The sequence below is a fragment of the Paraliobacillus salinarum genome, assembly GCF_014083865.1.
GTDB lineage: Bacteria > Bacillota > Bacilli > Bacillales > Amphibacillaceae > Paraliobacillus > Paraliobacillus salinarum.
Genome location: NZ_JACEFA010000015.1, coordinates 1 through 57671, shown reverse-complemented (window position 1 = coordinate 57671; position 57671 = coordinate 1). Strand labels below are relative to the sequence as shown.

At 35.1% G+C, this 57671-nt stretch carries 52 protein-coding genes, 1 tRNA gene, 1 pseudogene and 1 riboswitch (1 of these 55 running past the window's edge); of the genes and pseudogenes, 33 read left to right on the top strand and 21 right to left on the bottom strand.

The window, feature by feature from the left end; all coding sequences use genetic code 11:
• Positions 1-175: the 5' portion of a hypothetical protein gene (locus HP569_RS12385; protein WP_182201489.1), read on the bottom strand. Its footprint begins 167 nt before the window's first position; only the first 175 of its 342 coding nucleotides appear in the window; it begins with the start codon at positions 173-175; the stop codon falls past the left edge of the window.
• A gap of 284 nt (positions 176-459) precedes the next feature.
• Between HP569_RS12385 and HP569_RS12380 the strand changes: the two genes are divergently transcribed.
• Positions 460-2826 carry a polyprenyl synthetase family protein gene (locus tag HP569_RS12380; protein WP_182201488.1) on the top strand — a complete coding sequence of 789 codons (2367 nt, stop codon included), beginning with the start codon at positions 460-462 and terminating at the stop codon, positions 2824-2826.
• A 52-nt stretch (positions 2827-2878) separates the two neighbouring features.
• On the opposite strand, the gene HP569_RS12375 is transcribed toward HP569_RS12380, so the two are convergent.
• The gene (locus tag HP569_RS12375) at positions 2879-4135 is read right to left on the bottom strand and encodes an L-lactate MFS transporter (RefSeq protein WP_246367204.1); all 1257 of its coding nucleotides are present in this window, start codon (positions 4133-4135) and stop codon (positions 2879-2881) included.
• Positions 4136-4270: 135 nt separating this feature from the next.
• Positions 4271-4948, bottom strand: a complete 678-nt coding sequence (locus HP569_RS12370; RefSeq protein ID WP_220464469.1) for a CPBP family intramembrane glutamic endopeptidase — start codon at positions 4946-4948, stop codon at positions 4271-4273.
• A 139-nt stretch (positions 4949-5087) separates the two neighbouring features.
• Between HP569_RS12370 and HP569_RS12365 the strand changes: the two genes are divergently transcribed.
• From HP569_RS12365 to HP569_RS12355, 3 genes are all read left to right on the top strand, one after another.
• A complete protein-coding gene (locus tag HP569_RS12365; protein WP_182201486.1) occupies positions 5088-5954 on the top strand; it encodes a DUF7847 domain-containing protein in 867 nt (288 codons plus the stop codon).
• Between the two features lie 198 nt (positions 5955-6152).
• On the top strand, positions 6153-8084 hold the full coding sequence (locus HP569_RS12360) for a BglG family transcription antiterminator (RefSeq protein ID WP_182201485.1): 1932 nt from the start codon (positions 6153-6155) through the stop codon (positions 8082-8084).
• Between the two features lie 127 nt (positions 8085-8211).
• Positions 8212-10191: a PTS fructose transporter subunit IIABC gene (locus HP569_RS12355; protein WP_182201484.1), complete on the top strand. Its 1980-nt coding sequence runs from the start codon at positions 8212-8214 to the stop codon at positions 10189-10191.
• A gap of 88 nt (positions 10192-10279) precedes the next feature.
• Here HP569_RS12355 and HP569_RS12350 read toward each other — a convergent pair whose 3' ends face one another.
• A complete protein-coding gene (locus HP569_RS12350; protein WP_182201483.1) occupies positions 10280-11641 on the bottom strand; it encodes a PFL family protein in 1362 nt (453 codons plus the stop codon).
• Between the two features lie 15 nt (positions 11642-11656).
• Positions 11657-11929: an ACT domain-containing protein gene (locus tag HP569_RS12345; protein ID WP_182201482.1), complete on the bottom strand. Its 273-nt coding sequence runs from the start codon at positions 11927-11929 to the stop codon at positions 11657-11659.
• Positions 11930-12018: 89 nt separating this feature from the next.
• Positions 12019-12094: riboswitch (glycine riboswitch) on the bottom strand.
• Positions 12095-12593: 499 nt separating this feature from the next.
• Here HP569_RS12345 and HP569_RS12340 point away from each other — a divergent pair.
• From HP569_RS12340 to HP569_RS12330, 3 genes are all read left to right on the top strand, one after another.
• Complete coding sequence (locus tag HP569_RS12340; RefSeq protein ID WP_182201481.1) at positions 12594-13331, top strand: Cof-type HAD-IIB family hydrolase; 738 nt, start codon at positions 12594-12596, stop codon at positions 13329-13331.
• Positions 13332-13464: 133 nt separating this feature from the next.
• Positions 13465-14883, top strand: coding sequence for an NADP-dependent phosphogluconate dehydrogenase (gndA, locus tag HP569_RS12335; RefSeq protein ID WP_182201493.1), 1419 nt, complete (start codon positions 13465-13467; stop codon positions 14881-14883).
• 196 nt (positions 14884-15079) lie between these two features.
• Positions 15080-15553, top strand: a complete 474-nt coding sequence (locus tag HP569_RS12330; RefSeq protein ID WP_182201480.1) for an 8-oxo-dGTP diphosphatase — start codon at positions 15080-15082, stop codon at positions 15551-15553.
• Positions 15554-15872: 319 nt separating this feature from the next.
• Here HP569_RS12330 and zwf read toward each other — a convergent pair whose 3' ends face one another.
• Positions 15873-17345, bottom strand: a complete 1473-nt coding sequence (gene zwf, locus HP569_RS12325) for a glucose-6-phosphate dehydrogenase (protein ID WP_182201479.1) — start codon at positions 17343-17345, stop codon at positions 15873-15875.
• Between the two features lie 263 nt (positions 17346-17608).
• On the opposite strand from zwf, the gene HP569_RS12320 reads away from it, so the two are divergent.
• On the top strand, positions 17609-18376 hold the full coding sequence (locus HP569_RS12320; protein ID WP_182201478.1) for a TIGR01457 family HAD-type hydrolase: 768 nt from the start codon (positions 17609-17611) through the stop codon (positions 18374-18376).
• 66 nt (positions 18377-18442) lie between these two features.
• Here HP569_RS12320 and HP569_RS12315 read toward each other — a convergent pair whose 3' ends face one another.
• Positions 18443-18679 carry a DUF2164 domain-containing protein gene (locus HP569_RS12315; RefSeq protein ID WP_182201477.1) on the bottom strand — a complete coding sequence of 79 codons (237 nt, stop codon included), beginning with the start codon at positions 18677-18679 and terminating at the stop codon, positions 18443-18445.
• Between the two features lie 55 nt (positions 18680-18734).
• On the opposite strand from HP569_RS12315, the gene HP569_RS12310 reads away from it, so the two are divergent.
• Both HP569_RS12310 and HP569_RS12305 read left to right on the top strand, forming a co-directional pair.
• Positions 18735-18953, top strand: coding sequence for a YdbC family protein (locus tag HP569_RS12310; protein WP_182201476.1), 219 nt, complete (start codon positions 18735-18737; stop codon positions 18951-18953).
• Positions 18954-19041: 88 nt separating this feature from the next.
• Entirely contained in the window at positions 19042-19533 is a 492-nt protein-coding gene (locus HP569_RS12305; RefSeq protein WP_182201475.1) for a PTS sugar transporter subunit IIA, read from the top strand.
• Positions 19534-19564: 31 nt separating this feature from the next.
• On the opposite strand, the gene mreBH is transcribed toward HP569_RS12305, so the two are convergent.
• On the bottom strand, positions 19565-20572 hold the full coding sequence (gene mreBH, locus HP569_RS12300) for a rod-share determining protein MreBH (RefSeq protein WP_281366462.1): 1008 nt from the start codon (positions 20570-20572) through the stop codon (positions 19565-19567).
• Between the two features lie 180 nt (positions 20573-20752).
• Complete coding sequence (locus HP569_RS12295; protein ID WP_182201474.1) at positions 20753-20884, bottom strand: YflJ family protein; 132 nt, start codon at positions 20882-20884, stop codon at positions 20753-20755.
• A gap of 234 nt (positions 20885-21118) precedes the next feature.
• Here HP569_RS12295 and HP569_RS12290 point away from each other — a divergent pair, with 234 nt between their 5' ends.
• From HP569_RS12290 to HP569_RS12275, 4 genes are all read left to right on the top strand, one after another.
• Positions 21119-21841, top strand: a complete 723-nt coding sequence (locus tag HP569_RS12290) for a lysophospholipid acyltransferase family protein (protein WP_182201473.1) — start codon at positions 21119-21121, stop codon at positions 21839-21841.
• Between the two features lie 96 nt (positions 21842-21937).
• On the top strand, positions 21938-22408 hold the full coding sequence (locus tag HP569_RS12285) for a low molecular weight protein-tyrosine-phosphatase (protein WP_182201472.1): 471 nt from the start codon (positions 21938-21940) through the stop codon (positions 22406-22408).
• 2 nt (positions 22409-22410) lie between these two features.
• Positions 22411-22698 (top strand): hypothetical protein, encoded by a 288-nt coding sequence (locus HP569_RS12280; protein ID WP_182201471.1) that lies wholly within the window; start codon positions 22411-22413, stop codon positions 22696-22698.
• 75 nt (positions 22699-22773) lie between these two features.
• Positions 22774-23604, top strand: coding sequence for a YihY/virulence factor BrkB family protein (locus tag HP569_RS12275; RefSeq protein WP_182201470.1), 831 nt, complete (start codon positions 22774-22776; stop codon positions 23602-23604).
• A gap of 70 nt (positions 23605-23674) precedes the next feature.
• Here HP569_RS12275 and HP569_RS12270 read toward each other — a convergent pair whose 3' ends face one another.
• Complete coding sequence (locus HP569_RS12270) at positions 23675-25561, bottom strand: heavy metal translocating P-type ATPase (protein WP_182201469.1); 1887 nt, start codon at positions 25559-25561, stop codon at positions 23675-23677.
• Positions 25562-25881: 320 nt separating this feature from the next.
• Between HP569_RS12270 and HP569_RS12265 the strand changes: the two genes are divergently transcribed.
• Complete coding sequence (locus HP569_RS12265; RefSeq protein ID WP_246367201.1) at positions 25882-26541, top strand: amino acid ABC transporter permease; 660 nt, start codon at positions 25882-25884, stop codon at positions 26539-26541.
• Between the two features lie 60 nt (positions 26542-26601).
• Here the strand turns inward: HP569_RS12265 and HP569_RS12260 are convergent, their stop codons facing one another.
• Entirely contained in the window at positions 26602-27774 is a 1173-nt protein-coding gene (locus tag HP569_RS12260) for an MFS transporter (RefSeq protein ID WP_182201467.1), read from the bottom strand.
• Between the two features lie 149 nt (positions 27775-27923).
• Between HP569_RS12260 and HP569_RS12255 the strand changes: the two genes are divergently transcribed.
• The 3 genes from HP569_RS12255 (at position 27924) to HP569_RS12245 (ending at position 29899) form a co-directional block, all read left to right on the top strand.
• Positions 27924-28316, top strand: coding sequence for an OsmC family protein (locus tag HP569_RS12255; protein ID WP_182201466.1), 393 nt, complete (start codon positions 27924-27926; stop codon positions 28314-28316).
• 99 nt (positions 28317-28415) lie between these two features.
• The gene (locus HP569_RS12250; RefSeq protein WP_343051125.1) at positions 28416-29039 is read left to right on the top strand and encodes a YczE/YyaS/YitT family protein; all 624 of its coding nucleotides are present in this window, start codon (positions 28416-28418) and stop codon (positions 29037-29039) included.
• 128 nt (positions 29040-29167) lie between these two features.
• Positions 29168-29899, top strand: coding sequence for a YfkD family protein (locus HP569_RS12245; protein WP_246367191.1), 732 nt, complete (start codon positions 29168-29170; stop codon positions 29897-29899).
• Positions 29900-29919: 20 nt separating this feature from the next.
• Here HP569_RS12245 and HP569_RS12240 read toward each other — a convergent pair whose 3' ends face one another.
• Positions 29920-30783, bottom strand: a complete 864-nt coding sequence (locus HP569_RS12240) for a mechanosensitive ion channel family protein (RefSeq protein WP_182201463.1) — start codon at positions 30781-30783, stop codon at positions 29920-29922.
• Between the two features lie 132 nt (positions 30784-30915).
• On the opposite strand from HP569_RS12240, the gene HP569_RS12235 reads away from it, so the two are divergent.
• The 3 genes from HP569_RS12235 (at position 30916) to pdaA (ending at position 33336) form a co-directional block, all read left to right on the top strand.
• The gene (locus HP569_RS12235; protein WP_182201462.1) at positions 30916-31071 is read left to right on the top strand and encodes an SE1561 family protein; all 156 of its coding nucleotides are present in this window, start codon (positions 30916-30918) and stop codon (positions 31069-31071) included.
• 102 nt (positions 31072-31173) lie between these two features.
• Positions 31174-32466, top strand: coding sequence for a Na+/H+ antiporter family protein (locus HP569_RS12230; RefSeq protein ID WP_182201461.1), 1293 nt, complete (start codon positions 31174-31176; stop codon positions 32464-32466).
• 90 nt (positions 32467-32556) lie between these two features.
• On the top strand, positions 32557-33336 hold the full coding sequence (pdaA, locus tag HP569_RS12225) for a delta-lactam-biosynthetic de-N-acetylase (RefSeq protein ID WP_182201460.1): 780 nt from the start codon (positions 32557-32559) through the stop codon (positions 33334-33336).
• Between the two features lie 774 nt (positions 33337-34110).
• On the opposite strand, the gene HP569_RS12220 is transcribed toward pdaA, so the two are convergent.
• Positions 34111-35487 (bottom strand): tetratricopeptide repeat protein, encoded by a 1377-nt coding sequence (locus HP569_RS12220; RefSeq protein WP_182201459.1) that lies wholly within the window; start codon positions 35485-35487, stop codon positions 34111-34113.
• Positions 35488-35702: 215 nt separating this feature from the next.
• Between HP569_RS12220 and mbcS the strand changes: the two genes are divergently transcribed.
• Positions 35703-37280 (top strand): acyl-CoA synthetase MbcS, encoded by a 1578-nt coding sequence (gene mbcS, locus HP569_RS12215; protein ID WP_182201458.1) that lies wholly within the window; start codon positions 35703-35705, stop codon positions 37278-37280.
• Between the two features lie 37 nt (positions 37281-37317).
• Here the strand turns inward: mbcS and HP569_RS12210 are convergent, their stop codons facing one another.
• Complete coding sequence (locus tag HP569_RS12210; protein WP_182201457.1) at positions 37318-37725, bottom strand: hypothetical protein; 408 nt, start codon at positions 37723-37725, stop codon at positions 37318-37320.
• A 288-nt stretch (positions 37726-38013) separates the two neighbouring features.
• Between HP569_RS12210 and HP569_RS12205 the strand changes: the two genes are divergently transcribed.
• The 4 genes from HP569_RS12205 (at position 38014) to HP569_RS12190 (ending at position 42729) form a co-directional block, all read left to right on the top strand.
• Entirely contained in the window at positions 38014-40128 is a 2115-nt protein-coding gene (locus tag HP569_RS12205; RefSeq protein ID WP_182201456.1) for an ATP-dependent Clp protease ATP-binding subunit, read from the top strand.
• 129 nt (positions 40129-40257) lie between these two features.
• Positions 40258-41124 carry a ComEC/Rec2 family competence protein gene (locus HP569_RS12200; RefSeq protein ID WP_182201455.1) on the top strand — a complete coding sequence of 289 codons (867 nt, stop codon included), beginning with the start codon at positions 40258-40260 and terminating at the stop codon, positions 41122-41124.
• Between the two features lie 57 nt (positions 41125-41181).
• Complete coding sequence (locus HP569_RS12195) at positions 41182-42045, top strand: dimethylarginine dimethylaminohydrolase family protein (protein WP_246367189.1); 864 nt, start codon at positions 41182-41184, stop codon at positions 42043-42045.
• Positions 42046-42147: 102 nt separating this feature from the next.
• The gene (locus HP569_RS12190) at positions 42148-42729 is read left to right on the top strand and encodes a DUF421 domain-containing protein (protein ID WP_182201453.1); all 582 of its coding nucleotides are present in this window, start codon (positions 42148-42150) and stop codon (positions 42727-42729) included.
• Between the two features lie 417 nt (positions 42730-43146).
• Here the strand turns inward: HP569_RS12190 and HP569_RS12185 are convergent, their stop codons facing one another.
• The 3 genes from HP569_RS12185 to HP569_RS12175 are packed head-to-tail and all read right to left on the bottom strand — an operon-like array spanning position 43147 to position 45012.
• Positions 43147-43920 carry an ABC transporter permease gene (locus HP569_RS12185; RefSeq protein ID WP_182201452.1) on the bottom strand — a complete coding sequence of 258 codons (774 nt, stop codon included), beginning with the start codon at positions 43918-43920 and terminating at the stop codon, positions 43147-43149.
• Positions 43920-44822: an ABC transporter ATP-binding protein gene (locus tag HP569_RS12180; protein WP_182201451.1), complete on the bottom strand. Its 903-nt coding sequence runs from the start codon at positions 44820-44822 to the stop codon at positions 43920-43922. Before HP569_RS12180 ends, HP569_RS12185 begins: the two co-directional genes overlap by 1 nt.
• A gap of 4 nt (positions 44823-44826) precedes the next feature.
• Complete coding sequence (locus HP569_RS12175) at positions 44827-45012, bottom strand: PLDc N-terminal domain-containing protein (protein ID WP_182201450.1); 186 nt, start codon at positions 45010-45012, stop codon at positions 44827-44829.
• A 148-nt stretch (positions 45013-45160) separates the two neighbouring features.
• Between HP569_RS12175 and HP569_RS12170 the strand changes: the two genes are divergently transcribed.
• Positions 45161-45233, top strand: a tRNA-Ala gene (locus HP569_RS12170).
• Between the two features lie 107 nt (positions 45234-45340).
• Here the strand turns inward: HP569_RS12170 and HP569_RS12165 are convergent.
• Positions 45341-45991 carry a TetR/AcrR family transcriptional regulator gene (locus HP569_RS12165; RefSeq protein ID WP_246367175.1) on the bottom strand — a complete coding sequence of 217 codons (651 nt, stop codon included), beginning with the start codon at positions 45989-45991 and terminating at the stop codon, positions 45341-45343.
• A 123-nt stretch (positions 45992-46114) separates the two neighbouring features.
• Between HP569_RS12165 and HP569_RS12160 the strand changes: the two genes are divergently transcribed.
• A complete protein-coding gene (locus tag HP569_RS12160) occupies positions 46115-46858 on the top strand; it encodes an SDR family NAD(P)-dependent oxidoreductase (protein ID WP_182201449.1) in 744 nt (247 codons plus the stop codon).
• Between the two features lie 267 nt (positions 46859-47125).
• Here HP569_RS12160 and HP569_RS12155 read toward each other — a convergent pair whose 3' ends face one another.
• Complete coding sequence (locus HP569_RS12155) at positions 47126-47554, bottom strand: DUF1801 domain-containing protein (RefSeq protein WP_182201448.1); 429 nt, start codon at positions 47552-47554, stop codon at positions 47126-47128.
• Positions 47555-47784: 230 nt separating this feature from the next.
• On the opposite strand from HP569_RS12155, the gene HP569_RS12150 reads away from it, so the two are divergent.
• Both HP569_RS12150 and HP569_RS12145 read left to right on the top strand, forming a co-directional pair.
• Entirely contained in the window at positions 47785-49200 is a 1416-nt protein-coding gene (locus HP569_RS12150) for an MDR family MFS transporter (protein WP_182201447.1), read from the top strand.
• Between the two features lie 134 nt (positions 49201-49334).
• Positions 49335-50204 carry a protein phosphatase 2C domain-containing protein gene (locus HP569_RS12145; protein WP_182201446.1) on the top strand — a complete coding sequence of 290 codons (870 nt, stop codon included), beginning with the start codon at positions 49335-49337 and terminating at the stop codon, positions 50202-50204.
• Between the two features lie 43 nt (positions 50205-50247).
• Here HP569_RS12145 and HP569_RS12140 read toward each other — a convergent pair whose 3' ends face one another.
• On the bottom strand, positions 50248-51090 hold the full coding sequence (locus HP569_RS12140; RefSeq protein ID WP_182201445.1) for a helix-turn-helix domain-containing protein: 843 nt from the start codon (positions 51088-51090) through the stop codon (positions 50248-50250).
• A gap of 181 nt (positions 51091-51271) precedes the next feature.
• Between HP569_RS12140 and gnpA the strand changes: the two genes are divergently transcribed.
• Positions 51272-53434, top strand: a complete 2163-nt coding sequence (gnpA, locus tag HP569_RS12135) for a 1,3-beta-galactosyl-N-acetylhexosamine phosphorylase (protein ID WP_182201444.1) — start codon at positions 51272-51274, stop codon at positions 53432-53434.
• A 286-nt stretch (positions 53435-53720) separates the two neighbouring features.
• Here the strand turns inward: gnpA and HP569_RS12130 are convergent, their stop codons facing one another.
• Complete coding sequence (locus HP569_RS12130) at positions 53721-55382, bottom strand: DUF4091 domain-containing protein (RefSeq protein ID WP_246367172.1); 1662 nt, start codon at positions 55380-55382, stop codon at positions 53721-53723.
• Positions 55383-55921: 539 nt separating this feature from the next.
• On the opposite strand from HP569_RS12130, the gene HP569_RS12125 reads away from it, so the two are divergent.
• Both HP569_RS12125 and HP569_RS12120 read left to right on the top strand, forming a co-directional pair.
• Positions 55922-57271 (top strand): carbohydrate ABC transporter substrate-binding protein, encoded by a 1350-nt coding sequence (locus HP569_RS12125; protein WP_182201443.1) that lies wholly within the window; start codon positions 55922-55924, stop codon positions 57269-57271.
• A gap of 98 nt (positions 57272-57369) precedes the next feature.
• Positions 57370-57671: pseudogene (locus HP569_RS12120) on the top strand (sugar ABC transporter permease); the annotation flags it as partial.

Genomic DNA, 57671 nt, shown 5'->3' with positions numbered 1-57671 from the left:
TTCCTAATCCCACTCCTATACTTTCATGCTCTGGAAGATGAGTATCCATAATATTTCTTACTTCTTTATAATAGTCTCCTTTAATAAGAATATTTTCCGACTTTGCCTCTAAACCTGCTAATAACTCAGTTCGATTTTGCGCTTCATAAATTTCTATACCATTCACTTTGTCCATTTAAAATTCCACCTTTCAAGTTTCATAATAATTAGCTCGTAATAAATATACGAATATAAATAAACTAAAGTTTCACTTCTTTCAAATTTTACCTATTCAACTAAACAGCCAATTAAATTACATGTCTAATATTTGTGATAGGTAACGGAACCGAAGCTGTTCATCAGTGCTTTCTTTTTTATATGTAAGCAAAATAAGTGCTATGATAAGATGAATGTTTTTAATTCATGCATAATGGCTACATATACTTTAAGTAAAATGATAAATCGTAAGAGGTGTATAGAATGAACCATGATCAAAATAAAACTGTAGCTAAGTATTACAAGCGATCAGAAGAAAAAGCGAAAAATTATTATGAAACACTTCTTTCTAATATGGAAAAGAGCACATATGATGTTAATTTAATAAAAGATATAAAGCGCTGGAAGCAAAAGCATACCTCCATATTTTCTGCTTCATTGTTATTTATTGAGAAGAAAAGATTGGCCAAGCAAAAAGATGAAAAATATCTGAAATGGCTTGGAGAAAAAGGGAAGCTAGACAATTATTTAGAACGAAGTATTGCATATATTTATATGCGTGATTTAGGAAAAGACATTAGTGAATCACAAACAAAGCAACGTATTTCAAAAGATGTAGAAAAGTTAAAGCACCAAATCGATCAAGGAGATGACTCGCTCTCTTGTTTTAATGTCAATTATGTTTATCGTTGGGCACAGAAAGAACAAATCGAAGAAGCGATCATTTGGGTGTTCGAGAAAATAAGTATGATTACACAATATTTTCCTAAAGAAATAAATGCGGCACATGCCAAAAGAAAATTAATTAAGACTATCGTAGGAGTAGTTATGCAAGTGCTCGAAGATTTAGATGATAATGTCAGTCATGACGTACGAGTAAAGCAATTAGATCAAGCGGTTCGACTAGGATACGCGTATGGTTTAACTTATCCGTTTATTGATGATTTACTAGATTCTAATCTATTGTCTATAGAGGAGAAAAAGCAGTTTTCTAAAATGATAGAAGCAGCACTTCTTACTCGATCAGTTCCTAAAATAAACACATGGCCAGGAAAAAATCGAGAATTAATGCTATTTGTATATAGTGAATTAAGTAAAGCGTTTGAGTATATTGTTTCTCAGCAAAATAAATCATCAGTTGATAAGTTTTTTGAGCAGGCTTATGTATTTTTTCAATCACAAGAGTTAGATCGTGTGAAGCAATTGGACAATTCGAGTTACAACAATAAAGATATTTATCTCCCAATCATTTTAAAGTCAGCTTCATCAAGGTTAATTACAAGAACGGTTTTGAGCGCTGATGAAGATGAAGATAAAGAAGAACGTACTTTCTTATATGGAATCTATAATCAGTTATCTGATGATTTTTCTGATGTGTTTGACGATCTAGAAGCTGGAGCTGTCACGCCTTACACGTACTACTTAACTTATAAAGATACCCGTCCTGATTTAGTAAATCCATTTGCGTTATATTGGAATGTCGTTTCATACTTTATGTATGATGTTAATCAATCTGACCCGCTTGTTTGTGAAATTATTTTAGACCGTGCAATAAATGGTTTGAAAAGATTCAAGCGAAAAAACGGTGAGAAACAATATAGGAAAATGATGAAAAACGTAGCATTGGATAACAAAGAATTACAGCGTCTTATCGAGCAAATGGTGCAAAAAGCTAATGATGTAGATTTTTTCGATAAAAGAATAAGAGATAATATGCTTGAGACATTTCAGGTGGAGCAAGAAGAAAAGGAAAACTTTAAAGTAGAAGTCAAAACAGTTCGGGAGGATTTAAATCAATTTCTTCAGGTGTCAAACGAAAATCAACCGAAGCAATTATCAGAGAGTATAACAGATGCCGCTAATTACACACTGCAAGGAAGCGGCAAGCGATTAAGACCAGTTATGTCATGGATGATAGCAACAAAGGCTTATAACCTAGATAAAGAAGCTATTGCTCCTTTATTAAAGTCATTAGAGTATATGCATACGGCATCACTTATTTTTGATGATCTTCCAGCACAAGATAATGCTTCTGTTCGACGGGGGCGTACAACAGTCCATGAAGTTTACAATCAAGCTGTAGGTGAATTAACAGGTTTGTTTCTTACACAGCGAGCTACTTATGAACAAGCATCTTTATCAGCGTTTGATCCTGAAAAAGTACTTGAATTGATAAGATATGCATCTGAAGTGACTGCAAATATGTGTAAAGGGCAAGCAATGGATCTAGATTCCAAAGATACCAAGCTAACATTAGAGCAATTAAATACAATGTGTTTTTATAAAACTGGTTTAGGTTTTGAGGCATCTTTATTAATGCCAGCCATACTGGTTGGTATAAGTGACGAAGAAAAACAGCTGCTAAAACAGTTTGCTTACCATGCAGGAGTTGCCTTCCAAATTAAAGATGATCTATTAGATGTGGAAGGCGATAGCGAACTGCTTGGAAAAGCAAGTGGGATGGATCAACAGAATAAGCGTTCTACTTTCGTGTCTATACTCGGAGTGATAGGAGCTAAGAAAAAAATGTGGGATCATTATTGTAAAGCGCAAGAATCATTAGATCAATTACCTGCAGCCTATCATTTTTTAACCTATCTTTTAAATTACTTCATTGAGCGTGACTATTAAACAATAAATCTAAAAAACAGGAAACCTAGAATTGTAGGCTTCCTGTTATAAATTAAGCGGATTGAGTAACTTCAGAATTTTTCTGTTTCTCACTATTTATGCTAAAGCGCATAATAAGAGATGTTGCTAATGCTACAACAAGTAATCCGGCAAAAATATAGAATGTTACATTGTAGCTTTGTGTCGCGTCATTGATTGTAGCTACAAGCATTGGACCGAACACACCTGCACATGACCATGCAGTTAGTAAGTAACCATGAATTGCTCCGAGTTGCTTTGTTCCGAATAGGTCTCCAATAAATGCAGGCAAACAAGCAAAACCGCCACCGTACATAGAAATAATAACGAAAATAAATAGCTGAAATAATATCGGGTTAGAGATATTAGGTAATAGAAAGAATAATACAGTTTGTACACCAAAGAATAGAATAAATACATTGCTTCGGCCTAAGTAATCCGAAATAGATGACCAACCAATTCTTCCTAATCCATTAAAGAATCCCATAATTCCGACCATTGAAGCGGCTGCTACAACAGACATGCCTACCTTATCTTGCCCAAGTGGTGATGCGATGGAAATAAGCATAATTCCAGAAGAAATATTAATGAACATCATCACCCAAAGCAACCAGAAACGATTTGTTTTAATTGCCTCATTTGCAGTTAATTGGGACAAATCTGTTTTGATTTTTTTCTTCTTGTTTGTTTCAGCCCCTTCTTCCATTCCCTTTGGTAAATAACCTTCAGGTGGACGAACAATATAAGAAGCACCGGCTAGCATTAAAACAAGATAAGTAATCCCTAAAATAAGAAATGTTCTAGAAAGACCAACTACTGCAATTAATTCTGCTGCAACAGGACTAGCGATCAATGATCCAGCACCAAATCCCATTACTGCCATTCCTGTAGCAAGACCACGACGATCAGGGAACCATTTTACTAATGTAGAAACAGGAGCAATGTATCCAACACCAAGTCCTATTCCTCCAAGCACACCATAAGTTAGATAGTATAATGTTAACGATTCTTGACTTATAGCAAAGCTTGATCCAATCATACCGGAAGAAAATAAAATAGCTGCAAGCATAGCAGATTTTCTAGGACCCCACTTTTCTACGAATCTCCCTAATGTAGCTGCTGATAAACCTAGAAAGGCGATAGCGATTGTAAACGAAAGTGTAACTTCTTTACTGTTCCATCCTAATGCATCGGACATAGGGTTTTTAAAAACACTATATGCATATACTGAACCAATGGATAAATGAATTGCAATTGCGGATAGGGCAATAAGCCAACGATTTTTTTTCATAGAAACCTCCATATGTGTTTATGTAGTATGTTTGTCATGTAATACTATACCAAAAAAAAAGTAAATATAGAATGACTTTTATGTGAACATTCTCACGAATAATGGGGTTTTTTGTTGAAAGTGATTACAACCAATTTAAATGATATCAAATAAAATAAATCCAATCGTATTGATCGCAAAATTTGCTGCCATATGCACAAACCATGAAGTATAGATATTCTCATTTCGCTCATTTAGCCAATTAAATAAAATGCCTGCAATAAATAAGCTAACAATCAAGAGGATAAACAAGCTGATGTTAAACCATTGAATCATGATTGCGACATGATAAATAGAGAATAGTCCGGCACTGAATAAATATGCAAATTTACGACTAGAAACTTGTTTTAATGTTAAAAATGCAAACCCTCGAAAGAAAAATTCTTCTAATAATGAATTAATAAAGGAAATGTACAAGGCTACAAAAACAAAATTACTTTTAGATACACCGATGTTTGACTCAAGAGATGATGTGATGTTGGATAAATCAAAAAAAGGACCGATTAAAAAGTAGGAGCTTACTATAAGTGCATAGATGCCTATACCTAGAAGGATGGGGAATAATATTGTCTCTTTTTTAAAAATAAACAAACGAATAAATGAAGTGTTTTTGTCCATTAAGGTATAGAGAATGGGTAATAGCAAAAATAAGAGTAATTTAATTGCAGACTTAATCTGATAATCTGGTACCCAGATCGCATCAACCCAAGCCATAACAATACATCCAATAGAAATAAATAAAATAATGGAGAACGCATGTTTAGGTCTGGCCATGTTTTATCCCTCTTTGTTATACATTGATATCTTGTATTATACCATTAAGCTTATTTTTAATGAATATTTCCAATGATATGTTAATAAATAAGAAATAATGATAAAATAATCCATAGATGTTTTTTAAAGGAGGAACAGAATGAAAGAAATGTTTGATAAGCCAATGCGTTTTGCACAGATTTTAGAAACAACGATTCAAATTACCAAAAAGCACTTTTCGAAATTATTTTTAATTGCACTTATTTTTATGGGACCAATCATATTATTACAAGCATTAGGTGAGTTAATTGGCGGACGTGGTTTCTTTGTTGATATGAATTATAGCCAATTGCTGGATGCGTCCTTCGAAACTTATGAAGATCCTATGTTAGTCACATCACTTCCAGAAGATATTACGATGACTATTATTACTTTATTGGCGCTCATTTTTTATCCGATTTTATCTGCGTCGATCATTTTATTAGTGAAACGAGTAAAAGACGATGAAGCCTATACGGTTGGTGAATTAATTAAAAAGGCATTCACACGTTTTTGGCCACTTTTATGGAGCACTTTGTTGTTGGGGGTTATTGTGTTTGGGATTTTATTTATCCCGACAATGCTTATTATTACAATTGGCATCACCACTATGTTTGCTGATCCGTTAGCAGGGATAGGGATCATTATTATTTTACTTCTAATCGGATTTGTTGGGTTTGGCTTGTTATTTACCCGTTGGAGCTTTTATTTACCGGCAGTATTGTTTGATCGTGTTGCTCCAGGGTTAACTGTAAGCTGGAATTTAACAAAAGGTAGAACATGGAAATTGTTCTTATTATATGTAGTATTTATTCTCATAACACTCGTAGTTAATTTGGTGTTTGAACTTAGCGGATTATTATTAGGGGCAAGTGTGTTGTATGGTATTCTAATCAATATCGCTATTTTGCTAACCACTTTGTTTACAACAGTAGGCGGTGCGGTCATGTATTTTGATTCAGTTACTAGAAAAGATATAAATAGCTAATTTTATTTTTTTAGTTCTTTAAAGATAAAGGTTCACTAATTAAAAATAGCGATGAGATGATAGTTGACTACATGAATAAATTGTTTCATTTAAAAGACTCTAACTCGAGTCTTTTTTTATGTAATAATTTAGAACCATCAAAGTTTGCACAGAAATTAATCTATGGTAATGTGATTCATGATAAAGGAGTTGAATCACTTGAATACGAGACAATATGAAATTCTTCGTTTGCTCTTGTTAAAAGAGAGAGAATATATCTTAATCAGGGATATCGCAGAGAAGATATCTTGTTCCGAAAAAACGATACGCAATGATTGTAAAATAATTGAAGCGTTTCTAGATAATCATTACCAAGCTAAGTTAATTAGAAAGCCTGGGGCAGGTATTTCTATAAACATAGAAAAAGACGAGTTAACGCAACTTTATCAGTTTTTGCATCAACAAAACAAACAGCAATTCGATCAGAATGATTTAGTAGATGATGACTTGATGGCATTAGCCTATCAATTAGTAATGAATGAATCTCCAACATCCATTCAAGATCTTGCTAAAGATTTTTATGTTGCGAAAACTGCTATAAAAAAAGCGCTAGAATTACTTGAACCGTGGTTTGCAAAAATAGATCTTCGCATAATGATAAGACAGCGTATAGGGATCTCACTTAAAGGTTCAGAACAGAACAGAAGAGTAGCTCTAGCTACGCTAGATCAATTAGATTCAAGAAAATATATTTCTTCACCTTTTGTTTATCGTTATTTTCAAGCTCATGAGTTAGATATTTTGAGAAAAAAATTAACCCAGTTTCAAGAAAAGTATTCTTTTTTTCTAACAGATGACAGCTTTGAAAACATCACAACGTATTTATTATTAATGGTTAAACGTTCTAAAATGAGGCAATTTGTCACTATTACAGAAAAAGAAGAAATATATATAAAGGAAAAAGCTGAATATAAGTGGATTAGTAAATTTGTTTATGAGATTGGTAATGCATTTAACGTATCTATTCCTCATAATGAAATAATCTATTTGTCTATGCAAATGTTAGGGGCAAAGATTCATATTAATAAGGCTGAGCCTCGATTATTAGATGTAGAGATGGAAAAGACAGCAATAGATATTTCTAATGAATTATCTAAGCGATTGACTATTATTACATTAATTCCATTTAAACAGGATCGTCAATTATTAGAAGGGTTGAAGATTCATCTATACACAATGTTTACTCGATTAAGCCTTAGTTTGCATATGCATAACCCTCTAGTGCAAGATATAAAGAAAATGTATCCTTACATGTTTAATACACTTCTATTTGTTTTGCAAGATATGAAAAGCAGAATACCTCATGAATTACCGGAAGATGAGGTTGCTTACCTGACCTTGCATTATCAAGCAGCTGCAGAGAGGATACGCCACAAAAAACAAAAAGACCCTGAAATTGTCCTTGTTTGCCATCTGGGAATTGGGGTATCTGAAATTCTTCGTTCAAAAATTAATGTGCGTTTTCCGTTTATAAAAATTTTAGCTACATTGGCAAAACGAGAATTATCTGATTTTTTGTTAGAGCACAATCCAGATTTAATTGTAACAACCACTCCAATTGGATTAAAGAAACATCGTGAAGTGACTGTTTCTCCTCTATTTACGAAAGCCGATGAAAACAAACTAATGCACATGTTTAAAGAACAATCAAATAAACAAGTAGATAAAAATGAATTAAGCCAATTTATTGATCCTGATTTTGTCTTTTTGCAGGTTAACGTCAGCCATTATTTTGAGTTAATTGAACAGCTAGCCACCCATTTATATGAAAAAGGCTACGTTGAAAAGGATTATCCCCATCAAGTGTTGATTAGAGAAAAAAACTCAGCAACAACAATAGGTGGTGGGATTGCCATTCCACACGCTGATCCAAATTTAGTTATACATTCAACGATAGCTGTAGCTACACTAGAACAACCGATCGATTGGGATGGAGAGAAAGTATCTCTAGTATTTATGCTAGCTATTAAAAATGAAGCAATTAATAATAAAGAGCTTTTTCGACGTCTGACAGTTTTGACAGAGCAGCCAACTCTTGTGGAAAGTTTGATAAAAGAAACAAATAAATTAAAATTCCTAAAAAACATTTAATTTAAAACGAGTATACCAATATGAATAAAACTATTTTTACCACAGAAACGGAAGGAATTAAAATTTTATTTGTTTTAATTTTAAATTAAACTACCAATGTAACAGTAATATGAAAGGAGAATTTTTTATGAAATTGGTAGCGATTACCTCATGTCCAAACGGTATTGCTCATACCTATATGGCTGCTGAGAATTTGCAGAAAGCCGCAGTTGAATTAGGTTTTGACATGAAGGTCGAAACACAGGGGTCTATTGGTGTCGAGAATGAACTGTCCGCCAAAGATATTGAAGAAGCAGATGGTGTCATTATTGCAGCGGATAAAACAGTAAATAAGGATCGATTTATCGGTAAGAAGCTTGTTGCTGTAGGAGTACAAGAAGGGATTCGTAATCCTGAGAAGTTAATAAAAAAAATAAAAGATAACAAAGCTGAAGTTTATCAAGGGAATTCTAATAACGGTCATAGTAAAGAAAAAATGCCAACGCGTGCAGATAACAATAAACAAAATCCGATTTATCGCCACTTAATGAATGGTGTATCATTTATGATTCCATTTATTGTCGTCGGTGGGTTATTAATTGCAATCTCCCTAACCATTGGCGGTGTACCTGGTGAAAGTGGCATTAAAATACCAGAAGACTCTATTTGGAAGACAATTGAACAAATAGGTGCTGCGTCCTTTAGTTTTATGGTTCCAATACTAGCTGGTTATATCGCTTATAGTATTGCGGATCGTCCCGGTTTAGCACCAGGTATGATCGGTGGTTTTATTGCAGCAAACGGGAGTTTTTATGGTAGTGAAGCAAGTGCAGGGTTTTTAGGAGGAATTATAGCTGGTTTCATAGCTGGTTATGTTGCGTTATGGATTAAGAAAATTAAAGTGCCAAAAATGGTACAGCCTATCATGCCAATTATAATTATACCTGTATTAGCTTCACTTATTGTAGGTTTAGCATTTGTTCTTTTAATTGGAGCTCCAGTCGCACAAGTATTTGAGTCACTGACAAACTGGTTAGCGAGTATGCAAGGAACAAGCTCAATCTTGTTAGCATTGATATTAGGTGCCATGATTTCCTTTGATATGGGTGGTCCAGTAAATAAAGTTGCTTTCTTATTTGGTTCTGCAATGATCGCAGAAGGAAACTATGAAATTATGGGGCCAATTGCTGTTGCTATAGCAGTACCACCAATTGGTCTGGGACTTGCTACGTTTATGTTTAAAAATAAATTTGAATCTGCACAGCGTGAAACTGGTAAAGCATCATTTACAATGGGTCTGTTTGGTATTACAGAAGGTGCCATCCCATTTGCTGCTCAAGATCCATTACGGGTGATTCCTAGTATTATGATTGGTTCAATGACCGGTTCTGTTATAGCAATGGTGAGTAACGTAGGTGACCGAGTAGCTCACGGAGGTCCCATTGTAGGATTTTTAGGAGCGGTCGATAATGTGTTTATGTTCTTTGTAGCAATTATCGTTGGTTCTTTTGTTGCGGCATTTATGATCAAATTACTTAAAAAAGATGTTTATTCTTCTAATGAAACTGTTGGAGCAGAGGATAAGGCGAAAGGTGAGGCGGAAGACAATCATCACACTGAAGAAATAAAACAGACTAAAAGTGAAGAGAATAAAGCACAATCCGTTGAAATAAATAAGCTGACAGATATTTTAACAATAGATTTAATTGATACGGAATTAAAAGCTGATTCGAGAGATGATATTATTGATGAAATGATAGAAAAACTTGATGAAAATGGTGCTGTAACTTCCAAACGGAGCTTTAAGCAAGCTATCTTAGCTCGTGAAGAAGAAAGTAGTACAGGGATCGGTATGAATGTTGCTATACCACACGGAAAATCTGATGCTGTTACAAAGCCTCGTGTTGTTTTTGGAATTAAATCAGAAGGTGTAGATTGGTATAGTTTGGATGGATCTATGGCTAAGCTGATCTTTATGATTGCTGTACCAAAGCATGCAGAAGGGGATGCGCATTTAAAAATACTTCAAATGTTATCACGTAAGTTAATGGATGATGCATTCCGTGACAAGTTATTAGATGTACGCTCAAAAGAAGAAGCATATGAATTGTTAGATGAAATTAAATAGATGATGAACAAAAAACAGTTAGTACACGTGAATCGTGAGCTAACTGTTTCTTTTGAGAGAAATATAATTAAAATATATGCTGTTTAGCTTAGTTAATCAAAGCTTGTAATGGAGCCGGAATTCGTCCGCCTCTTTGGATCATTTTTGCTGAACTAAATGGATTGACACCCATTACTGGAGCGCGGCCTAACAATCCACCGAATTCAACCGTGTCACCTTCTGTTTTCCCGATGACAGGAATAACGCGTACGGCTGTTGTCTTCTTGTTGATCATTCCGATTGCAGCTTCATCTGCTATGATTGCTGACAATGTTTCTGGTGAAACATCACCTGTTAGTGCAATCATATCTAATCCAACTGAACAAACACATGTCATTGCTTCTAGTTTTGATAAAGTAAGGGAATTATCTTCTATCCCTTTAATCATTCCATTATCTTCACTGACTGGAATGAACGCACCACTTAATCCACCAACATACGAACTAGCCATCGCGCCACCTTTTTTAACTGCATCATTCATCAATGCTAATGCGGCAATTGTACCGTGTGTACCAACACGTTCTAAACCAATTTCTTCTAAAATTTCAGCGACACTGTCATTCATTGCATTGGTTGGTGCTAAGGATAAATCCATAATACCAAATGGAACATCAAGGCGTTTCGCTACTTCACGACCGAGCAATTCGCCAGCGCGCGTAATTTTGAATGCTGTTTTCTTAATAATGTCTGATACTTCACCTAAGTCAACATCAGGATAACGTTTCAATGCATTAAGAACAACACCAGGGCCACTTACGCCAACGCTCAATACAGCTTCTCCTTCTCCAGCGCCATGAAAAGCACCAGCCATAAATGGGTTGTCTTCAACTGGGTTACAGAAGGCAACAAATTTTGCACAACCGATACTACTATTGTCTTTTGTATTCTCAGCTGTTTCTTTAATGATCGTTCCTAACTGTTTTACTGCATCCATATTAATCCCTGTTCTGGTTGTACCAATAGATACAGAAGCACAAACACGTTCGGTTACACTTAATGCTTCAGGTAATGCATCAAGTAATGTTTGATCTCCCTTTGTAATCCCTTTATGTACAAGAGCAGAAAAACCACCAATAAAATCTACGCCAACTTTTTTAGCAGCTTGATCTAGTGTTTTTGCTAGTTCAACTGCTTCTTTGGGTGTATGGTTTCCAAGAATTTCAGCGATTGGTGTGATGGAAATTCGTTTATTAATGATTGGAATACCATATTCTTTTTCTACTTGTTCAGCTACAGGCTTCAAATTTGCTGCATAAGTTGTTATTTTATTGTAAACATTTTCTTGTACTTTTTTAAAATCCGAATCGGCACAATCACGAAGGCTGATGCCCATTGTTACTGTACGTATGTCCAAGCTTTCCATTTGTACCATACGGATCGTTTCTTGAATTTCTGTAAATGCAACTGCCATTTTTAACTCTCTCCTTTACACACGGTGCATGGATTTAAATACATCTTCTAATTGAATGCTAATTGTTAGATCAAGTTCTTCTTCGATTACTTTGAAATCTTTCATTAGATGATCTAAATCTGCTGTGTCCTTTATATCGATGAGCATAATCATCGTAAAGAAATCTTGTAATATAGTTTGGCTAATATCAAGGATGTTCATGTGATTATTAGCTAGAACGGTCGTTACTTTTGAAATAATTCCAACCTGGTCTTTTCCAAGTACACTTACTACTGCACGTTTTTGCATTTTTCTTTCACCTCATCAGTAAATTAAAATAAAAAAGATTGAAGAATGTTCTTCAATCCTAGCGACAATAACAGCATACATACCATTGTGTTATGTCTTCTGTCCTGTTGCCTGAGATTGTGAATCCTTCGGCGCCGCTAGAACGAACTCTCCAGAAGTTGCTCCTATTATAGTGTAACCCATAATAATCATCGCAGTATATAATTTATTTCGATCAATAAAAAGATAGTAACAGTTTCATGTAGGAACGTCAATAGATAAGCCATTAAATTGGAAAAGGGACACGCGATTGCGTATCCCTCATAAATAACTTACCAATTTTCACAAGTGTAAAATTAAATTTAATTGTTTTTGATTAAATTGCCGCGGTATGTTCCACCTGGATGCTTTTAACCTAAACGATATAAGCCCTACCTCTCTTATATTCTTACGACTCCTAAGTCGATCCAGTGTGAATAAGTCTTGCTATTCGTATATAATGTTCCGTTTTACATACATTGAAAAACATTGGCAGATGCCAAAATTCTAACTTGCTTCATAAATATCTAGTAAAGCGTTACATGCTATTATCTAATAAATATTGTTGTTTGTCAAGTATATCTTTATATATTATTCGTAATTCATGGTATAGTTAGTGTAGCGAAATGAATGGAGGGTTTATCTAATGAATGAAAAGAATATTCGCTTAATTGCGTTAGATTTAGATGGGACAGTATTACATACGGATCATACGGTTTCAAAGGAAAATGAGCGCGCAATCAAACAAGCGATAGAAAATGATGTGGAAGTTATATTTGCAACCGGGAGGCATTATAGCACCTGTGTGGATTATGCCAGAACATTGGGAGTGAAGTACCTCATAACTGTTAATGGGGGAGAAATTTGGACAACAGATGGTGAGCTTTTGGACAGAAATCCATTGCCGCAACAAGCTTTGGATAAATTTAAAAAAATTCATCATACATACAGTCCTTGGACTTGGTTAGTTTCGACTGATAAAGTATGGAGAAACGAACACCCAAGTGATTATGATGCGCACACATGGCTAAAATACGGCTTTGATATAACAGAAGATAAAGTTAGAGAAAGTATTATAGAGGAATTAGCCGTTGAAACAGATATAGAAGTCACTAACTCAAGCCCTACTAATTTAGAGGTGAATGCAGTTGGGATTAACAAAGCTAGAGCGATTGAGAAATTATGTGCGAAACTAGATATTAATATGAAGCATGTGATGGCGATGGGCGATAGCATGAATGATATCAAGATGATCGAAGAGGCTGGTTTTGGTGTTGCGATGGAAAATGCGCAAGACGAAGTGAAAAAGGTAGCTGATTGGGTTACAACGCACCACACAAAACATGGTGTAGCTCAAGCTATTAATAAATGGGTGATTGAATAATTGGACTTTTCTAAAAATTATTTATTGCATGATTGGGCGTTTTGTTATAAGTTAGTAGATGGAGTATCAGTTGCATGAAGGCAAGTTTCCACGTATCATAGAAAACGGAATACATAACAAAGGAGCGAACAAAATGGCAAAACAGCAATTTGGAGTTATAGGCCTAGCTGTAATGGGTAAAAACCTAGCGCTTAATGTTGAAAGTAGAGGCTACGGTGTTTCTGTATTCAACAGAACATATCAAAAAACAGCGGACTTTTTGAATAATGAAGCAAAGAATAAAAACTTTGTAGGTGCGGAGACAATTGAAGAATTTGTTGACTCTTTAGAAAAACCTCGCAAAATTATGTTAATGGTAAAAGCCGGTCCTGCGACGGATGCAACGATTGAGTCGTTAAAACCGTTGTTAGATAAAGGGGATATTATCATTGATGGTGGAAATACATTTTATCAAGATACCATTCGTAGAAATAAAGAGCTGGATCAATCAGGCATTCATTTTATTGGAACAGGTGTTTCTGGTGGAGAAGAAGGCGCGTTAAAGGGACCTTCCATTATGCCAGGTGGACAAAAAGAAGCTTACGATTTTGTAGCGCCGATCTTTGAATCTATTTCTGCAAAAGTAGAAGGTGAATCTTGCGTTACTTACATCGGGCCAAATGGAGCAGGACATTATGTGAAAATGGTCCATAACGGCATTGAATATGGTGACATGCAATTAATTGGTGAAGCATATTTCATTATGAAGCATGTATTAGGGTATGATGCGGATAAGCTACACCAAGTATTTGCTGATTGGAACAAAGGCGAGTTAGATAGTTATCTAATTGAAATTACTGCAGATATTTTTACGAAAAAAGATGAAGAGACTGGCAAGCCGATGGTTGATGTAATCTTAGATACAGCTGGTCAAAAAGGAACTGGAAAATGGACAAGTCAAAGCTCATTAGATCTTGGTGTTCCATTACCAGTAATTACAGAGTCTGTGTTTGCTCGTTTTATTTCAGCAATGAAAGAAGAACGCGTGAAAGCAAGCAAAATTCTTCAAGGCCCATCTGCACAAGATAAGGCATATGAAGGTAATGAAGATGAGTTAGTTGAAGCGATCCGTAAAGCTCTTTATATGAGTAAGATCGTTTCCTATGCACAAGGTTTCGCACAAATGCGTGCAGCTTCTGAGGAAAATGATTGGAACCTACGCTATGGAGATATTGCAATGATTTTCCGTGGCGGATGTATTATTCGTGCACAATTCTTACAGAAAATTAAAGAAGCATATGACCGTGATCCAGCATTGGCAAACCTATTGCTAGATCCTTATTTTAAAGAGATTGTTGAAACATATCAGTCATCTCTTCGTAAAGTACTTGCTATTGCGATGGAACGTGGAATTCCGGTTCCAGGTTTTGCGAGTGCCCTAGCATACTTTGATAGCTATCGTACAGAAACGCTTCCGGCAAACTTATTACAAGCACAACGCGATTACTTCGGTGCTCATACGTATCAACGTATTGACAAAGAAGGCGTATTCCATACAGAATGGCTTGACTAAGCCTATTAAAAACCAACTCATAATTGAGTTGGTTTTTTGTTTCGAAGCGATGTAAGTAAACGGTAATTAGATGTTATTTTATGTTAAAATAAATATGGAGTTTGTGAAGGAACTTTCTTAAACTAACGGAGCGGGTTAGTTTAAGAAGAACAAATAAATATATGGTGAAATTTTAATGAAAAATAGGGGGAATGAAATGAGTAATTCTGTAAATTTTAAAATTTGGACGATCTGCATGATTCAAAAGGAAGACAAAGTTTTACTACTTGATAGACAACACGATAATTTCAAAGGATTTATTCCACCAGGTGGAAAAGTTGAATTTCCTGAAAGTATAGTAGATAGTGCGATTAGAGAAGTTAAAGAGGAAACAGGCTTAGAGGTATGTAACCTCATTTATAAAGGTCTTTATGAATATGTAAATCCAGTTGCTATGGATAGATATATGATTTTTAATTACATTACAAAAGATTTCAAAGGGGAACTACTTGAAGAACCACCAGAAGAAAAAGTAGTTTGGGTAAATATAGAGGAAGCATATAACCTTCCAATGCAAGAATCTATTCGAAGAAGATTCCCATTGTTTTTTGAAGACGGAACATTTGAGGTTCAAGTTGAATGGAATCATGAAGATAATAAAGAGGGTAAAGTCACAATAAAGAATACATAACGAAAAAATCTTGTTCAACTAAAGGGTGCGTTATTTTACCTTTTACACAAACGGAAGCTTTAATTTAACAAATTGTTACTACCGTTGTTATGCTAACTGGATAGTTAGTGAGACAAGTATTGAAAAGAACAAAATAGGATTATATTTTTGTGTTTGACGGGATAGGGTTGTTTGCTTCTTATTTTATTTGTTTTGTTTTGGCTATGTGATGGGGTAAATGTGCGTTACGCCAATAAAGATGATATTAGTGGAACAGAAAATATAAAAAAACAAACGCTTGGACATTAAAATGCACAAGCGTTTGTTTTTTTAAAATAAATTATAACTCCCACCAGTGATGGTTACTAGCTTCTAGTAATTCATCAGCTGCTTTGGGACCGTTTGTGCCTGATTTATAGTTTGGAAAATCGGCTTTTTTCTCTTCCCATGCTTTAGAGATGATATCAATGTACTTCCAAGAGAGAGCTACCTCATCCCAGTGTACGAAGTTCGTTGAGTCACCATGTAAGCAATCGTTTAATAATACTTCATATGCTTCTGGTGAGTAACTATCTTTTGCATAATTTTTATCATAATACATGGTAATCGGTTTACTTGTCGTATCATAATCACCTTTTTTAGCATTCAAGTGTAAGGTGATCTTCTCATTTGGATGTGCTTGAATAACTAGCAAGTTTGGATCAATTGTGTCGCCTTTTTCTTTATAGAGGTTGATCGGTAAATCTTTAAATTGGATCACAATTTCTGTTGACTTTTTCGCCATGCGTTTTCCTGTTCGAACATAGAACGGAACGCCAGCCCATCGGAAATTATCAATCATAAATTTAGCGGCAACATAGGTTTCAGTGTTGGAATCAGGATCAACCCCGTTACTATCGCGATAAGCGTCAACCTTTTCGCCATCCAATTCTCCCTCATCATATTGCCCACGAACAAAGTATTGATCTACATCACTTTCATCAATGGACTTTAAGCTACGTAATACTTTGATCTTCTCATATCGAATATCATCTGGATTAAGTCTAGCTGGTGGTTCCATTGCTAACAAAGAAACCATTTGTAACATATGGTTCTGGACCATGTCACGCAATGCACCAGACTCATCGTAATAACGTCCGCGTTCTTCTACTCCAAGTGTTTCACTGGATGTTACTTGAATGTTTGAAATGTATTGGTTGTTCCATAAAGGCTCAAACATTGCATTAGCAAACCGTACAACTTCAATATTTTGAATCATATCTTTGCCTAAATAGTGATCAATTCGATAAATTTGATCTTCATCAAAAGCTTGACGAATTTGGTTGTTTAACTGTTGCGCAGTTTCAAAGTTATGACCGAACGGTTTTTCAATAATTAGTCGTGTCCAGCCTTTATTGTCTGTAACCCCTTGTGATTTTAAATTAGCTGCAATTGTTCCAAAGAAATTAGGTGCCATAGCTAAATAAAATAATCTATTACCATTTGTTTCGTGTTTCTCATCTAGTTCATTAATTAATGCGTTTAGCTTTTGGTAATGCGTAAGATCTTGCACATCAAATGGATTGTAATGGAAGTGCGAAGCGAAATCATCTGGGTTAATATGAGGGTCATCAAATTCCTCAATTGATTTCTTTATATTATTACGAAAATCTTCATTTGTAAGTGGTCTTCTAGCAACACCAATTACGGCGAAGTTCTCAGATAGCTTACCATTTCGGTATAAGCGATATAGTGATGGATAAAGCTTACGGTTCGCTAAATCACCAGTCGCTCCGAAAATAATCATTACTGCTTTTGGCGTATGGTATGTCATTGACTATTACTACCTCACTTTTTTAATTTAATTAAATAAATTGATTTAACTACATGACTATCTCAAAATGTTATACAATAAGAGATAGTATGTGTAATTGTAGAAACGAAATTAGTTACCTAATATACAATATCATGTAACGAAATGTAGTTAAACTATTTTACACTGTGTTATAGAAACGGATATATTTTTTAGCTATGTACTATAGTATCATGTATTCAGAAAATAACAAATATTTTTTAAAATTTAGCTGGAGGTTTATTATGAAGCAGTATAAAGGTTTTTTAATTGATTTAGATGGCACGATGTATAAAGGTACAGAGAAAATTGATGCGGCGATAGCTTTTGTTAAAGAATTGCACGACAAAAATATGCCTTATCTATTCGTGACGAATAACTCCACAAAGCATCCAAAAGAGGTAGCAGAGAAATTACAAGACATGGATGTACCAGCAACTGAAGAGCAAGTATTCACGACAAGTATGGCAACAGCATCCTACATAGCTGAACAACAAGCCGGTGCGCGTGTGTACGCGATTGGGGAGGAAGGTTTGCACCATGCTTTAGCTGAAGAAGGTTTACAGTCAGCTGACGAAGATGTGGATTTTGTAGTCATGGGACTGGATCGTTCGATTACATATGAAAAGTTAGCAATCGGTGCGTTAGAAATCCGGAAAGGTGCAACTTTTATCGCAACGAATGGTGATGTAGCATTACCAACAGAACGAGGCTTCTTGCCAGGTTCAGGTTCATTAATTTCCGTGTTGTCTGTTACTACAGGTGTAAAACCAAAATTTATTGGGAAACCAGAATCGATTATAGTGGAACAAGCTTTGGAAGTGCTAGGCACTAGTAAAGAAGAGACACTTATGATTGGTGATAACTATCATACAGATATTCTAGCTGGAATAAACGCTGGAATTGACTCTTTATTAGTTTATTCCGGTGTCACAACGAAAGAAGAGGTAGAGACGATAGAAGTAAAGCCGACACACTCCATCGACAGTTTAGCTGAGTGGACAATAGAATAACTTAAAGAGAATGATCTCTGCCGTGTCTCTTCTATAAATAATACGTATTGAATATGGTGATGGTTATTATCTTGTTCTCTTTTGGAGTTCAAAGAGATCGTCCAATTTTTCAATTGCATAAGCATGTGCATCATCAATTGCTTGATTATAAATAATCGGCGCAATCTCTTCAAGAATGAAATCAAGTGTAAAAGAGGCAGCTAATTCGCCGACTTCTAGATCGTGAGTTGCTTCATAATGATGTTGTATTTGTCTTATTAGTGCTTGTTTTGTTTCTTTCGTTAACGTTATTGAATGAGACATTACATTGCTCCTTATCTATTTTTATTTAGTATATCAAAGGAAAAGGTGGATTAGTATGGCGAATATAAAATATGAAATTGTAAAAACTATTGGTGTCCTTTCAGAATCAAGCACGGGGTGGAGAAAAGAATTAAATCTTATCTCATGGAATGAGCGCGAGCCGAAGTTTGACCTAAGGGACTGGGCACCTGATTATGAAAAGATGGGAAAAGGAATCACCTTATCTGAAGAGGAAGTAAAGCAGTTAAAAGCTTTATTAGAAACATTGGATTAGTTTTATTTTAATTTTTAGCTTGTCGTGTTGTAATAACGGGTATAGGTTATTAATGATCACAATATCTTTAGTCAGAGGAGAGAGTTTTATGTTTAAAAATCTTTTTGGAAAAAAAGAAGAAGCAGCTAATACAGAAGTTGTGCTTGCACCTGTAACAGGCGAACTTGTTTCTTTAGAGGAAGTACCAGATCCAACCTTTTCAGAAAAAATGATGGGGGATGGGATTGCTTTTAAACCTACGAATGGTGAATTTGTTGCTCCGGTTTCAGGCGAGATTGTTAATTTGTTTCCGACGAAGCATGCGATAGGTATTTTATCAGAAGCTGGCGTGGAATATTTATTACACATTGGATTAGAAACAGTTTCTTTAGAAGGACAAGGATTTGAGGCTCATGTGAAACAAGGAGACAAAGTCAAAGCAGGCGATAAATTGGTAACAGTTGATTTAGATTTTGTAGCAGAAAAAGCAGCTACCATTACACCGCTTGTTATAACAAATGAAGTAGAATCACTAGACAAAGAAACTTCCAAAACCGTCACAAGAGGAGAAACAACCGTACTAACCGTACACACAAAATAATGGGACAAAGGGGTCAGACCCCTTTGCCCCATTATTTTGTTGCTTTTTGTAGTTTTTGAATCATTTTTAAAGATTTTCCTGTACCGATGGCAACGGATTCTAACGGATTGTCAGCCAAGTGAACAGGAACATGAATTTTACTTGATAACCATTCTTGCATGCCTTTTATCAATGCGCCACCACCCGTGATTGTAATTCCGTGATCGACAATGTCACCACTTAGTTCAGGTGGACAGCTTTCTAAAGTAGCGTGTATTGTTTCTAGAATGGATAATAGCGATTCTTGTAAGGCGTCTTGGATCTGTGTGGAGGTTACCGTGATCACATGAGGTAATCCTGTTACTAGATCACGCCCTCTTACTTCCATGGATTCTTCAGGATGGTCAATAAGCGCATAGCCAATTTCCATCTTTATTTTTTCAGCCGTACTTTCCCCGATCAAGATGTTGAAATGACGACGAATGTACTGAATGATTTCTTCGTCTAATTTGTCACCGCCGACTCTGGCGGATTTACAAGACACTACGCCACCAAAAGAAATAATAGCGACTTCACTAGTTCCTCCGCCGATATCAACAATAACACTAGCAATTGGCTCATCTACCGGTAGGTCAGAACCGATAGCTGCTGCAATGGGCTCTTCGATTAGGTGTACTTCTTTAGCGCCATAGCTTTTTACTGCATTATGGATGGCTCTTCTTTCTACTGATGTGCTCCCTGAAGGTGTACAAACAACAACAGTAGGCTTTCGCATGGATACACCAGCTTTTTTACTTACTTTCTTTAAAATTTCTTTTAACATTTGTGCTGTAATATCATAGTCGGCGATTACCCCATCTCTTAATGGGCGAATCGGAATGATGTGCCTGGGGGTTTTACCGACCATTTCTTTTGCTTCTTTACCAACAGCAACTACTTGATTATTTTGAGAGTTAATAGCAACCACTGAAGGTTCATTTAAAATAATTCCTTTTGATTTTGTATATACTAAAATATTTGCTGTTCCTAAATCTATTCCAATTTCAGCATTTGATAACATGCGACTTCCTCCAATGATGTTCATATTTCAATCATAGCAATTCTTAGTTTTACTAATTTTTATGGGGGTCGGGTAACATTTCGATAAATATTTCCCTTTAAATATGATATTGTACCCGTACATTATTGTCTTAGTTTTAACAAAAAAGAGGTAGCTATACGAGCCACCTCCGTGTTTAGGTTAATTTTGTTTTTCGTCTAGCAAATTTGCAAGGACTGGTGTTTTGAATTTTTCAATTTTCCTACCTTCCAAACGTCGAATGCCAATACGCTTTAACTGCTCGACATACCAACCTTTACTTCCAATATGCATATTGCTCATCCTTTCATTTCAAACTTAACGGCATTGTAACATCTGAATTGATTCACGAAAAGTCATGTGCATTCCATCTTTGGAAAAAATATTTTATAATAGAAGGTGGACTGTTTATTTCTAATATTTTATCTGAGGAGCGCTATGGAATATGGCGGTTTTTATGGGATAAAGGTCTATGTCAAATTAAAAAATATAGAGCTGAGATATAGATTCAGTTGGAGAGGTGTAGTTTTGAAAACAATTATTATTTATTTGTATGCGGGGTTATTAGTTTTAAAAAGTTTTCCTAAATTAATGAAGGTAAGGCGTATACCGGATCATGTTCCATTTAGTGAAAAGAGAGGTCAGATTTTCGCAACACCAAAAGAAGTGTCGCAAAAAGTATTTAAACGAACGAAATCAACCATTGATGTTGAGGGGATGGATAAGCTTCCAGAAGGACCGGTGTTATTTGTTGCGAATCACCAAGGAATGTTTGATATCCTAGTTCTCCTAGGCTATGTTGATAAGCCATTAGGGTTCATCGCAAAAAAAGAAATTAAGAAAATTCCAATCATATCTTCATGGATGGAAGAACTGAAATGTGTATTTATTGATCGTTCAAATAGAAGGGCTGCGATCAAAGTGATTGATGACGGGATTGCAAGCTTAAAGGCAGGTCAATCTATGGTGATTTTTCCAGAAGGAACTAGAAGTCGTGGGGGAGAGGTTCAAACCTTTAAGTCAGGTAGCCTTCGCTTAGCAACAAGAGCAAATGTGCCCATCGTTCCAATTGCTATAAATGGTACATATAAACTTCTAGAAGCAAATGATATGAAAATGAAAGGTGACCATGTTCGTTTGACGGTATGTGATCCCATCATGCCAGATCAATATAAAGAAATGAAAAGTCATACAATAGCAGAACAGCTTCAGCAGACCATTCAATCTGCTATTTCAAGCCAGTCCAAATAGGCATCATGATGTTTAGGAATAATAAGCCAAATATTTTCAATAATAGCAGTTTTTTCGTATAATGAAGACTAATTTAACAGGATAGGTGGTATAGATATGATAAATGTATTATTTGTTTGTTTAGGTAATATTTGTAGATCTCCAATGGCAGAAGCGGTTTTTCGTCGATTAGTAGAAGAAGAGGGCATTGCTGATAAATTCCATATTGACTCTGCTGGAATTGGAGACTGGCATGTCGGTAATCCGCCTCATGAAGGAACAAGAAAAATTTTGGAGCAAAGAAATATCTCTTATGAAGGTATGCAAGCAAGGCAAGTTGTGAAAGCGGACTGGGAAAAGTTCGATTATATTGTTGCGATGGATCAACAAAACATGCATGACTTAGAAGCGATCGAGAAAGAGGTTGAGGGTGTAAAGGTTGCTAGATTAATGGATTATGTAGAGAAAGCAGAAGAGGAAAATGTGCCAGATCCATATTTCACAAAGAACTTTGATTACACGTATCATTTAGTAGACAAAGGTTGTAAAGCGCTACTTGCGGAAATTAAACAAGAGAGAGGTGTATAAACATGAAGAAGAATCTATTAGCAAAAGGAATGATCGTAGGTGCTGTTGTTGGAGGCGCGTTAACACTTCTAGACCGTGATACACGAATGTCTGTGAAAGGGAAATTGAAAAATGTTAATCAAAAAACAACCTTTTTCATGACACATCCATCTGATTTTGTTTCCGAAGTTAGAAATCAATACGAAACGGTTTCTAGAACAATGCTTGATGGTTTTGATACAGCGATCGCTTTAATTAGCAAATTTGAAAAAACAGTTGAGCAAATCGAAGAAAAAAGAAACATAAATTAAATAGTGTCATCATATGTTGAAATGTTGGTTCATACGGTGGAGCGCAGAAAATAGTTGAGAGGGCGAATATAGGGTATGCAAAAAGCTGCTTCTTTTATAAAACAATTGATTATACGAATAAATGAAGATGATGTAGCTGGATTGTCGGCACAATTAGCTTATTTTTTATTACTTTCTCTATTTCCCTTCTTAATTTTTTTGGTGACTTTGATTGGGTATATTCCATTAGATAACGTAGATGTTATTGGATTCTTTTCTGCGTACGCCCCGGCTGAGATATTAGAGCTAATTGAGACAAATATTGATCACATATCAGAACAGCGTAATGGTGGTTTGTTGTCTATCGGGATTATTGGTACGCTATGGTCAGCGTCCAATGGAATCAATGCGATTATGCGAGCATTTAATAAAGCATATGATGTAGAAGAAAATCGTTCTTTTATTGTTTCGCGCCTGATCGCGATCGTCTTGACTATTGCCATGCTGCTGGTTATTGTAATGGCATTCCTTCTGCCTATATTCGGAAAGCAAATAGGTATTTTTATATTTTCATTTTTGGGCTTATCAGCAGGTTTTCTTGAAATTTGGAACACGTTGCGTTGGGTGATTTCTTCTTTTGTCTTGTTTGTTGTTCTTTTAGCACTATACAAGCTTGCTCCTAACAAACGGGTGAGTTTTAGAAACGTTGCAGTAGGTGCTGTATTTGCTACAATTGGCTGGCAACTTGTATCCCTGGCTTTTTCGTATTACGTGACGACGCTCGGAAATTATTCGGCTACATATGGAAGCTTAGGTAGTGTCATTGTATTAATGATTTGGTTCTTTATTTCCGGAATGATTATCATAGTGGGTGGCGAGATTAACGCCTTACTAAAAGAGCAATACCCTAAAATAAAAGGCAAATAAAAAGGCTAAGACAAAATGTTATTTCATTCTGTCTTAGCCTTTTTTGGTTGTACAACGATCTTATTAATTATTATTTAAGTAATCGCAATCCGTTTAATATAACTAGAATTGTACTTCCTTCATGTCCAATAACTCCAAGCGGCAAATCAATGGATTGTGTAAGGTTAGCCACAATTAGTGTAAGAATAACAGCAATAGAAAAATAAATATTTTGTTTAACAATTCGATTCATTCGCTTGGAAAGCTTTCTCGCATGTACGATTTTACTTAATTGATTTTGCATTAGAATAATATCAGCTGCTTCAATCGATACATCTGTTCCTGCCCCCATCGCAATTCCAACATCTGCTGTAGCAAGCGCTGGGGCATCATTAATTCCATCACCAATCATAGCAATTGAGTCATGCGATTTTTTTAATTTATCAATCTGTTCTTGTTTGTCTTTAGGCATACATAAAGCAATATACGAGTCAATGCCTGTTTCTTCTGCAATTGCTTGCGCTGTACTATTGTTGTCTCCCGTTAGCATTACCGTATAGATTCCAGCTTTTTTGAACGCTTGAATTGCCTCTTTCGTATCCTGTCTCACTTCATCCTTTAGTGCGATAAGTCCAATGATTTGCTGGTTTTTACCGATATATACAATCGATTTTGCTTGTTTCGCTAATCCTTCCCCTTCCTTAATAAAGGATAATGATTGCTTATCTTTTTCAAACAATTTTTCATTCCCGATCTGCCATGTATCTTCTTGATATCTAGCATAAACGCCTTTTCCTGATTCTTCTTGCATTTGATCTAATGAAATATCTGATCTTATTTCGTTTTGATTGCAATAAGTAACGATTGCTTGTGCTAATGGATGATTTGATTCTTTTTCAATTGTTGAAACGATAGATAGTACTTCATTTGCGTTTACGGATGAATCAAATAGTGTGTCAGTTACCGTAGGTTTCCCATATGTGAGTGTACCTGTTTTATCAAATGCGATGGCATTAACTGAACTTAGTTGTTCAATGTGTACGCCGCCTTTAAATAAAATTCCATTCCTTGCTCCGTTCGAAATAGCGGATAAGCTTGCTGGCATGATTGATGCGACAAGTGCACAAGGTGAGGCTACAACAAGTAAAACCATTGCTCGGTAAAACGTGTCAATCCAGCTCCAACCTAATAAATAATGTGGCAAAAACATCATAATAGCAACACTAATTAAGACTACTTTGACATAGGTACTTTCAAATCGCTCAATAAATAGTTGTGACGGTGATTTCTGTTGTTGCGCAGTTTGTACAAGCTTTATAATTTGCTGAACAAAAGAATCTTTTATTTCCTTTGTAATGGAAATATACAAACTGCCACTCAAGTTCACTGTTCCAGCATAAACTTCATCACCATTCGTTTTAGTAACGGGAAAAGCTTCGCCAGTTAGTGCGCTCTCATCTAACGTGGAAGTTCCTTTTTCAATACTTCCATCTGCCGGAACGCGTTCACCAGGTTTGATTAATATGATATCTCGTTGTTTTAACTCATCAACGGGAATCAGCTTTTCTGTCCCATCTTGGATGACTAATGCTTGCTTTGGTTGCAAATTTATAAGAGAAGATAATTCTTTTTCGCTTTTTTGCATGGTATATGTTTCTAGAGCACCTGATAAAGAAAAAATGAATATAAGAATTGCGCCTTCTTCCCAATAACCAATAGTAGCTGATCCAATAGCAGCCAAGATCATTAATAATTCCACATTCAATGTTCGATGTTCGATTGTATCTTCTATGCCCTCTTTTGCTTTGGCGTATCCGCCGATAATAAAAGCAGCTATCATTAAACTAACCCAAAACGGATAAGGGATGATGTCTTTTATTAACCATGCTACTAAAATAATTAAGCCGCTTCCGATAGCAGCAATTAATTCATGGTGTTTTTTAAGAAAAGTTAGTGATAGACTCTTGTTGATAATCATTATAAATAACCCCTTCGATATGATTGTTTTTTTATTCTAATTGATAATTAATATAATTTAAGATAAATATACAGTTGATTTTATTGCATTTTAAGATAAATTCTAGTGGGATAGTTTAAAATTATTATAAATTACTACTATCTTTAGCATATTCTATTATCAGAAAAGTGCAAGTCATAAAAAGCAAATTTTTAAAAGAAAGTTTGACAATTTAATAGATGTTGACAATGATAATTAAAGTCAATATAGACAAAACGTATGTGTTAGAATGAAGATTATAAAAAAGACATAAAAGAAATATGCTGGGGGGATGGGCAGATATGTTTAATGTGAAGTTGGCGATTGAAAATTTACCTTTTGTTTTAAGCGGGTTACCGATGACGATCGCTGTCGCGTTTCTTTCTATGGGGTTAGGATTAATACTCGGGTTATTTTTAGCGCTAGGTAGAAGTGCTAGTGCTCGAGTGATACGATGGCCGGCACGTATATATATTTCATTCATGAGAGGTACACCTATTCTTGTATTCTTATTTGTTTTATATTTTGGGTTACCTGAGGTCGGGATTGAGCTTACGGCTTTCCAAGCTGCAGTTGCAGGATTTGGTTTGAATAGTGCCGCATATATTGCTGAAATTAATCGTGCGTCAATAAACAGCATTGATCATGGGCAGTGGGAGGCTTCATCGGCTTTAGGTATTTCGTATTGGCAAACATTAACGGGTGTTATATTACCTCAAGCAGCAAGGATTTCGATTCCACCAATAACAAACGTTTTTCTAGACTTAACGAAAGCAACCTCATTAGCTGCGGTTATAACAGTGCCAGAAATGTTACAGAAAGCACAAATTGTTAGTGGTCGGTCATATGACTCGTTAACGATGTATATTACTGTTGCATTGATATACTGGCCTTTGTGTATTCTTATCGCTGCATTTCAGGAAAATTTAGAAAAAAGATTTAGTCGTTATTTGAATGACTAAGATATACGAACTAAAACTGATTAAAAGTAGGCAAACAAAGAGAAACAGGAGATATACTGCTCACACTGACACAGTATCTCCTGTTTCTTTTTTTGATCCAATAGCAATAAGTACAAACAATAATAAAAAGACAATAACATAGAAAAATGAAGTATTAGGAAAAGTCTCAATAAACAGTCCACCTAAATATGGACCAGTAATACTACCAATACTAAAGGCAATCCCACACATAATGTTACCTGCAGGAAGTAATGATTTAGGCAATAAATCTGCCATGTAGGAAACACCTAGAGAATATAACGAGCCAACAAACATGCCAGCAAAAGCAAAAGTGAAAAATAAACCTATAACCGAATGCTCAACTTGCGCACCGATGACAAAAATACTAATGCCTAAGCTGATAATGATCAGTAACATTTTCTTTCGGCCAATTTTATCACTCCATATCCCAAGTGGAATTTGCGTAATTAAACTAGCGAGTGAAAAGAAAGGAATAACGAGTGCCAATAATTCGACATCATGTCCAATTCGCAAACCATACACAGGAAAGATTCCATGTAAGGTGGACTCTAATAGCCCATAAGCAAACGGAGATAATAATGCTACCCATGCTATTTTTCCTGTTTTAATAAATCTTCCAATTGAAGAGGATACTTCGACTACTTCCATCTCATCATTCGTATTAACGTGTTCATTACGAACAAACAACATGAGTAACCAAATAATTAGACAAAAGATTGCAGATACGATGAATGGAAGACTTTCATTAATGGCAAGTAGTCTTGTCATCATTGGACCAAGCGAAAACCCTAAACTGAAAAACAAACCATAAAAAGCAATGGTTCTACCTCTTTTATCAGGAGCTGCGGTGGAAGTAATCCAGGTTTGGGTGGAAAAGTGAAGCATATGGTCACCAATACCTACCAACAGTCTTAGAATGAACCAGAACCAAAGTACTTCCCAAATTGGAAAAACAAATAACGAACCAAGAACGAGAAGTCCACCAATTAGTATAATGGGTTTATATCCTAGTTTTCGTAGCGGCTTTTCCATAAAAGGAGAAGCAATTAATACACCAATGTAAAGCCCTGTGGCGTGTAAACCATTTACGGAAGAAGGAACCCCATTTTGTTCTAGAATAATTGCTAATAAAGGGAGTAACATCCCTTGTGAAAATCCTGATACTGTTACGAAGCTAATTAAGATCCAAAAACGATTTCTATCTAAAAACATGTAAAAACCCCCGCTTGCACTAATCTAAAATCATATTATACGCTAATTGGTGAAATAGAAAAGATCGATAACTAATTTTCTTTTGAAATGTGTTATAGTTAATAGTAACGGGAAGCATATATATAGATTAGTCGAAGGAGTTGGTATTGATGGAATTTCAATTTAAAGAAGCTGGTGTTCGTGTAGACCTACCTTATGGAATCTTAGACATCTCAGGTAATGAAGATTATGGTTATCGTCCGTATCAATTGATGGTTGGATCCATAGCGGGATGTAGTGCTTCTGTGTTTATGAAAATTTTAGAAAAGCAGCGTGTAAACATTGACGATTTCATTGTTCGAGCGGATGTAACTAGAAATCCAGACGAAGCAAATCGTATTGAGAAAATCAAGCTGCATTATGTGATAAAAGGAAAAAACTTAAGTGACGAAAAGCTTTATAAAAATCTTGCACTAGCAAGAAAAAATTGTTCCATGATTCGCTCTGTTGAAGATAGTATTGAGATAGAAGAAAGTCTTGAAACAATTCAATTAAGTCTATAAAATAAAAGAGCCTTATTCAAATAGAATAAGTGCTCTTTTATTTGTATAAAAAGCTTGATTACCATTATGACATGTATAAGAAAAGTGGAGGGTTACTTATTGAAAAACATACGAGCGAGAATTTTATTTTTTATCATTGGTTTAATCATTTTATCCTTCGGGGTGTCAATGACAATTAAAGCAGACCTTGGTGCAGGTGCTTGGGATGCGTTAAATGTTGGATTATCTGAAATCACAAGCCTTACTGTAGGGAATTGGGTCATTATTATCGGTTTACTGTTAATGTTTATTAATGCAATGATTATTAAAGCAAGGCCGGATTTCTTTGCGCTTATAACTGTTTTTCTTATTGGATTTTTGATTGATTTCTGGCTCTTAATTGTGATGGATTCATGGGAGATTAATGGATTATTCTTTAAAATAATGACATTAACTATTGGCATCTTCATATTAGGTTTGGGTGTTTCGTTATATTTACAACCGAAATTCCCGCTCAATCCTGTCGATGGATTAATGGTTTCGTTGCAAATGAAGTTTCATTTAAGTACGGGTGTTGCCAAAACAATAGGAGAAGCACTCGCTTTTATTCTAGCGTTATTAGTTGGCGGTCCAATTGGAGTAGGAACATTTATTATTTTATTTGGAATAGGACCAGCCATTCAATTATTTGAACCAACAGCAAAAAAAATTGCAACCCAATTAGACCAATCATTCAGTGCTTAATTGAACCGATCGTATATTTTTCTATTCTAAGTAAACACTACAATCGATCAAGTTATTGTAGGAAGGGATAGATTAATATGAAACATACTAAATTAAAATTATTTATTGTGTGTTGCGTAATATTTTCTATGTTTACCATACCAGTTATAGCAAAAAAGAAGGACGTTGAACTCCCGTCACATGTGTTAACAATTGCAAATGAAAATACGTACTCCAATTCAACAGAAGATGAAGTGATTCTCGAACCAAGTCCATTTGTTGAAAAGCTAATGGAAGACGCGGACATTCCAATTGAAAACGCAAAACTAGTAAAGCTGCTAAATGAATCGTCCATTAAAACCTCCCCATTCGCTTTTGGGTATCGGGGAAGCATTTATCTGGGCCATTGGCCATTGAATTACAAATCAGATAAAACAAATATTAATTGGGAGTATCAAAAAATTAACACAAATGAATTGACAAATGCCGGCGATGATGTAAACAAAACGTTAAGCTATAATCAGTTAGAACAAGCAGAAATTAAAGGTGCGTTAACAACAAAAATAGATAAGCCAGAGCAAATAAAGAAGTTAATTTTATTAAAAGTGAAGCAACATGTTACCTTACCGTTATCGTTTCATACCATTATTGGAAAAGACACAAAAAAAGCTAATACCTATACAGTCCCGAACAATAAAAATGGTCAGTTAAATGCATACGTTCCAGCTATAAGCGAAAAAGGTTCAATTACCTATGGAGATATTTATATCGAATTAAAGGGATCGAAGAAAAAAATTGTTGTAAAGAATGTTACAAAACAAAGTGTAGGAGCATGGATTCCAATACAAGATCACCTATCCTTTTCTTTTGAATTAAAATAAGGAGTAGTCTATTGTAATGACTACTCCTTATTTCTTATGTCTGATCGCATATCAATATGTTGCTCTGCCATCTGAATACCATGTTCAAACATCGTTTGAGCCATGATTCGGCGTGTTTCTTTTGCCGCAGTAAAGTAAACTAAGTCTTCGCAAAGTCCAGTTATCGTATATTGATACCCGCGGTAATTATCGTTTAATGAGCCCATGCCATAGAGAGTAAATGGTTCGATTGGATTACCAGTGAAATCTTTCTTTAAGTAAGATCCTAACTCCTCATTTAATCGCTCACAAGTTTGCTCTAGTATTGCAAATAATTTCTTAGGGTCTTCATAGAAACTTACAGTAACACTCTCAATGACGCGCATTTTGTTCATATTATAATTTTCAATCGTCTGAATCTGTCCACTGCTTATCGTTACTAATGTGCCAGACCACTGTCTTACTTTTATCACACGAAAGCCAATTTCTTCAACTAGTCCTTCAAAGGTTTGGTTAACTTTAATCCAATCCCCTTGCTGCAATTGTTTTTCATATAATAGAAAAATTCCAGCAAATAGATCTTGCACTAAACTTTGTGCGCCGATACCAATGACAATACCAAGTACTCCAGCACCTGCTAATAGGCTTTCTACTCTAATACCAAAAACAGATAAAATATAGAAAACAAACCCAATTGTTGCAACATACTTAATTATGGAATTTAACATAGATTCAATTGTTTTTTCTTTTTTATCATCGACAAATCTAGTTCGTTTAAAAAAAGATCGGATGATTCGGCGTAAAATAATTACTACAGCAAAGGTGATAACCCCACCAATAATTATTTGGGCTATATTTGATTCTAAAATACTCTTAATGAATAATAATATTTCTTTTATGCTCATTGTTTTCCCTCCACCTAACACGGATCTGGTTTATTATAGCATAAATGAATACTGAATTCTCGATCCAGCATTTTCATTTGAACAATAACACGGTATAATGTTACAAGTAAACTGGACATAAAGGAGTATATGATGGTACAAGAAGAAAAAATCAGTCAATTGAAAGCACAATTACAAACTTTCTTAGATCAATTAGACCAACTTGATCCTAATGACACCTCAGTAGAAGATGTGGATCAATTACTTGAGTTAATTGAGAAGATGGAGCAAGCTTTACAAGAAAAATAATTATAAAGAAGACAATTTCTAGCTAATTAGGGATTGTTTTTTTGGTTTCCATACTTTATCATAGTAAAGTATTAGATTGATAAAATGTTTGGGGGATTTATTATGAGTTGGGTAGTGATCGTATCTGTATTAGTTATGATTCTATTAAGCTTAGCAAGAATACATGTCATTATTGCAATTTTAACTGCTGGAATAGTTGCTGGATTGATGTCAGGACTAGGTGTAGTAGAAAGTGTAGATTTACTTGTTAAAGGTATGGGCGGTCAATCAAAAACTGCTTTAAGCTATATTTTATTAGGCGCATTTGCTGTAGCAATCAGCTACACAGGGATTACTAATGTTTTAGTGAATTATTTAAAACGCGTGCTCATTGGAAAACGATCGATGGTTGTGTTAACTATTGCTGCAATTGCCTCGCTATCACAAAATGTTATTCCAATTCATATTGCCTTTATACCTATTTTGATTCCGCCGTTACTAAAATTATTTGATCAAATGCAATTGGATAGACGTGCGATTGCCACTGCTTTAACATTTGGTTTAAAAGCACCTTATATTATGATACCTGCTGGATACGGCTTGTTATTTCATGAAACCATTTTTGAAGCGATGGAAGCGAATGGGATAACGATATCTATGGAACAAATTAATTTATCGTTGTTACTTCCAGGGGCCGGAATGATTATCGGTCTATTCATTGCTGTTTTTATCACGTATCGTAAACCTGTACAAAAATATGAAAAAGAGGATCAAAAGCAGGAAGAAGAAGTTGTTACTTTTAATCGTGATCATTTATTAACAGTAGTTGCTATTATTGGTGCATTAGTTTTGCAACTAATCACAGACAGTTTAATTATAGGTGCACTTACAGGTCTTGTTCTTATGTTTGTGTTTTTTGTTGTTCCTTTTAAACAGGGCGATAAAATTATTACAGAAGGAATCACCATGATGGGGACGATTGCTTTTGTTATGTTAACTGCTTCTGGATTTGGCCATATTTTAGAAGAAACTGGTGCAGTAACTGCTTTGATTGAATCGACCTCTGGCTTTTTAGATAGTAATAAAGCATTGATTGCATTTATTTTACTTGCTGTTGGTTTAGTTATCACGATAGGAATTGGCTCGTCGTTTGGAACGATTCCAATTATTGCTGCACTATATGTCCCGATTGGTATAGCTGCGGGTTTTTCGCCATTAGCAATAGCTGCATTAATTGGGACAGCGGGTGCATTAGGAGATGCTGGTTCCCCTGCAAGTGACAGTACAATGGGACCAACGTCAGGGTTGAATGCGGATGGACAACACCACCATATCTGGGATACGTGCGTTCCAACCTTTTTACATTTTAATATACCATTATTTATTTTAGGCTGGATAGCAGCTTTAATTTTTTGAAAAAATAGTATCATAATCCTGCAAGAATAAAATATTCATTACTTGGCACAATAAAAGAAAAAACGGGTGATTTTTGTGCTGAAAAATTGGATGATACGAATAAGTTTAGTCTTTATTTTTGTAGGAGGGTTAAACCCTGCTTTAGTAAATGCAGAAAGCTATGGGTGGGGATATAAAAAAGGAACGAATCATATCCCACCAGAAGTAGGGAAGTACGGTAAGATTTTAGAAGAGAATGGCGGCTATTATATGGATCAGTCAGGTGATAAGGTCGTTTATTTAACCTTTGATAATGGCTATGAAGCAGGCTATACAGAACATATCCTTGATGTATTGAAAGATAAAAAAGTTCCTGCAACCTTCTTTGTTACAGGGCACTATGTTAGAAGCGCACCAGAATTAATTAAGCGCATGGTTAAGGATGGTCACCTGCTAGGCAATCATTCGAACCATCATGCTGATTTTACATCTATTTCTAAAGAAAAAATGAAAGAAGAACTAGCTTTGTTAGATCGGGCAGTTGCTTCAATTACAGATGTAGAGAGCTTACAATATGTTCGCCCACCAAAAGGAACATTTAATGCAAGAACAATTCAGTGGGCTAATGAGCTTGGCTATACACATATGTTCTGGTCACTTGCTTTTGTTGATTGGCATTCAGACAAACAAAAGGGCTGGAAAAGCTCCTATCAGCAAGTTATGGACCAAATCCATCCAGGAGCTGTAATTTTATTGCATACTGTTTCTCCTGATAATGCAGATGCGGTCGAATATTTTATTGATGATCTAAGAAAACAAGGCTATACGTTTCGATCTCTAGATGACTTAGTGATGAAAGATAAATTACCTAAGCCGATTTTTGGTCTTTAATTGGAATTAGAAAAGGAATGCTCGTTCTATTATGCGAGCGTTTCTTTTTTTATAGGTTACCTAGGATCTAATAAAGATGGAATAAGTGAAAAGTATTAATTCGAACAAAAGAGGTACGAAACGGGTGTCTAATGACTGAAACCGATGCTGATTCGAACAAAAGAGGTACGAATCGAGTGTCTAATGACCGAAACAGATGCTGATTTGAACAAAAGAGGTACGAATCGAGTGTCTAATGACCGAAACCGATGCTGATTTGAACAAAAGAGGTACGAATCGAGTGTCTAGTGACCGAAACCGATGCTGATTTGAACAAAAGAGGTACGAATCGAGTGTCTAATGACCGAAACCGATGCTGATTTGAACAAAAGAGGTACGAATCGAGTGTCTAATGACCGAAACAGATGCTGATTTGAACAAAAGAGGTACGAATCGAGTGTCTAATGACCGAAACCGATGCTGATTTGAACAAAAGAGGTACGAATCGAGTGTCTAGTGACCGAAACAGGAGCTGATTCAAACAAAAGTGGTACAAAACAGGTAGCTAGTGACCGAAAAAGATATTAATTCGAACAAAAGCGGTGCCAAACAAGTCGCTAGTGACCGGAAAAATGATCATTCAGTCATTCGTATCACCAAAACGAGTGCATATGACTGTTAAATACTATTCATACTACAAATTTTAATGAAAAACAGTGGAGCGAAATCACTCCACTATTTTTCAAAAAGAATCGATAATCTTGCAGCCTAGCTTCACCCAATTAAATTAGTGATTTAACCATATTTTTGAGTCTGTATTAATAAATCCTCATAATTTTTAGCTTCTGAAAAGTCACCGCTTTGTTTGAGCAAGTCTATAACGGCTTTCATTGATTTTAAGTTATTTGGATCAAGCTCAATTTCCCATTTAAAACATTCTATTGCTTTATCTAACTGACCTAGGGAAAGATATAATTCACCAAGCTTATATTGTTGATCGGGATCATTTTCAAGTAATGCTATATTATTCAAGTTTTTTTCGATTAAATACTGTTCATCTTCTATTTTAGTTTTCACTATCCATTCTTGAACTTCACCCAAGGAATAGGTAGATAAAAAGGCTTTTACAAACGGTACAATAATTTGTTCAATTTGCTTTTTAGGGATTAAGTGATGTAATTGTTTTATTTTCTTCTTCGATTGGTGGAAATAATGTATAAGCTTTTGAGAATCAACTTTATTTAGATGGTCAATCAGTTGTGTTGTCTCATTTGTTGTTGGTATATACTCATGCTCGATAAAAAAAGCAACTGCTTCATTATGATAGGAGGAGCCTAGTAATTTTGAAACAAGTTCTTTTTTAATTGTAGGGTGAGGGGATGTTTGGTTTAACTCTAAAAAACTGTATATTTGTGTCTCTGTATCGTGTTTCGCAAGGTAAGCTAGTAGCCCATCCCATGCTGATTGATTAAATTGTTTCTTTAATATAAAGGTGCGTAGAATAGCTGCGTCTAAGGCACGATTGTTATTGTCATAGAAGCCAATTAATTTAGTGAGGATTTCAGGATTTTCGAGTTGATTGAAACAAACCGATTCAAAGTGGATTGGATCGCGTTGCTCCAATGAATCAAGTGATTGATAAATTGTTCTTTCATTTTGAAATTCCATTTTCCCGATCATATCTAAAGCAAATGTGTCGGCTGGATCCATTTGATTTAAAATATTCAACACTTGAAAAGCCTTACGTAGCTTTCCATTTCTTCTATAAGAATAAAATGTTTTTTTAAGTAATTTTTGTATCGCGTCTGGGGATGTGAAAGAATCAAAAAACGACAGAATTAAGGCAGTTTCCTTAGGAGGGTAATGTTGTTGCAACTTTGTATAGAGCTGGTTGAATTTTATACATGGATATGTATCTCTATTTAATACTTCCTTTACAAAAGGATGATTGCTTTCTGTTGTAATACCATGCGTTAATGCTCGGTGTATGTGTGAACCGAGTTTTATTTTCGTTGCCTTTGCACCATTTATATACTGATTATGATAAAAAACAAGATAAAAATAACGGTTATTCTTGTCTATTGTTTCAATCACTTTACTTTGCTTGTACATATACATTTTCAAAACGTCAACTTGTTTGGACTTTTTATTGATTGTAAGGGTGCATTGCATGAAGAAAACCTCCTTTTATATATCTCAATCATAACATACTGTTTTAAAAATAAGGAATTAATAGTTAATTTTAATTTATTGTTAATATTATGTAATGTTCAATATCTTCTATTTTATATTGATATTTAGAATTAAAATCTGATATAATGACATACAATTAGTACCTACTACTAAATGTATGGTTTTTTTATCATGCAAATAAAGAAGGGTGAATAATGAAAAAACAAGAGTTGATTGCTCCAGAACAATATAATATCACAATGGAAATGGAGAAATTTGCACAAGAACCAAATCGTACTGCGATTATTTGGCAGGACGATGACGGTAATGAAAAGCATGTTACTTATCAGCAATTACTATATAACGCAAATAAAATTGGCAATATATTTTTAGAGCGAGGGTTACAAAAAGGCGATAAAATTTTAGTGATGATGCCTCGTTTAATTGAAACTTATGAGGTTTATCTTGCAGCATTGAAGACTGGTATCGTAATTATTCCTAGTTCCGAGATGTTGCGTACAAAGGATTTACAATATAGGATTACCCATGGTGAGGTTAAGGCGATTGTTAGTTATGATCCGTTTGTAAAGCAATTTCAAGATATCGAGCAAATTGATATGTTGGAGAAATTTACAGTAGGAGAAAAAGTGAATAACTGGATTTCAATTGATGAATGGAAAGAAGAAGCCTCAGGTGAATTATTGATGGCAGATACATCACGTGATGATCTTGCTTTCTTAGCCTATACATCTGGTACGACGGGAAATCCAAAAGGTGTTATGCATACACATGCTTGGGGGTTTGCTCATTTAAAGACAGCCTCACAAAATTGGTTAGCGATTGAACAAGGTGATACTGTTTGGGCGACTGCTGCTCCTGGTTGGCAGAAGTGGGTTTGGAGTCCACTGTTATCTATTTTGGGTTCGGGTGCAACTGGATTCGTTTATAATGGTAAGTTCAATCCAAAAAAATATTTGCAGCTACTTCAAGAAAAACAAATTAATGTATTATGCTGTACACCAACAGAGTATCGCTTGATGGCGAAAGTAGATAATTTAGCCGACTACCAGCTTCCGTCCTTGCATAGTGCAGTGTCTGCAGGAGAACCATTGAATCGAGAAGTAATCGATACTTTTGAACGTCAATTTAACGTAACTGTTCGTGATGGATATGGACAAACGGAAAGTACGTTACTCTTAGGTTTTCTAAAAGGAATGAAAGTAAAGCCTGGTTCAATGGGGAAGCCTACACCTGGAAATGAAGTTATCTTGATTGATGAAGATGCAAATCCAGTTCCCGTTGGTACGGTTGGAGATATTGCCATACCATTGGATACACCGGCTCTATTTAAAGGTTATTATAAAGACGAAGAACGTACAATGAAGGCAAGACGTGGTGCCTACTTTGTTACAGGTGACCAAGCGATGTTAGATGAAGAGGGGTACTTCTGGTTTGAAGGAAGAAGTGATGATATCATTGTAAGTTCCGGTTATACGATTGGGCCTTTTGAGGTGGAAGATGCGTTGGTTAAACACCCTTCTGTAAAAGAATGTGCTGTTGTTGCAAGCCCAGATGAGATTAGAGGAAATGTAGTCAAAGCCTACATTGTTTTACAAGATAACATCAACGAACATGATCCAGCATTAGTAAAGACATTGCAAGACCATGTGAAGCAAATGACTGCACCATATAAATATCCAAGAAAAATAGCGTTCATTGACGAATTGCCTAAAACCACTTCTGGTAAAATTCGTCGAGTAGAATTACGCCAACTTGAAAAGCAACTTGTATAATAAATCATATTCATGAAAAAAAGCAAAAACTAGCTGATTAGTTTCTGCTTTTTTTTATTTGAATTTTAGAAAGGGTACGGATGCTTTGTGAAGTTTTAGCTAATTTTTCTTTACTAGTATTCCATATTTGTTTTGCAAAAGTAATCGTTTCCTCTTTTTTAAACTTATACAACACGAAGCTAATGAGAATGAGTTGACTAATGAGTATGAGCCAGACTCCAAGTTGAAGCCCAATGTAAGAATGGGTTAACTTAGTTGGAAATGTGTATAAGAACCATACAAAGATAAAAAGCGAATGGATAGATAATTGCATCACACTTGCAGTAATCACATTTGCATGTAGGTGTATGGTCGAATGCTCTCTCGTATAGTGAATATAATAATAACTAACTAGAAAAGCAATAACAAAGCTGGCGATGTATAGACTATATGCTAAGAAAATCATGATTTCCTCCTTTTTACGAGCTTAATAGATTTATAGATTAAGTATTCCCGGAAATATATAAATTAATACAATCTATGCAATAAAACAGTAAATTATTTAATTTTAAACTAATTAGTCATTTTAAAAATAAGGTGATTAAATGTTTAAAATGAAAATAAAACGGTAAATATATATGCAAAACACTTGAAAGTCAAAATAGGTCAGACTATAATGAGGTTAAAGGTCAAAGATAGTCAAATAAGATCTTGATCAAATTTAACTTAAATTAAGTTGAGGAGGAGTTTATCAATGAAATGTCAACAATGTGGCATTCGTCCAGCTAATATTAATGTAGCCCTTCGATTTAATAATCAAACACAACAAATGCATGTCTGTGAAACATGTTTTAAAGAGATACAACAAAAGGCCGCGCATCCGTCAGGAATATTCGGAGGCCAAGGCCAAGGACAGCAAGATTTTCAAGACTTTTTTGCTGGCTCTAATTCAAATGGGGCAAAACAAAGCGGAACAGATCAATCCGGATTATTAGATGAGCTAGGGAGTAATCTATCACATGCGGCAAAAGCAGGAATTATTGACCCTGTCATTGGTCGGGATAAAGAAGTAAAACGTGTGATGGAAACATTAAATAGAAGAAATAAAAATAATCCAGTATTAATTGGAGAACCTGGTGTAGGTAAAACTGCAATTGCAGAGGGACTTGCACTCAAAATTGCAGAAGGGAATGTACCCTCAAAGCTTTTAGATAAAGAAATCTATTTATTAGATGTTGCTTCACTCGTTGCGAATACTGGTGTTCGAGGACAATTTGAAGAACGCATGAAGCAATTAGTTTCTGAATTACAAACGCGTAAAAATGTCATTTTATTTGTAGATGAAATTCATTTATTGGTTGGCGCTGGTACAGCAGAAGGCTCACAAATGGATGCAGGTAATATATTAAAACCTGCGTTAGCACGAGGTGAGCTACAATTGATTGGTGCAACGACATTAAAAGAATACCGCCAAATTGAAAAAGATGCAGCATTAGAACGTCGTTTTCAACCTATTATGGTGAAAGAACCGAGCTTGGAAGAAGCGGTTCAAATTTTACAAGGATTACAAGAGCGTTATGAAGCATATCATCATGTAACTTATACAGAAGAAGCGATGGAAGGGGCAGTTACGTTATCAAAACGTTACTTGCAAGATCGCTTTTTACCAGATAAAGCAATTGATTTGATTGATGAAGCAGGTGCTCGTCTAAATCTTGCGTATGCAGGATCAGATAAGGAAGCAATTCAGAATCAATTAGATAGCATTGCAAAAGAAAAACAAGAAGCTGCAGAGAAAGAGGATTATGAACGTGCCGCAAACTTAAGACATCAAGAGCTTATGTTAGAGAAGAAGTTGAATGAGTCAGATGAACAAGCAGAAGTATCTGTAACGGTTGAAGATATTCAACTAATTATCGAAGAAAAAACAGGTATTCCCGTACGAAAAATTCAAGCTGATGAGCAATCAAAAATGCAGCACCTGGCTACAAACTTAGGTAAGAAAGTAATTGGACAGGATATTGCAGTAGAAAAAGTAGCAAAAGCTGTTCGTAGAAGTCGTGCAGGATTAAAATCGAAGTATCGCCCAATCGGTTCATTCCTGTTCATAGGACCAACAGGTGTAGGTAAAACAGAACTAACAAAAGCATTAGCAGAAGAGTTATTTGGAATGAGAGATGCACTGATTCGTCTAGATATGAGTGAATATATGGAAAAACATGCTGTATCAAAAATAATTGGTTCACCACCAGGATATGTTGGACATGAAGAAGCGGGTCAATTAACAGAAAGAGTCCGCCGAAATCCGTATAGCTTGATTTTATTAGATGAAATTGAGAAGGCACATCCTGATGTACAGCATATGTTCCTTCAAATTATGGATGATGGTCATTTAACAGATAGTCATGGTAGAAAAGTAAGCTTCAAGGATACAGTAATTATTATGACAAGTAATGCTGGTAGTGGTGTAAAGAACATTACTGTTGGTTTCAATAATGATAAAAATGAAGCTGTATCTACATTAGAGTCTTTAAATGATTACTTTAAACCAGAGTTCTTGAACCGTTTTGATGCGATCATTCCATTTAACGAATTACAAGAACAAGACCTTATTCAGATTGTGGATATTATGCTAGGTGAATTAGAAGAAAACGTACAAGAACAAGGGTATACAATTACTGTTTCAGATGAAGCAAAACAATACCTTGCAAATAAAGGGTATGATCCGAGGTTTGGTGCACGTCCATTACGTCGAGTGATTCAGGACACAGTAGAAGACGGTATAACGGACTTACTATTAGAAGAAGAACAAGTGCTTGATATTCAAGTTGAGTTAGTTGATGACGAAATCAAAGTGAAAAAAGCATAAGAAATTTATTTTAAAGGTGTCACTATTGTAGTGGCATCCTTTTTTGTTAGCCAATTCATAAAAACTTGAAATTTACTTATCCTATGAATGATCATTTGTCTTCTTATGATAGGAGGGTAAACAAGATTTATGAAGAAAATTCCATTCATTATTCTTTTTAGTATTGCTCTATCTTTTCAGCTAAATCAAGATATATTATACGCCAACGAAAACGTAATGAAAGTACACTTTATTAATGTCGGACAAGGAGATAGCATCTTTATTCAAACGCCTGAACAAAAAAATATTTTGATCGATGGTGGACCACCTGCAGCAAGTAAAAAAGTACGCAACTATTTAAAAAAATACAATGTACATGAATTGGATTTATTAATTGCAACGCACCCCGATATCGATCATATAGGTGGACTGCTTCCGATTATTAAACAATTTCCTATTAAAGAAATTTGGGATAGTGGAAAGTTTTATTATACAAGGACTTATCAGCGTTATTTTCGAAGTATCAAGGATAAAAACATACCAATTCATATTGTGAAATTGAACACTGTAAAGGCATTAGCAGACAACAGCTCACTCATTGTACTGAATGCAAATTCGATCTTGAAAACAAACAATCAATCCTCTTTAGCCTTACAATTGACAATCAATAAAATTGATTTTCTCTTTATGAGCGACGTAGAAAAGAAACAAGAATTAAAAATAATGCAACGAACAGATGTAGATGCAGAGATTATTAAGGTAGCTCATCATGGTTCAGACACATCAAGTTCATTTGCCTTTTTACAAGCGGTTGATCCAGAAATTGCTGTATTGTCTTATGGAAAAGACAATACCTATGGCCATCCAGTCGAAGAAACTGTCGACAATTTATTAGCAGTTGGTGCAACGATATACTCTACTGCGAAAGCTGGTGATATCGTCATAACGACTAATGGAGAGGAGTACACCATTAGCAATTCTGGTGTTGAGAATCTAATTATCAAACCTATTCACTAATTTTTGTTATAATAAAAAGAAATGAAAAGATAGAGAGGCAAAAGGGAGGTCATGTTTTTGGAAGCGAATCAAAAAGTAATAGTAGATGAGGTAGGTTGTGCGACTGAGTATGGTAGGTTGGAAAAGGTAATTGTTTGTTCACCTGCTTACATGAAAATAGGAAAGATCATTAATGAAACGCAAAAGCATTATAAGTCTGAAAATATTGATGTGCAAATTGCTATGAAACAGCATGAGCAGTTTGTTAAAACGTTGAAGGATCAACAAATAAAAGTGATGGAACTAAAACCTAATCCTGATCTACATGAACAAGTGTTTACGCGTGATATTGGGTTTTGCATTGGAAACACTCTTTATACTTCAAGTATGCAACGTCCAATTAGAGTTCCGGAAGTTAGTGAATTAGAGCAATATTTAGCACAACAACTAATCCCATTCCAATCTATTGAAACTGCATCTATAGAAGGTGGAGATGTAATTATTGATGGAAACCTCATTTGGGTTGGAGTGAGCGAAAGAACAACAATGGAAGCCATTCACATGTTACAATCACAATTACCACACCATCAGATTATTCCTTTATCGTTACCCAAACACATATTACACCTAGATTGTGCATTTAATGTTATTGCACACAATACCGCACTTATTTATCCTGATGCATTTCAAGAAGATGATTTGAAAAAAATTGAACAAAAATATGAAGTTCTTATCAAGGTGACTGAAGATGAGCAATTTACGTTAGGGACAAATGTATTGCCAATTGGGAATCATACGGTTATTAGCTTACAGAAAAATAAAAAGGTTAACCAAGCTCTTCGCTCACATGGATTTACAGTGATTGAGGTGCCATTTAGTGAGATCATCAAATCAGGCGGATCCTTTCGATGCTGCTCCTTACCTATTAAGAGAGTAGATTAGCTTTGGAGTAAAAGGACTTTAGGTAAAAGAATAATTTTCCTTGAATAGATAAATTTAAAATGAAAATAGTAAAAACAATCAAACTTTCAAGGAGAACAACATATGGACTTTGTATGGAAAGCAATAATAATGGTTCTTTCTGGATTTTTAATCTTACGTTTAGCCGGTAGAAAATCTATTGCACAAATGACGGTTACAACAACAATTGTTATGATTTCAATTGGATCAATTATTGTTCAACCAATTATTGAAGATAGTGTAATGAAGACAATTATTACAATTATAATTTTTGTAACAACTCTTGTCTTAATAGAATATCTCCAAGTTAAATTTAATTCGATTGAAAAGTTTTTTACTGGTAAATCCATACCTGTAATAGAACAGGGACAATTAAATAAAATCAATTTGAAAAAGTTGCGAATAACTGTCGACAAACTGGAAATGCAATTGCGTCAACAAGGGATATCCAATATCTCGGATGTGAAAAATGCAACAATTGAATCAAATGGGAGAATAGGATATGAGTTAATGCCTGAAGCAAAGCCTTTAACAGTGGGAGAATTTAAAAAATTAATGGGGATGACCTTTGTAGATCCTCCGTCACTTACTAATAAATCAGGTAGTTTGTTTTATGAAGTGACAGGGAAACAGCATATTAAACCACACAATAAAGAATTAGATTAATTTTTTTATAAAAAGGAGGCTGGGACATAACACTATTTCTCTTTTAAAAATCCGAACGAATAATTTCCTTGCAACAGAATAAACGCCGCTGTGGAAATATACTCGCTTTCCGCAGGCACGGCTTCGGGGCCACATGACGTGGGTCAGTTAGACGTTGTCACAGGACGTGACGGGTTTAGTCTAACTTCCATTTAAGATTACGGAGTGGATCTTCAGCTCGCGCTATTCCTGCAGGACAAGGAATGCTACGGCAGCGATGCATCGCACGAAGAAAATTGCTTTTTATTTTCGAGGAGTCTCGTATATTTCCGCAGCTAATTTATATGCTCGAAGAAAAGACGGATAATAATCCTTAAACAAGGTATTATTATCCGTTTTCTACTGCCCTTTATTTAGTTGTGTCCCAGCCTCTTCTAGTTAAGCGAGTTCTTTTTTTCTAAAGATAAGAACAGCAATCAATAAGATTATTAGGCTAGATACAATGGTAGTAAGACCTGCACCCCAGAGTGTGTTAGGGATCGTTTCAGTCTGTAGCATCTCACCAATGTGTCCACTTAAGCTATTCGGAAACCAGCTTAATTTATGTGAGAATACACGATAAATAGCAAACATACTTAATAATGTAACAATGGATGTACCAAAGACCGCTCCTGGTGATTTAAATAAACAACTAAAGAAAATAGTTATAGTGACAACAAGCACGAACCATAAGCTATAAAAGAAAATCGCTTGTATAATTAAAGTAAAGGAAAGCTCACCAAATAATAAATTGATATAATACCAACTGGTTAAAAGTCCGATGCTAGCTGAAACTAAAATAACGGTTAATTTAGCTGCCCATTTGCTTGAGATATATGTTCCGTAATGTACCGGTTTTACTAAAATAAGTTCTACGACACCACTTTTCCGCTCCCCGGCAATCGTTCCCATAGTAAATAATACAATTACAAGTACACCAAACATACTGTATTCACCCAAGCTCATCATAAATGCATCCACAGCAGTAATATCAGGCATTTCAAAAACTGCTCCTTCAGGCATTCCGCCAGCTTTTTCTAAAATGATAGGCATATAATAAGTGGTCAGCGGATCCATAATTGCTAGGATAATAAAGACAATTGGTACCCATACCCAACTGAAATTACGACAATACTCCAACATCTCTTTTCGAAAAATTGTACGCCACTGCATTACTTATTCACCACCTTCATAAACAAATCTTCTAGTGATGCACGACTTACTTCAAATCTAGTAAGTGGCCATTGGTCAGTTGCTATTTTTTCTAGTAACGCTTGTCGTGTTTGTTCCATATCTTCAATGACACAAACAATGTCCTCACGATCAAGATAACAAGTTTTGATCCCAGGAAGTTGTTCAACCATTGGAAGATAGTTTTCATTCGATTCATGAAAAGATAAATTGATCTTAGAAGTTTGATGTTTGTGGCGTAGTTCGTTTAATGTACCAGATTCAACGATTTCTCCCTTATGCATCAGTAGTAAGTCATCACTAACTTCTTCCGCGTCACTTAAAATATGTGTCGAAAATAGAATGGTTGTTTGTTCTTTTAATTCTTCCATTAACGTTAACACTTCTCTGCGTCCGATTGGATCTAATGAAGAAACAGGTTCATCTAACATAATCATATTTGGACTATGAATTAATGCTTGCGCGATTCCTAAGCGTTGTTTCATTCCACCAGAATATTTACTAATGCGTTGATCTTTTGCATCCAAAATACCAACTCGTTCGAGATAATAATCAGCAAGTTCGGTTGCTTTTACTTTTGTTAAATGAGCAAGCTGTCCAACGTAAATTAAGAATTCCTTCCCAGTCATCCAGCCATGAAAAACAGGGTGTTGGGGGAGATAACCGATATGGTTGCGCATATCCGCTCCTAGCTTCATTCCTTCGAATGCAATAGATCCACTTGTTGGTTTTAACAATCCGGATAACATTCGTAATGTTGTTGTTTTTCCTGCCCCGTTCGCACCGAGTAGTGCTACACATCTACCAGATTCTAAACGGAAAGATATATCATTTACTACAGGGTTATCATTAAACTTTTTAGTTACATGTTGTACGGTAAACATGGAATTATTGTTGCCTCCTTCCGATTGTAAAGAATAAAATTGGACCAATAATTTGTATCAATAAGATAATAATTAACCATAACCATCGAGGGCCATTTGTTTTTTCTGTTTTAAACCAAGCGACAAGTGCGACAATCGCCAGTATTACTTCTAAAACAATTAATGGTGCAAATAATAAAAAAGTATCCAATACCCTTTCACCTCCAAATGAATATACGTTATTAATGAAGCATAAGTTTCAATATTATTTGTATTTCACTTAAATAATAGATATAATACCATTGTATTTTAAAAAGTAAAAAATTCCTCGATGTTTGTGTGAAAGAACTTATTTTCTTGGGGCATTAGCTCAGCTGGGAGAGCGCTTGCATGGCATGCAAGAGGTCAGCGGTTCGATCCCGCTATGCTCCATTTTAATGTTAGAAGTCACTACTTTAAAAAGAACATGAATTTCTTATGCTAAGATTACTGAAACGTAGTCTTTTTTTGTTGTTTATATGAAAAAACAGCCCACTGATTTATTGTGAACAATTAGTAGGCTGCACATGGCTTAAAAGTATATCTTTTAAAACTTGTTGCTGTAGTTCTGAAGTGAACTCTTTCTCTGGATAAGTGATCGGCTCTTTGAGGATGATATTGCTGGAAAAGGTGCCAAAAGCATTAATTATCGTCTTAATTGTTGCTTCGATATTTATATCATTTCTAATAGAACCATCTGTCTTTCCGTCCTGCATAATTGGTTGTAAAACCTCTATAATCTTCTTCTGTACATCCATATAGTCTTGTACATCTTCAAGCGGTTCTCTTGTGAAAGAGGCATAACTTTCAAATGCTTCGCGAAATTTTATTGCTCCATGTTTATCTGTCGATTGTTTTTTGAATAAATAATCCAACACATTTTCTAACCGTTGAAAAGCCGTTTTCTCCGAACAGGCAATGGAAGCTAAATCATCCATAATACCAGCTAAGTTTTTCGTGGCAACAGCTACAATAAGCTGATCCTTTTTAGGGAAATAACGAAATAATGTTGCGATTCCAATATCAGATGCTGCTGCTATATCTTTCATTTGAACGGTGTCTAATCCATGTTTAACGAAAAGTTTTTCAGCAGCTGCCACAATTTTCTGATGGCGTTTCCACTTGTTTTGTTCTCGTATACCTATATTCATTGTAAATCCTCCTAGTTAACTTATTATACTTCTGAGTGCGTAAAGTTTGCAAATTGGAAAAAGGGTGTTAAAATAAAACTTGATAGTTTAACTATCACAATTTATTTTTTTGGGGTGATTATAATGAGATTAGAAAACAAAGTAGCTATTATTACTGGAGCAGGCAGTGGTATGGGAAAAGAAGAAGCACTTCGTTTTGCTAAAGAAGGTGCGACTGTTGTATTAACAGATATCGCTTTTGATGCGGTTAAGAGTGTGGAAGAAGAAGTTAAGCAGTCAGGTGGGAAAGCGCTTGCTATAAAGCATGATGTATCTTCTAAAGAAGGTTGGGAAAAAGTAGTTAATGAAACAGTAGATGCATTTGGTAGATTAGATATTCTAGTAAATAATGCTGGTATTTCATTAGCTAAACCATTTATGGAACAAACAGAACAAGATTGGGCAAGAACGTATAACATTAACATTAATAGCGTAATGTATGGTATGCAATATGCTGTTCCTCAAATGGAGAAAAACGATGGCGGTTCTATTGTTAATATTTCTTCTATTTCTGCTTTAATCGGAATGGCTGGAGCAGGAGCATATACAGCATCTAAAGGTGCCGTTCGCTCAATTACAAAAGCGGCAGCAGTTGATTTTGGTAAGAAGAACATTCGTGTGAATTCTGTACATCCTGGTTATATTGTTACACCAATGAGTGCAAAATCAATGGAAGAATATAAAGATTACTTCTTATCACAAGTAGCACTTCCAAACTTAGGTAATGCAGAAGAAGTTTCAAATGCAGTATTATTCTTAGCATCAGATGAAGCAAGCCATATTACTGGTATTGAATTACCTGTTGACGGTGGAGTTACAGCTAAATAATGTTTTCTAATTAAATATAAACACATTTTATTCATTATAATGATTCCTCAATTCATAGATAGAAGTTTTGAGGTCAAACAAAGGGGTTAATGAATAGATTGATTCATATGTTTATATGTTTGATTAATTATTGAATAGATAGATTATATGGTAAAGCTAGCCTAGTGGAATTTTTGTTCTGTTAGGCTAGTTTTTTTGTGTCTAAATATTGTTAGGATTAATAAGTGGGAAGTGATGAGAAGTGTTTAGTAACATAATCTGACGCGTTCATTCTGATGATTCGGGATATGTTTTTTGTAAAAAGGTAACAGATTGCTTGATCAATTTTTTTAGTATGTCTACATCAATATCAGCTAATTTATTAATGTAAACACATGCTTTTCCACTCGTATGTTTACCGAATTGTTTTAACAATGCGTCACGATCAGTGTCACCAGTTGCAAAATATAAACTGATTTTTGCTTTTCTAGGCGAAAAGCCAACAAGTGGTGCATCTCCTTCATGACCTGTAGGATACTTATAATGATAAGATCCAAATCCAATAATACTCGTGCCCCACATTTTAGGCGGATACCCAGTAGTTTCAGAAAAAATTTCTAAAAGACTATAGGCATCTTTTCTCTTTTGGGGACTTTCCACATTTTCAATGAATTCTATTACATCTCCATCGTTTTCTATTGTCTTCTGTTTATACATAAAAAATACTTCCTCCTTATGTTAAGCTTTTGTCGTCTAGAGGCATAACTTTCATTAAATGTAATCTCATCATACTGGTAAGAACGCTAATTTTGCAAGAAACAAATAAATTGACAATGCTTTTTTTGTGCCATACAATAGTTTAATTGCGCAATTAAAGTTACATATACTAATATAAGATATTAAAAATAATTTATAATATAAGTAGTTAATAGAAAGTAGGAATATAAATGAATAAAGAAACCAGTCATATGGTGGAAACAAAGGCAATTAATAAGGTTCCGTTATTAATTGTGTTAATCTCAGGTGCGTTCGTTGCAATTTTAAACCAAACATTACTTGCAACAGCATTACCGAAAATTATGGTGGATTTATCATTAGAACCTAATACAGTGCAATGGCTACAATCCATTTTCTTACTTGTAAATGGAATTATGATACCAATCACTGCTTTTTTAATTGAGAAATTCACAACTAGAAGATTATTCTTAACAGCGATGGGATTATTTGGACTAGGAACCTTGGTCGCAGCGGTTGCGCCTGGATTCTCTGTATTGATGGTTGGACGAATTCTACAAGCATCAGGTGCTGGGATTATGATGCCATTAATGCAAACGATTTTGTTTATTATTTTTCCTGTTGAAAAGCGTGGTGCTGCAATGGGAATGTTTGGGCTGGTCATTGCATTTGCGCCAGCGATTGGACCAACTTTATCTGGTTGGTTAATCGATCAATTCCCATGGAGAAGCTTATTCTACGTTATTTTACCTATTGTTATTATTGATCTTGTTGTTGCTTATTTCATTTTACAAAATGTTACAGAGCGTAAATTTCCAAAACTCGATCGTTTATCCATTATTTTATCAACGTTTGGGTTTGGTGGTCTGTTATATGGATTTAGTATAGCTGGTACTGCTGGCTGGGCTAGTTGGTCTGTTATAATTTCACTTCTTGTTGGTGCGATAAGTTTGACTACGTTTATTATGCGACAATCTAAACTAGAACAACCAATACTTAATTTTTATGTATTCAAAAATAAAGTATTTTCGATAACTACAGCTTTAGGGATGGTTGTTTTTATTGCAATGATTGGCGGTGCAGTTATTCTACCATTATTAACACAAGATATGTTAGGTTATACTGCGACACAATCTGGTTTAATGTTGATGCCCGGAGCCATTATTATGGGAGTAATGAATCCTATTACGGGTCGATTATTTGACAAGTATGGTGCAAGGTGGCTTGCTATTATAGGCTTATCCATTGTTACATTATCCACGTTTGCTTTTTCTAATTTATCAACGGAAACAACGATTACTTATTTAACGATTATGCATGCGTTTCGGATGTTCGGTATATCCATGGTAATGATGCCAGTTACAACTGCTGGTTTAAATCAATTACCTCCACACCTTATTCCACATGGTACGGCAATGAACAATACGATGCGTCAAATTGCTGGAGCTATGGGTACTGCCCTTTTAGTTTCTGTGATGACGAATAGTGCAATACCAGCTGATGGAGTTGCTGGTGCAATACACGGAGTAAATGTTTCCTTTATTGTAGCCGGTATAATCTCTATTGTTGGCTTAATATTATCGTTTTTTGTAAAAAGCAAAAAACAGTTGAATGCAGAAAACAATTAAGTGTAAATACGGTACATAATAAATCTTCTTATAGTAGACACAAGCCATCATGTATATTAGGCTTTCTACTATAGGGAGATTTTTTACATAACGAATACGTGTTAATTGTCACATACCAAAAGGAGACTGTTGAGATGAAGGTAACTAAAGTATATAAAAATGGGTCAAGACCAATAAATGAAGATCGTTTTGTTATAAATGAACAAGCGAACATTTATGCTGTAATTGATGGTGCGACAGGTTTGGACGGAGGACTACCTGGAAAACTTGCATCAGAAACTTTTCAAACACATTTAGCAGATGCAGCAAGTCAGGATACATTATTGCCTCAAATGAAACAGGCAAATGATCAATTAAATAATCTAGTTGTTTCTTATTATAAGCAAAACTTTGAAAATTCAACTGATGTTACAGCAGCAGAGTCAATACCAAAACAAAAAAGAAGTACTACTGGAATTGCAGCAATACAACTCAATAAGACAAATACTAGTTTTGAATATGTTCACGCAGGAGATTGCATGCTATTTCTTAAATTTGATGATGGTAAAATAAGAACGGTGACTTATGATATGGTGCATCATTTTGATCAACTAGCAATCAATCAAATCCGTACACTGCGAGAACAGTATGGAGAAACAGCTGCCCTTAGTGATCTTAGAAAACAAGTAAATCCTATCTTATTAGCTAACAGGGAAAAGTACAATACACCAGAAGGGTATAGAATTTTAGATGGTACGAAGGAAGGTTATGAACAGCTTGAATATGGTCAGGTCCATTTGAATAAGGTTAGCCAAATCTTGTTATTAAGTGATGGGTTATTACTACCAAGTAAAGACCAAGAGAATAATGGCTGGGAAGCAACTGCAATGCTAGCTTTTTCATCAGGGTTAGACGCGTTATTAACAGAGGTGCAGAAACGAGAAGTAGAAGATGAAGCTTGTATTATTTATCCACGGTTAAAACAACATGATGATAAGACAGGCATTTTGATCGAAATGAAATAATTAATTCATAACAATAATAATCCCCTAAAGCTTGAGGAATCACTCAAACTTTAGGGTTTTTAATAGCTTGTTTTTTTCGATATTTTGTAGGTGATTGTAATTCATATTTCTTAAATACTTCAGAAAAGTAAGTTTGAGATGAATAACCAACAATAGTAGCGATTTGAGAGATCATATAGTCTGTTGTTAATAAAAGTACTTTGGCCTCTTCAATTCGACGATGATTGACATAATCAATAGGCGTTTGGCCTAATGCATCTTTAAAAGCGTGTGACAAATAAAATTTATTTAAATGAGTCAATTGCGATAATTTATTTAACGAAATGTCTTCTTTAAAATACTGATCGATATATTGCTTCGCTTGAGCAATTTCTTTACTTAAACTTGTCTGCTTTTCTGCTTCGATTTCCAACGTTAATTGTCTTTTTAGCAGCATGATTAATGCACCTAATAAGTAGTGACACATTGATTCATAATGATCAGATTGTCCTTGTGCTTCTTGATAAATCGTTTGAAAATAAAATTTAACGTCTGTTTGTTGATTCGATAATTTGTGAATGCTAAACGATTTACCATCGTCTGATAAATTTGTTAAGTTCAATCCTTCCATTCCAATTACAATGCATTCAAGTGGATCCTTAGTAGAAGAGGATTCCATATGTGCAACATTTGGATTGACAATAAAAACACTACCTTTACTTACCTCAAATGTATTCTTATGTGTAGTAATCGAACCACTACCTCTTATAATGTAGAATATCTCTGTAAATGGATGCGTGTGAATTAAGCTAGCCCATTCAGCGCTATAAGTTAATTTGGATGCGTAAAGTAAAGAAAACTGCTCTTCTTTGTTTGATTCTGAAATGGAATAGCGTGTGGTTGTCAATGCAATCTCCCTCCTTCATTGAACGATTTAGGAGCATTGTTAAACATCATTATAGCAAAAAAACTATTAAAAAAAACAATTATGTTAATGATATAACTATGTAAATAGACTAACCTATATGTATAGTGTTTAAAAAGTTTCAATCCTATTTTTCAACATGAACATGCAAGGAGGATTACAATTGGTGAACGATAAAGGTCGGGTGACATTACCTGCTGAAGAAGGATTAGAATCAGAAATTGCTACAATTATTGATAGGTGGGGAGCGGATGCAGTACGTGATTCAGATGGAACAAAGCTAACACCAGAAGTTAAAAACATGGCGAATAAAGTATATTCAAAGTATTTTTTTACCCGTGGAGATCAGGAATGGGCCAAAGCAAATTTAGATGAGAGACAACATTTTTACTTAATGTCTGAGCCTGTAACTGCACGTGCAAATCATGTTGACATACCTATTATGACGGGATATTTCGATCAACAAGTAAGTCCGGATACGGATCATGATATAAAGACGTGGTGGGAAGTAATAGATAGAACAACAGGAGAAACCGTAGCGCCTGAGCAATGGACTTATGAACAAGATGCGAAGGTAGTAACCGTTCTAGAAGCAAATAAGTGGCATATTTATACAGTTAGTTTTTTAGCATATCAGCTTTGGGATCCTGTACATATGTACAATCACGTGACCAATAAATGGGACACCGAACATCATATACCATATGATCCGAGGTATCCAAAAACGAGAAAGCACATTATTAAACACTTAAAAAAGTGGTTAGATGAGCATGAAGATACGAATGTAGTTAGGATAACAACGTTTTTTTATAATTTTACATTAGTCTTCAATGATGCTGCACAACAGAAATATGTTGATTGGTTTGGTTATGGTGCAACAGTCAGTCCACTTGCATTACAGGCTTTTGAAAAAGAAAAAGGATACAAACTTCATCCAGAAGATTTTGTTGATGAAGGATACTATAATTCTCCATTTAGAACACCATCCACAGCATTTCTAGATTGGATCGATTTTCAACAACGCTTTATTAGTGAACTTGCAAAAGAATGTGTTGATATTATCCATGATTATGGAAAAGAAGCCATGATGTTCCTTGGAGATCATTGGGCAGGGACAGAACCTTACGGAAAGTACTTTAAAAATATTGGTCTTGATGCAGTAGTTGGCTCAGTAGGCGATGGTGTAACGTTACGTATGATTTCGGATGTTCCCCACGTGAAGTATACTGAAGGAAGATTCTTACCTTATTTCTTCCCAGATACGTTCAAAGAAGGTGGTAATCCAGTTGAAGAAGCGAACCAAAATTGGTTGCAAGCAAGACGAGCTATCTTACAAAGTCCAATCCAAAGAATGGGGTATGGAGGATATTTGAGTCTAGCGCTAAAGTTTCCAGATTTCGTTGATCGCGTAGAAGAGATAACGAATGAATTTAGACAGATTCATTTGAAGTCTAAAGAAACATCTTCTTACAAGGCTCCATTTAAGATAGCTATTCTGAATAGCTGGGGAGGAACTAGAAAATGGATGAGTCACCATGTGCACCATGCCATTTGGTATAAACAGTGTTACTCATACTATGGAATACTTGAGAGTTTAAGTGGAATGCCATTTGATGTAGAATTTATTAGCTTTGATGATATAAAAAATAACGGTATATCTGATGATATCGGTGTAATTATTAACGCTGGAGATGCTTATACCTCATGGAGTGGTGGAGAAGCTTGGTTGGATCAAAAAGTTGTTTCTACTATTAAAGAGTGGATCGATCAAGGAGGGGGCTTTATCGGTGTTGGTGAACCAACCGCCTGTGAGTTTCAAGGAAGATTCTTTCAATTGTCTGATGTGTTAGGAGTCCAAAAAGAGATTGGATTCAGCTTAAACACAGACAAATATAATTCACTGTCTCATGAAAAGCATTTTATTCTAGAAGAGAATGACAACCCAATAGATTTTGGTGAAGGAATGAAATATGTATATCAAACGAACCAAGATACGATGGTATTGGATATGGTCGACTCTGATGTTACGATAGCCGCTAATCAATTTGGTTCGGGTAGATCTGTTTATTTAGCGGGACTTCCATTTAGTCCTGAAAACACTCGGTTACTATTAAGAGCGATATACTGGGTAGCATCAAAAGAGAGTTTAATGAAAAAATGGTATACATCAAATGTTCAAACCGAATGTGTAGCTTATCCTGAAGCACATTCATTTGTTGCCATTAATAATTCCTATGACATACAACAAACAACGGTTTGGAAAGAAGATGGTACAACAGTTGAAATAACACTTGAACCAATGGGTTATGAATGGTTTGAAATTTAACGTGAAGTCAACAACTCGTTTCCGACTGTATTGATTAATCCTCGATATTCCGGATTGATTTAAGAAAGATCAAACTATTGAGGGGAAAGCGGATTAAAGTGTAGATGAAAATCAATATAATTTTTTGGTTTTTGCCATATGAAATAAGTAAAACGGTGAGTATTAATCACACCGTTTTACTTATTTTTGACACATCGCGGTGCTTCGGCCATTTAACCTGACATTAAACGTTTTCAAAACCTCAGTCTAGCTCTCATTTGTATATATAACAGTTTGTAATTTCATTTCATTTGGTAAACTCTTTTGCAATGAGTGAATTAATTTGTTCGCGTTTTTTAAGTAACCACTCAGATTCACCTGGATATTGTTTAAAAGTAATTGGATGTTCGATCTCTTTTTCTAAATGGGAAATCACACGCTCTTTTCCAATCTTCTTTTCTAGTAATTTTAAAGCACGTAGATCCTGTAAAGCTTCATAAAACACTTCCAGACGTATCGATTCAATTGGTCCATTATCACCTGGATAAACTAAAAATGCATCTCCTGATGCGAAGGCATAACCAGCATCTGTATTTTCAAAAGGATTGATTACCTTTTTAGAGTATTGTGTTAACCAGAAGTTATATCCCCAATGTAAGAATCCTTTTACATCAAATTTATATAGCTGTAAACCTAGAACTCTATTCCTTGAAGAAGGGAAATTGAAAAAACGATTTGAAACGTCTTTGTATTGTACACAACAATAATATGTCCATAAATCATTTACTTTGTTTTCAATAAACGATTCAATGTGATCATTTGCTGGAATAGGATGTTTGACATAACCCTTTTCATAAAATTCATAGTCTGATAGAGCATCCATAATCGGAAAGTCTGCTAAGTGTTTGTGAATGATAGCACTCGCTTTTTGATATGAATCCAAATGCTCGAGTGTTGGCTCATCTGATACATGAAAATAAACATAGTCTTCTAGATCTTGTTCTTTTATAAAGGATACTAGTTGCGGAAGAAATTCTGAAAGAAATTTGCTATACTCTTCACCAGTTGCATCTGTTTCCCAACCAAAAATTTTACTTTCTACATCATTCTCACTAGCAATAATCTTAGGAGCGTGCTTTGCTCCCCATTGTGTGAATAAATGGGAAAATTCGAAGTACTTTATACCATGCTTCTTACACATTTTGATCCAATTTTTAAGTTGGGAGAAATTAAATTCATAATTTTTGCCGACTTTATTAACGCCTATCAATTGAACGGTTAGACGTTCACCACCAATCTCTGTATCAAGTGGAGGAGTGAATAAAGGTGTGTAAATCATATTCATACCGTGTTTAGCAGCAGTTTGTATATATTTATCCATCCATTCCCAATGTTTTTCACTAAAAACTTCAACATTATATTCGATAGCTAAACAATCGGCGTGAAACCACTCAGTATGAATCAGTTTCTGCTCAGGTAAAGAAACGGGAATAACATTTAATTTAAATACTTCTTCCGCAAGTGGTTGACCATCTTTCATTTTAAAAACTATTTTTATATTGTGAGTGCCTGGAGTTGCTTTTTCATTTAAATTGACTGTTATCCAAACAGATCGCCATTGGTTTGGCAGACCAACTAAACCATTTTCTTCAATTGGATAAAGCGGATCTGGATATAACCCTGGTGTTTTCCGTAATATATTGTCGTCATGATCGGCGTAGCACGGTAGTTCGGAAGGTACCAAGCCGACAGACCTTAAGGTAATTAGATCCTGTAGTTCTGATTCAATTTCAATAGAAATTTGATCAAATAAGCTTTGTTTATTTCGATAAGCTACTTGAAAGGAGTAAGTTTCATTTAACAGTGCCGATGCTTCATTGAATGAACTGCAAGTTAATTCTTCATCAGGAAATACCTTTTCTAATGAGCTAATACATTTCGTCTCCAATATACGGTTGATTTCAACCAAATAAATCCCTCCTGTTTTCTCTTGCGAATTATAAAACTGATATTCAAATCCTTGTTTAGTAGTTTATTTTCCCCTAGTCTAACGGAAAATAATATCTTTATGTCCACCACAAATGAAAGCGTTCTATTAAATCAGTTTATTAAAGTACACCTTATAACCTTTTAGTTTGCATGTCAATTTAGATAATAATTAATAATTCAAATGTTTAAACCAAATGTGTAGCTTATCCTAAAGCATGTTAATTTGTTGTCATTAATAATTTCTATGACACATAACAAACGATGGTTTGGAAAGAAGATGGTACAACGCTTGAAATAACAATCGCTTATAATGGAGTATAAATGGAATGACATCTAATTTAATTTATCTATGTGAATAATAAATTAACTGTAGTGGTAATCTATATTTACAAGAAATAGTAAGTTAACTTTCTATAAACAGCAATATACTTAAAAAAAAGAACAAGATGTTTATTGTGGAAGCGCTTCATTGAGAGTAAGATTAAATTGTAAAGAAAAATATTTAGGAGGGGTCTTATTATGAAACTTAAGAATTTATTACTCACTATTACTTTACTTGTTTTTTCACTAGTTCTAGCAGCTTGTGGAGGTTCAGATGATAATGAGGAAGCAGATACACCGACAGATGGTGGGTCAGAAAAAGTTACACTTGAAGTGGCTGCGTTAGAATCTGCATATGGTGCAGAAATGTGGGAGAAAATCGCAGATGCTTATGAAGAAATCAATGAGAATGTAACAATTGAATTAACTGTTGAGAAGAATTTGGAAGAGGTTGTTCGTCCGAACCTTCAAGCAGGCGAATATCCTGATATTTTCCTATTAGCTACAGGTAGAGAAGAAGGTTTGACAGATACTTTAATTAAAGAAAATGGTATAGAAGAAATTACTGATGTGTTAGGTATGACAGTTGCAGGAGAAGATGTAACAGTAGAAGAAAAACTACTTGATGGTTTTACAGATACACTTGCAACAAACCCTTACGCTGATGGTAAAACTTACTTAGCGCCGATGTTCTATAGCCCAACTGGATTATTCTACAATGCTAATTTGTTAGAAGAAAAGGGATGGGAAACTCCAGCAACTTGGGATGAAATGTTTGCTTTAGGTGAAAAAGCGAAAGCTGAAGATACTGCTTTATTCACTTATCCAGTTGCAGGTTACTTTGATTCACTAATTCCATCGTTAATGTATGCTGCAGGCGGACCTGAGTTTTATAATGCAGCAATGACCTATGAAGATGGTATTTGGGAAACACCAGAAGCGAAACAAGTATTAGAAACAATCGTAAAATTAGGTGATTATGCACACCAAAACACAGTAGCAAACGCTAATCCTAATGACTTTACGAAAAACCAACAAATGATCTTAGACAATGAAGCGTTATTTATGCCAAATGGTACATGGGTAGTTGGCGAAATGGCTGAAGCACCAAGAGCTGATGGGTTCAAATGGGGTATGATGCCAGCTCCAGCATTTGGAGAAGGTGGAGATCGTTATGCGTTCACATTCTTTGAGCAAATGTGGATTCCGAAGCAAGCTGAAAACGTAGATGCAGCAAAAGAATTCTTGACATTCATGTATTCTGATAAAGCAGCTTCTATTTTCTTAGAAGCAGGTGCAGTACAACCAATTGATGGTATTACGGATCAACTAGAAGGAGACCAAAAGTTATTCTATAGCATTTATGATGAGCAAGGTGCACTTCCTGCTATGGGTGGTTTTGCTTCAACAGAGCCAGTACCAGGTGTAAACATGCATGACACATTATATAAACAAATTGACGGTGTAATAGCTGGTTCAGTTTCTCTAGACGAATGGCAATCAGATATTGAATCAACTAGCGATAAGCTAAGAGATGCAATGAACTAAGCCGTACGCATCTTAGATGGTGTATAATATAAAAAATGAAACGGTGAGTATAATGCTCATCGTTTTATTTTTAATGAAAAGAGAGGCAGGTGTACGCCATGAATAAAAAAGTATCAAGAAACCTATTTATTGCAGTATGTGTTGCGCCAGCAGTGCTTTTGCTAGCGACGTTTATGATTTTACCAACGATTGAGGTATTTCGTATGTCTATGTATCGTTGGGGCGGATTCTCAAATACAAGAGAGTTTGTTGGTCTAGATAACTTTAAAGTGCTGTGGAATGACATGGACTTCATTCAATCGTTCCAAAACTCGATTCTATTGATTGTGCTTGTAGCAATCATTACGTTGATCTTTGCGGTATTCTTCGCAGCGGTGTTAACGAAAGAACAAGTAAAAGG

Coding starts and splice junctions, on each gene's coding strand:
- HP569_RS12380 (WP_182201488.1), top strand. CDS start 460: ATGAACCATGATCAAAATAAAACTGTAGCTAAGTATTACAAGCGATCA.
- HP569_RS12375 (WP_246367204.1), bottom strand. CDS start 4,135: ATGAAAAAAAATCGTTGGCTTATTGCCCTATCCGCAATTGCAATTCAT.
- HP569_RS12370 (WP_220464469.1), bottom strand. CDS start 4,948: ATGGCCAGACCTAAACATGCGTTCTCCATTATTTTATTTATTTCTATT.
- HP569_RS12365 (WP_182201486.1), top strand. CDS start 5,088: ATGAAAGAAATGTTTGATAAGCCAATGCGTTTTGCACAGATTTTAGAA.
- HP569_RS12355 (WP_182201484.1), top strand. CDS start 8,212: ATGAAATTGGTAGCGATTACCTCATGTCCAAACGGTATTGCTCATACC.
- HP569_RS12350 (WP_182201483.1), bottom strand. CDS start 11,641: ATGGCAGTTGCATTTACAGAAATTCAAGAAACGATCCGTATGGTACAA.
- HP569_RS12345 (WP_182201482.1), bottom strand. CDS start 11,929: ATGCAAAAACGTGCAGTAGTAAGTGTACTTGGAAAAGACCAGGTTGGA.
- HP569_RS12340 (WP_182201481.1), top strand. CDS start 12,594: ATGAATGAAAAGAATATTCGCTTAATTGCGTTAGATTTAGATGGGACA.
- gndA (WP_182201493.1), top strand. CDS start 13,465: ATGGCAAAACAGCAATTTGGAGTTATAGGCCTAGCTGTAATGGGTAAA.
- HP569_RS12330 (WP_182201480.1), top strand. CDS start 15,080: ATGAGTAATTCTGTAAATTTTAAAATTTGGACGATCTGCATGATTCAA.
- zwf (WP_182201479.1), bottom strand. CDS start 17,345: ATGACATACCATACGCCAAAAGCAGTAATGATTATTTTCGGAGCGACT.
- HP569_RS12320 (WP_182201478.1), top strand. CDS start 17,609: ATGAAGCAGTATAAAGGTTTTTTAATTGATTTAGATGGCACGATGTAT.
- HP569_RS12315 (WP_182201477.1), bottom strand. CDS start 18,679: ATGTCTCATTCAATAACGTTAACGAAAGAAACAAAACAAGCACTAATA.
- HP569_RS12310 (WP_182201476.1), top strand. CDS start 18,735: ATGGCGAATATAAAATATGAAATTGTAAAAACTATTGGTGTCCTTTCA.
- HP569_RS12305 (WP_182201475.1), top strand. CDS start 19,042: ATGTTTAAAAATCTTTTTGGAAAAAAAGAAGAAGCAGCTAATACAGAA.
- mreBH (WP_281366462.1), bottom strand. CDS start 20,572: ATGTTATCAAATGCTGAAATTGGAATAGATTTAGGAACAGCAAATATT.
- HP569_RS12295 (WP_182201474.1), bottom strand. CDS start 20,884: ATGCATATTGGAAGTAAAGGTTGGTATGTCGAGCAGTTAAAGCGTATT.
- HP569_RS12285 (WP_182201472.1), top strand. CDS start 21,938: ATGATAAATGTATTATTTGTTTGTTTAGGTAATATTTGTAGATCTCCA.
- HP569_RS12280 (WP_182201471.1), top strand. CDS start 22,411: ATGAAGAAGAATCTATTAGCAAAAGGAATGATCGTAGGTGCTGTTGTT.
- HP569_RS12275 (WP_182201470.1), top strand. CDS start 22,774: ATGCAAAAAGCTGCTTCTTTTATAAAACAATTGATTATACGAATAAAT.
- HP569_RS12270 (WP_182201469.1), bottom strand. CDS start 25,561: ATGATTATCAACAAGAGTCTATCACTAACTTTTCTTAAAAAACACCAT.
- HP569_RS12265 (WP_246367201.1), top strand. CDS start 25,882: ATGTTTAATGTGAAGTTGGCGATTGAAAATTTACCTTTTGTTTTAAGC.
- HP569_RS12260 (WP_182201467.1), bottom strand. CDS start 27,774: ATGTTTTTAGATAGAAATCGTTTTTGGATCTTAATTAGCTTCGTAACA.
- HP569_RS12255 (WP_182201466.1), top strand. CDS start 27,924: ATGGAATTTCAATTTAAAGAAGCTGGTGTTCGTGTAGACCTACCTTAT.
- HP569_RS12245 (WP_246367191.1), top strand. CDS start 29,168: ATGTTTACCATACCAGTTATAGCAAAAAAGAAGGACGTTGAACTCCCG.
- HP569_RS12240 (WP_182201463.1), bottom strand. CDS start 30,783: ATGAGCATAAAAGAAATATTATTATTCATTAAGAGTATTTTAGAATCA.
- HP569_RS12235 (WP_182201462.1), top strand. CDS start 30,916: ATGGTACAAGAAGAAAAAATCAGTCAATTGAAAGCACAATTACAAACT.
- HP569_RS12230 (WP_182201461.1), top strand. CDS start 31,174: ATGAGTTGGGTAGTGATCGTATCTGTATTAGTTATGATTCTATTAAGC.
- pdaA (WP_182201460.1), top strand. CDS start 32,557: ATGATACGAATAAGTTTAGTCTTTATTTTTGTAGGAGGGTTAAACCCT.
- HP569_RS12220 (WP_182201459.1), bottom strand. CDS start 35,487: ATGCAATGCACCCTTACAATCAATAAAAAGTCCAAACAAGTTGACGTT.
- mbcS (WP_182201458.1), top strand. CDS start 35,703: ATGAAAAAACAAGAGTTGATTGCTCCAGAACAATATAATATCACAATG.
- HP569_RS12210 (WP_182201457.1), bottom strand. CDS start 37,725: ATGATTTTCTTAGCATATAGTCTATACATCGCCAGCTTTGTTATTGCT.
- HP569_RS12205 (WP_182201456.1), top strand. CDS start 38,014: ATGAAATGTCAACAATGTGGCATTCGTCCAGCTAATATTAATGTAGCC.
- HP569_RS12200 (WP_182201455.1), top strand. CDS start 40,258: ATGAAGAAAATTCCATTCATTATTCTTTTTAGTATTGCTCTATCTTTT.
- HP569_RS12190 (WP_182201453.1), top strand. CDS start 42,148: ATGGACTTTGTATGGAAAGCAATAATAATGGTTCTTTCTGGATTTTTA.
- HP569_RS12185 (WP_182201452.1), bottom strand. CDS start 43,920: ATGCAGTGGCGTACAATTTTTCGAAAAGAGATGTTGGAGTATTGTCGT.
- HP569_RS12180 (WP_182201451.1), bottom strand. CDS start 44,822: ATGTTTACCGTACAACATGTAACTAAAAAGTTTAATGATAACCCTGTA.
- HP569_RS12165 (WP_246367175.1), bottom strand. CDS start 45,991: ATGAATATAGGTATACGAGAACAAAACAAGTGGAAACGCCATCAGAAA.
- HP569_RS12160 (WP_182201449.1), top strand. CDS start 46,115: ATGAGATTAGAAAACAAAGTAGCTATTATTACTGGAGCAGGCAGTGGT.
- HP569_RS12155 (WP_182201448.1), bottom strand. CDS start 47,554: ATGTATAAACAGAAGACAATAGAAAACGATGGAGATGTAATAGAATTC.
- HP569_RS12150 (WP_182201447.1), top strand. CDS start 47,785: ATGAATAAAGAAACCAGTCATATGGTGGAAACAAAGGCAATTAATAAG.
- HP569_RS12145 (WP_182201446.1), top strand. CDS start 49,335: ATGAAGGTAACTAAAGTATATAAAAATGGGTCAAGACCAATAAATGAA.
- HP569_RS12125 (WP_182201443.1), top strand. CDS start 55,922: ATGAAACTTAAGAATTTATTACTCACTATTACTTTACTTGTTTTTTCA.